The 57,671-nt window shown below is 57.7% G+C and carries 44 protein-coding genes and 1 pseudogene (1 of these 45 running past the window's edge); 27 read left to right on the top strand and 18 right to left on the bottom strand.

From position 1 onward, the window contains the following. The 4 genes in view from ccoP to ccoN are tightly spaced (at most 3 nt apart) and all read right to left on the bottom strand, a layout consistent with a single transcriptional unit that may run on beyond the window. Window positions 1–20 carry the start of a cytochrome-c oxidase, cbb3-type subunit III gene (gene ccoP / locus HBN63_RS16985; protein WP_170050223.1) on the bottom strand. It extends 919 nt beyond the left edge of the window, so 20 of the gene's 939 nt are visible here — the first part of the coding sequence; it begins with the start codon at window positions 18–20; the stop codon falls past the left edge of the window. Further along, window positions 17–202, bottom strand: a complete 186-nt coding sequence (locus tag HBN63_RS16980; protein WP_170050222.1) for a CcoQ/FixQ family Cbb3-type cytochrome c oxidase assembly chaperone — start codon at window positions 200–202, stop codon at window positions 17–19. The genes ccoP and HBN63_RS16980 overlap by 4 nt, the downstream gene beginning before the upstream one ends. A 3-nt stretch (window positions 203–205) precedes the next feature. Then, entirely contained in the window at window positions 206–814 is a 609-nt protein-coding gene (gene ccoO / locus HBN63_RS16975) for a cytochrome-c oxidase, cbb3-type subunit II (RefSeq protein ID WP_170050221.1), read from the bottom strand. Then, a complete protein-coding gene (gene ccoN, locus HBN63_RS16970; protein ID WP_160088546.1) occupies window positions 814–2,253 on the bottom strand; it encodes a cytochrome-c oxidase, cbb3-type subunit I in 1,440 nt (479 codons plus the stop codon). Before ccoN ends, ccoO begins: the two co-directional genes overlap by 1 nt. Before the next feature lie 105 nt (window positions 2,254–2,358). On the opposite strand from ccoN, the gene HBN63_RS16965 reads away from it, so the two are divergent. Both HBN63_RS16965 and nfuA read left to right on the top strand, forming a co-directional pair. Beyond that, complete coding sequence (locus HBN63_RS16965) at window positions 2,359–3,048, top strand: alpha/beta family hydrolase (RefSeq protein ID WP_170050220.1); 690 nt, start codon at window positions 2,359–2,361, stop codon at window positions 3,046–3,048. Window positions 3,049–3,156: 108 nt separating this feature from the next. Continuing rightward, entirely contained in the window at window positions 3,157–3,741 is a 585-nt protein-coding gene (gene nfuA / locus HBN63_RS16960) for a Fe-S biogenesis protein NfuA (RefSeq protein ID WP_090256151.1), read from the top strand. A 102-nt stretch (window positions 3,742–3,843) separates the two neighbouring features. Here nfuA and HBN63_RS16955 read toward each other — a convergent pair whose 3' ends face one another. Then, on the bottom strand, window positions 3,844–4,875 hold the full coding sequence (locus HBN63_RS16955; protein ID WP_170050219.1) for an RNA methyltransferase: 1,032 nt from the start codon (window positions 4,873–4,875) through the stop codon (window positions 3,844–3,846). Between the two features lie 156 nt (window positions 4,876–5,031). On the opposite strand from HBN63_RS16955, the gene HBN63_RS16950 reads away from it, so the two are divergent. Continuing rightward, window positions 5,032–5,334: a DUF1883 domain-containing protein gene (locus HBN63_RS16950; RefSeq protein ID WP_090256153.1), complete on the top strand. Its 303-nt coding sequence runs from the start codon at window positions 5,032–5,034 to the stop codon at window positions 5,332–5,334. Window positions 5,335–5,402: 68 nt separating this feature from the next. Here the strand turns inward: HBN63_RS16950 and HBN63_RS16945 are convergent, their stop codons facing one another. Next, the gene (locus HBN63_RS16945) at window positions 5,403–6,299 is read right to left on the bottom strand and encodes a DMT family transporter (RefSeq protein ID WP_090256154.1); all 897 of its coding nucleotides are present in this window, start codon (window positions 6,297–6,299) and stop codon (window positions 5,403–5,405) included. A 200-nt stretch (window positions 6,300–6,499) separates the two neighbouring features. Here HBN63_RS16945 and aceK point away from each other — a divergent pair, with 200 nt between their 5' ends. The 5 genes from aceK to HBN63_RS16925 all read left to right on the top strand — a co-directional run bounded on the left by aceK (window position 6,500) and on the right by HBN63_RS16925 (window position 12,968). Beyond that, entirely contained in the window at window positions 6,500–8,230 is a 1,731-nt protein-coding gene (aceK, locus tag HBN63_RS16940; RefSeq protein WP_170050218.1) for a bifunctional isocitrate dehydrogenase kinase/phosphatase, read from the top strand. A 5-nt stretch (window positions 8,231–8,235) separates the two neighbouring features. Further along, window positions 8,236–10,275 carry a TonB-dependent receptor gene (locus HBN63_RS16935; protein ID WP_345940495.1) on the top strand — a complete coding sequence of 680 codons (2,040 nt, stop codon included), beginning with the start codon at window positions 8,236–8,238 and terminating at the stop codon, window positions 10,273–10,275. A 99-nt stretch (window positions 10,276–10,374) separates the two neighbouring features. After that, on the top strand, window positions 10,375–10,506 hold the full coding sequence (locus HBN63_RS21960; protein ID WP_262498997.1) for a PA1414 family protein: 132 nt from the start codon (window positions 10,375–10,377) through the stop codon (window positions 10,504–10,506). 184 nt (window positions 10,507–10,690) lie between these two features. Next, window positions 10,691–12,256: a PAS domain-containing methyl-accepting chemotaxis protein gene (locus HBN63_RS16930; RefSeq protein WP_160088536.1), complete on the top strand. Its 1,566-nt coding sequence runs from the start codon at window positions 10,691–10,693 to the stop codon at window positions 12,254–12,256. Window positions 12,257–12,347: 91 nt separating this feature from the next. Further along, complete coding sequence (locus HBN63_RS16925; protein ID WP_170050217.1) at window positions 12,348–12,968, top strand: DTW domain-containing protein; 621 nt, start codon at window positions 12,348–12,350, stop codon at window positions 12,966–12,968. A gap of 6 nt (window positions 12,969–12,974) precedes the next feature. On the opposite strand, the gene HBN63_RS16920 is transcribed toward HBN63_RS16925, so the two are convergent. From HBN63_RS16920 to HBN63_RS16910, 3 genes are read right to left on the bottom strand one after another with little or no spacing between them, the layout of a single operon-like run. After that, entirely contained in the window at window positions 12,975–14,333 is a 1,359-nt protein-coding gene (locus HBN63_RS16920; protein WP_170050216.1) for an HlyD family type I secretion periplasmic adaptor subunit, read from the bottom strand. Window positions 14,334–14,341: 8 nt separating this feature from the next. Then, window positions 14,342–16,501: a type I secretion system permease/ATPase gene (locus tag HBN63_RS16915; RefSeq protein ID WP_170050215.1), complete on the bottom strand. Its 2,160-nt coding sequence runs from the start codon at window positions 16,499–16,501 to the stop codon at window positions 14,342–14,344. Window positions 16,502–16,524: 23 nt separating this feature from the next. After that, the gene (locus HBN63_RS16910) at window positions 16,525–17,880 is read right to left on the bottom strand and encodes a TolC family outer membrane protein (protein ID WP_090256160.1); all 1,356 of its coding nucleotides are present in this window, start codon (window positions 17,878–17,880) and stop codon (window positions 16,525–16,527) included. Between the two features lie 438 nt (window positions 17,881–18,318). Between HBN63_RS16910 and HBN63_RS16905 the strand changes: the two genes are divergently transcribed. Continuing rightward, window positions 18,319–26,841 carry a retention module-containing protein gene (locus HBN63_RS16905; protein ID WP_170050214.1) on the top strand — a complete coding sequence of 2,841 codons (8,523 nt, stop codon included), beginning with the start codon at window positions 18,319–18,321 and terminating at the stop codon, window positions 26,839–26,841. 236 nt (window positions 26,842–27,077) lie between these two features. Here HBN63_RS16905 and HBN63_RS16900 read toward each other — a convergent pair whose 3' ends face one another. Then, window positions 27,078–27,962, bottom strand: coding sequence for a DUF6685 family protein (locus tag HBN63_RS16900; RefSeq protein ID WP_170050213.1), 885 nt, complete (start codon window positions 27,960–27,962; stop codon window positions 27,078–27,080). Window positions 27,963–28,187: 225 nt separating this feature from the next. Between HBN63_RS16900 and HBN63_RS16895 the strand changes: the two genes are divergently transcribed. Both HBN63_RS16895 and HBN63_RS16890 read left to right on the top strand, forming a co-directional pair. Beyond that, complete coding sequence (locus tag HBN63_RS16895) at window positions 28,188–28,409, top strand: DUF2835 domain-containing protein (protein ID WP_090255930.1); 222 nt, start codon at window positions 28,188–28,190, stop codon at window positions 28,407–28,409. A gap of 80 nt (window positions 28,410–28,489) precedes the next feature. Continuing rightward, a complete protein-coding gene (locus tag HBN63_RS16890) occupies window positions 28,490–29,518 on the top strand; it encodes a quinone-dependent dihydroorotate dehydrogenase (protein WP_170050212.1) in 1,029 nt (342 codons plus the stop codon). Between the two features lie 162 nt (window positions 29,519–29,680). Here the strand turns inward: HBN63_RS16890 and rmf are convergent, their stop codons facing one another. After that, window positions 29,681–29,896 (bottom strand): ribosome modulation factor, encoded by a 216-nt coding sequence (gene rmf, locus HBN63_RS16885; protein WP_090255928.1) that lies wholly within the window; start codon window positions 29,894–29,896, stop codon window positions 29,681–29,683. Window positions 29,897–30,321: 425 nt separating this feature from the next. On the opposite strand from rmf, the gene rlmKL reads away from it, so the two are divergent. Beyond that, entirely contained in the window at window positions 30,322–32,595 is a 2,274-nt protein-coding gene (gene rlmKL / locus HBN63_RS16880; RefSeq protein WP_170050211.1) for a bifunctional 23S rRNA (guanine(2069)-N(7))-methyltransferase RlmK/23S rRNA (guanine(2445)-N(2))-methyltransferase RlmL, read from the top strand. Window positions 32,596–32,628: 33 nt separating this feature from the next. Here the strand turns inward: rlmKL and mnmC are convergent, their stop codons facing one another. The 4 genes from mnmC to HBN63_RS16860 form a co-directional block, all read right to left on the bottom strand. Continuing rightward, window positions 32,629–34,608, bottom strand: coding sequence for a bifunctional tRNA (5-methylaminomethyl-2-thiouridine)(34)-methyltransferase MnmD/FAD-dependent 5-carboxymethylaminomethyl-2-thiouridine(34) oxidoreductase MnmC (gene mnmC, locus HBN63_RS16875; protein ID WP_170050210.1), 1,980 nt, complete (start codon window positions 34,606–34,608; stop codon window positions 32,629–32,631). A gap of 11 nt (window positions 34,609–34,619) precedes the next feature. Next, the gene (gene greB, locus HBN63_RS16870) at window positions 34,620–35,117 is read right to left on the bottom strand and encodes a transcription elongation factor GreB (protein ID WP_170050209.1); all 498 of its coding nucleotides are present in this window, start codon (window positions 35,115–35,117) and stop codon (window positions 34,620–34,622) included. Window positions 35,118–35,320: 203 nt separating this feature from the next. Beyond that, the gene (locus HBN63_RS16865) at window positions 35,321–37,819 is read right to left on the bottom strand and encodes an ABC transporter permease (protein WP_170050208.1); all 2,499 of its coding nucleotides are present in this window, start codon (window positions 37,817–37,819) and stop codon (window positions 35,321–35,323) included. Then, the gene (locus HBN63_RS16860; protein ID WP_160088516.1) at window positions 37,819–38,502 is read right to left on the bottom strand and encodes an ABC transporter ATP-binding protein; all 684 of its coding nucleotides are present in this window, start codon (window positions 38,500–38,502) and stop codon (window positions 37,819–37,821) included. Before HBN63_RS16860 ends, HBN63_RS16865 begins: the two co-directional genes overlap by 1 nt. A gap of 10 nt (window positions 38,503–38,512) precedes the next feature. On the opposite strand from HBN63_RS16860, the gene HBN63_RS16855 reads away from it, so the two are divergent. The 6 genes and pseudogenes from HBN63_RS16855 to HBN63_RS16830 all read left to right on the top strand — a co-directional run bounded on the left by HBN63_RS16855 (window position 38,513) and on the right by HBN63_RS16830 (window position 42,531). Continuing rightward, window positions 38,513–39,118, top strand: coding sequence for an arylesterase (locus HBN63_RS16855; protein WP_170050207.1), 606 nt, complete (start codon window positions 38,513–38,515; stop codon window positions 39,116–39,118). Window positions 39,119–39,767: 649 nt separating this feature from the next. Continuing rightward, window positions 39,768–40,184 (top strand): hypothetical protein, encoded by a 417-nt coding sequence (locus HBN63_RS16850; protein ID WP_170050206.1) that lies wholly within the window; start codon window positions 39,768–39,770, stop codon window positions 40,182–40,184. A 92-nt stretch (window positions 40,185–40,276) separates the two neighbouring features. Further along, a complete protein-coding gene (locus tag HBN63_RS16845) occupies window positions 40,277–40,858 on the top strand; it encodes a hypothetical protein (RefSeq protein WP_170050205.1) in 582 nt (193 codons plus the stop codon). Window positions 40,859–40,982: 124 nt separating this feature from the next. Next, window positions 40,983–41,162 (top strand): annotated as a pseudogene (locus HBN63_RS21955) (arylesterase); the annotation flags it as partial. Window positions 41,163–41,220: 58 nt separating this feature from the next. Further along, window positions 41,221–41,502, top strand: a complete 282-nt coding sequence (locus HBN63_RS16835) for a hypothetical protein (RefSeq protein WP_090255921.1) — start codon at window positions 41,221–41,223, stop codon at window positions 41,500–41,502. Between the two features lie 75 nt (window positions 41,503–41,577). Beyond that, a complete protein-coding gene (locus tag HBN63_RS16830) occupies window positions 41,578–42,531 on the top strand; it encodes a L,D-transpeptidase family protein (RefSeq protein WP_170050204.1) in 954 nt (317 codons plus the stop codon). Window positions 42,532–42,668: 137 nt separating this feature from the next. On the opposite strand, the gene oprI is transcribed toward HBN63_RS16830, so the two are convergent. Then, on the bottom strand, window positions 42,669–42,920 hold the full coding sequence (gene oprI / locus HBN63_RS16825; protein ID WP_090242095.1) for an outer membrane lipoprotei OprI: 252 nt from the start codon (window positions 42,918–42,920) through the stop codon (window positions 42,669–42,671). A gap of 522 nt (window positions 42,921–43,442) precedes the next feature. Between oprI and HBN63_RS16820 the strand changes: the two genes are divergently transcribed. After that, complete coding sequence (locus tag HBN63_RS16820; protein WP_090255919.1) at window positions 43,443–43,724, top strand: GNAT family N-acetyltransferase; 282 nt, start codon at window positions 43,443–43,445, stop codon at window positions 43,722–43,724. Window positions 43,725–43,790: 66 nt separating this feature from the next. On the opposite strand, the gene HBN63_RS16815 is transcribed toward HBN63_RS16820, so the two are convergent. Beyond that, window positions 43,791–44,525: a phosphoadenylyl-sulfate reductase gene (locus tag HBN63_RS16815; RefSeq protein WP_160088510.1), complete on the bottom strand. Its 735-nt coding sequence runs from the start codon at window positions 44,523–44,525 to the stop codon at window positions 43,791–43,793. 189 nt (window positions 44,526–44,714) lie between these two features. Between HBN63_RS16815 and thrH the strand changes: the two genes are divergently transcribed. Then, window positions 44,715–45,332, top strand: a complete 618-nt coding sequence (gene thrH, locus HBN63_RS16810) for a bifunctional phosphoserine phosphatase/homoserine phosphotransferase ThrH (protein WP_170050203.1) — start codon at window positions 44,715–44,717, stop codon at window positions 45,330–45,332. A 131-nt stretch (window positions 45,333–45,463) separates the two neighbouring features. Here the strand turns inward: thrH and pabB are convergent, their stop codons facing one another. Further along, window positions 45,464–46,813, bottom strand: a complete 1,350-nt coding sequence (gene pabB / locus HBN63_RS16805; RefSeq protein ID WP_170050202.1) for an aminodeoxychorismate synthase component I — start codon at window positions 46,811–46,813, stop codon at window positions 45,464–45,466. Between the two features lie 163 nt (window positions 46,814–46,976). Here pabB and HBN63_RS16800 point away from each other — a divergent pair, with 163 nt between their 5' ends. From HBN63_RS16800 to HBN63_RS16770, 7 genes are all read left to right on the top strand, one after another. Further along, window positions 46,977–49,691: a LuxR C-terminal-related transcriptional regulator gene (locus HBN63_RS16800; protein WP_170050201.1), complete on the top strand. Its 2,715-nt coding sequence runs from the start codon at window positions 46,977–46,979 to the stop codon at window positions 49,689–49,691. Next, window positions 49,688–52,411 (top strand): LuxR C-terminal-related transcriptional regulator, encoded by a 2,724-nt coding sequence (locus HBN63_RS16795; protein WP_170050200.1) that lies wholly within the window; start codon window positions 49,688–49,690, stop codon window positions 52,409–52,411. The genes HBN63_RS16800 and HBN63_RS16795 overlap by 4 nt, the downstream gene beginning before the upstream one ends. Before the next feature lie 244 nt (window positions 52,412–52,655). Beyond that, window positions 52,656–53,084: a DUF6160 family protein gene (locus HBN63_RS16790; RefSeq protein ID WP_170050199.1), complete on the top strand. Its 429-nt coding sequence runs from the start codon at window positions 52,656–52,658 to the stop codon at window positions 53,082–53,084. An 89-nt stretch (window positions 53,085–53,173) separates the two neighbouring features. Continuing rightward, window positions 53,174–53,935 carry a C39 family peptidase gene (locus tag HBN63_RS16785; protein WP_170050198.1) on the top strand — a complete coding sequence of 254 codons (762 nt, stop codon included), beginning with the start codon at window positions 53,174–53,176 and terminating at the stop codon, window positions 53,933–53,935. A gap of 38 nt (window positions 53,936–53,973) precedes the next feature. Further along, the gene (locus tag HBN63_RS16780) at window positions 53,974–54,978 is read left to right on the top strand and encodes a transporter (RefSeq protein ID WP_170050197.1); all 1,005 of its coding nucleotides are present in this window, start codon (window positions 53,974–53,976) and stop codon (window positions 54,976–54,978) included. Between the two features lie 44 nt (window positions 54,979–55,022). Beyond that, window positions 55,023–56,582, top strand: a complete 1,560-nt coding sequence (locus tag HBN63_RS16775; protein ID WP_262499002.1) for an outer membrane protein transport protein — start codon at window positions 55,023–55,025, stop codon at window positions 56,580–56,582. An 11-nt stretch (window positions 56,583–56,593) separates the two neighbouring features. Then, window positions 56,594–57,589, top strand: coding sequence for a MalM family protein (locus HBN63_RS16770; protein WP_170050195.1), 996 nt, complete (start codon window positions 56,594–56,596; stop codon window positions 57,587–57,589). Window positions 57,590–57,671 lie beyond the last annotated feature (82 nt).

Raw genomic sequence — 57,671 nt, 5'->3', positions numbered from 1 at the left:
CAGCTCCAGAAAGTGCTCATGGGGTCTTGCTCCTTGGGGCAGCCAGTGTGGGTTCATCGGCAAAGGGCAGCAGGGCGGCTTGATCGAAAGCCGTGCGGCGTTTAGCGCTGTAAGCCCACAGGGTCACGCAAACAAACGACAGCAGAACCAGTGCAGTGCCGATGCCGCGCAGGGTGCCTATATCAATAAAGTCGAATGACATGACCTACCTCTTGTTCTTCACGGCAGTGCCGAGCACTTGCAGGTAGGCGACTAGGGCGTCCATTTCACTCTTGCCTTTGACAGCCTCGCTCGCGCCTGCGATGTCGTCGTCGCTGTAGGGCACGCCAACCAGGCGCAGTGCTTTCATTTTGGCCGGGGTGTCTTGGCCGCTCAGGGTGCCTTCTACCAGCCAGGGGTAGGACGGCATCTTCGATTCCGGCACCACGTTGCGCGGGTTGTAGAGGTGCGCACGGTGCCATTCATCCGAGTAGCGGCCGCCAACGCGGGCCAGATCTGGCCCGGTACGCTTGGATCCCCAAAGGAAGGGGTGGTCGTAGACGCTTTCGCCAGCGACCGAGTAGTGGCCGTAGCGCTCGGTTTCTGCGCGGAACGGGCGAATCATCTGCGAATGGCAGCCGACGCAGCCCTCGCGGATGTAGATGTCACGGCCTTCCAGCTGCAGCGCGGTGTAGGGCTTTAGGCCCGCCACCGGCTCATTGGTAACGTCCTGGAAGAACAGCGGGACGATCTGCGTTAGGCCGCCGATGCTCACCGCCAGCACCATCATCAGCGCCATCAGGCCGATGTTCTTCTCGAGTATTTCGTGTCTCATCAGTGGGCTCCCTCAAGCGAAAACTGCGCGGCGGCGTCCATCTCGGCGGCTTTGGTATGGCGCACGGTCTGCCAGACGTTCCAGGCCATCACCAGCATGCCGGCGAAGAAGATCGCACCGCCGATCACCCGCACCACAAAGCCGGGGTGGCTGGCTTCCAGCGCTTCGACGAAGGAGTAAGTGAGGGTGCCGTCTTCGTTGACTGCACGCCACATCAGGCCTTGGGCGATGCCGTTGACCCACATCGAGGCGATGTAGAGCACGGTGCCGATGGTGGCGAACCAGAAGTGCACGTTGATCAGGGCGATGCTGTGCATTTCGTCGCGGCCAAAGACTTTGGGCAGCATGTGATACAGCGAGCCGATGGACACCATGGCCACCCAGCCGAGGGCGCCAGCGTGAACGTGGCCGATGGTCCAGTCGGTGTAGTGGGACAGGGCGTTGACGGTCTTGATCGCCATCATCGGACCTTCGAAGGTCGACATGCCGTAGAACGCCAGGGAGACCACCAGGAAGCGCAGGATCGGGTCGGTGCGCAGCTTATGCCAGGCACCTGAGAGGGTCATCATGCCGTTGATCATGCCGCCCCAGCTGGGTGCCAGCAGAATCAGCGACATCACCATGCCTAGGCTTTGTGCCCAGTCTGGCAACGCGGTGTAGTGCAGGTGGTGCGGGCCGGCCCAGATATACACGGCAATCAGCGCCCAGAAGTGCACGATGGACAACCGGTAGGAATACACCGGGCGACCGGCCTGCTTGGGCACGAAGTAGTACATCATCCCCAGGAAGCCCGCGGTCAGGAAGAAGCCCACGGCGTTGTGGCCGTACCACCACTGGATCATTGCATCGGTGGCCCCGGCATAGGCCGAGTAGGACTTGGTCAGGGTGACCGGCACTTCCAGGTTATTGACCAGGTGCAGCAGCGCCACGGTGAGGATAAATCCGCCGAAGAACCAGTTACCCACATAAATGTGGCTGACGTTGCGTTTCATCACCGTGCCGAAGAACACGATGGCGTAGCTGACCCAGACAATGGTGATCAGAATGTCGATCGGCCATTCCAGTTCGGCGTATTCCTTGGAGCTGGTCCAGCCCATGGGCAAACTGATGGCCGCCAGAACGATCACCAATTGCCAGCCCCAGAAGGTGAAGGCGGCAAGCTTGGGTGCGAACAAGGTGGCCTGCGAGGTGCGTTGTACGGCGTAATAGCTGGTGGCGAATAGCGCGCAACCGCCAAAGGCGAAGATCACCGCGTTGGTATGCAGCGGGCGCAGGCGACCGAAGCTGGTCCACGGCAGGTTGAAGTTGAGTTCGGGCCAGGCCAGTTGCGCGGCGATAAATACGCCGAGCCCCATCCCGACAATGCCCCACACCACCGTCATGATGGCGAATTGGCGAACCACCCTGTAGTTGTAGGCGGAACTGGTTGCTGTGTTCATGTCTGGGCTTCCATCCACGGTTTATAGGCAGATCATCGAAAATCAGCGGCTGCGGGCTTGTACGATCTGCGTCGCAGTCCAACGGATTCTTTAAGCGAGGTAAGCATGAGCAAAGGGCAGGTTGCGGGTATTGACGGGGATCAATACGTGCAGGGGCAGGGTGAGGGCGCGTGGCTGTGGGATCGCCCGCTTGGTGAGACGCGCGCTACCTTGATTCTGGCCCATGGCGCCGGTGCGCCGATGGACAGCGAATTTATGCAAAACATGGCGCAAAGCCTTGGTGAGCGTGGGGTTGCCGTACTGCGCTTCGAGTTCGCCTACATGGCGGCGCGGCGTCTGGACGGCAAGAAACGCCCGCCCAACCCCCAGCTCAAACTGCTTGAGCAATGGCGTGAGGTCTATACCCAGGTTCGGCAGGTGCGCCAACAGGTCGCAGGGCCGTTGGCCATTGGCGGCAAGTCCATGGGCGGACGCATGGCCAGTCTGCTGGCCGATGAGTTAGGCGCTGATGCGCTGGTGTGCCTGGGCTATCCCTTTTATGCCGTCGGCAAGCCGGAAAAGCCACGAGTCGCGCACTTAGCCGAGTTGCATACGCCGACGTTGATCATTCAGGGCGAGCGCGACGCCTTGGGCGATAGGCAGGCGGTGGCAGGCTATGCGCTGTCTGAGGCGATCAAACTGCACTGGCTGACCGCTGGGGATCACGATCTCAAGCCGCTAAAAAGCTCGGGCTTCACTCATCAGCAGCACCTGCAGACGGCGGCCGATGCGATTGCGCAGTTCCTCTGCGCATAGGCGGCAGGGCTGGCGTTTAGTGAATGACTGTTATTCCTACTAAAATACTAGGACTTTGCCGGCGCGGGTGAGTGGCGTACACTGCGCCCATGTTTGCGAGGAGTTGCCATGAGCACCATTACTATTACCGACGCTGCCCACGATTATCTGGCTGATCTGCTGAGCAAGCAGAACACCCCGGGCATCGGCATCCGCGTATTTATTACCCAGCCAGGCACCCAGTACGCTGAAACCTGCATTGCCTACTGCAAGCCGGGCGAGCAGAAGGCCGAAGACACCGCTTTGGGTCTGGCCAGCTTCACCGCCTGGATCGACGCTGTAAGCGAGCCGTTTCTGGAAGACGCCGTGGTTGACTACGCCACCGACCGTATGGGCGGCCAGCTGACCATCAAGGCGCCGAACGCCAAAGTGCCGATGGTCAACGAAGACAGCCCGATCAACGAGCGCATCAGCTACTACCTGCAGACCGAGATCAACCCCGGTCTGGCCAGCCATGGTGGCGAAGTCAGCCTGATCGACGTGGTCGAAGATGGTATTGCCGTGCTGAAATTCGGTGGCGGCTGCCAGGGCTGCGGTCAGGTTGACCTGACGCTTAAGGAAGGCATTGAGAAAACCCTGCTTGAGCGTATTCCCGAGCTCAAAGGTGTGCGTGACGTGACCGACCACAGCATCAAGGAAAATGCCTACTACTAAGTAGATGGCTAAACAAAAATGCCCGCGCTCTGCGGGCATTTTTTATGCTGCTTACTTCGTGTGGGAGCGGCTTTAGCCGCGATGCAACAACTCAGTCATTACTTATGCACGGTTTTTGCGCCGATCCAGCAGCTCGGTTGCCCGTGCGCGCAATTGTCCGCAGCCGCCATCAATGTCCTGACCCGCCGAGTTGCGCACCTTGGTCAGCAAGCCACGGCTGTGCAGGTAACGCACGATCTGCACAATACGGTCACCATCAGGGCGCTGGAATTCATCCGCTTCCAGGCTGTTGTAGGGGATCAGGTTCATGATTGCGTACTTGCCTTTGAGCAGGCGCAGGATGCCGTCCATCTCCTCCTGGCTGTCGTTGATGCCCTTGAGCAGCGTCCACTGGTACTGGATTGGGTAATCGGTCTGCCGAGCGTAGGTTTCGCCCAGTTCCACCAGCTCTTCAGGATCAATACGCGGCGCGCGCGGCAGTAGCGTCTGGCGCAGCTCGGCATCGGTGGTATGCAGCGACAGCGCCAGCGCCGGCTTGACCTGCTGCTGCGGCAAACGCTCGAACACCCGTGGGTCGCCGACGGTAGAGAACACCAAGTTGCGCTGGCCGATACCGCCCTCGGTGCCGAGCAGGTTGATCGCTTCGAGCACGTTATCGAGGTTATGCGCCGGCTCGCCCATGCCCATAAACACCACTTTCTTTACCGCTCGAAAGCGCCGGGCCAGCGCCACTTGGGCGACGATCTCGGCAGTGCTCAGCTGGCGCAGCAGGCCGCTCTTGCCGGTCATGCAGAACACGCAGCCCACCGCGCAACCCACCTGGCTGGAGACGCACAGGCCATCGCGCGGCAGCAGCACGCTTTCCACCATCTGCTTGTCGGCCAACTCCACCAGCAAACGCGCCGAGCCGTCCGTCGCCGGGTGTTCAGAGCTGAGGCGCGCCAGTCCATCAAGTTCGCTGCTTATCTCGGGCAGGGCATTGCGTACCGCCAGCGGCAGGAAGTTCTCGGTCTTCTGGTTGCGCGTACCGGTATCCAGCGGCATGCCGCGCAGCCAGGCACGGGTAATCCGCCCGATGTGCATGGGCTTGGCACCGAGATCGGTGAGGCGTTGGTGAAAGTCGTGAATATGCATGGGGCGCGCATGCTACCACCGGCCAGGTTGCGGTGGTATGTGTGGCGGTGGGCAGGCGTCGGATGCGCAGACCACGCCGCTTAATCTTTGCTCAAGCAGCGCCGGGCACTCATACTAGCGTCCTGATTGGCCTGACCCAGCTGTGCGGAGCGGTAGATGAAATTTATACACCAGCGCGAACACCTCAATGAAGACGACGTTGTCGTGATCGAGTGCTCGCAAACCTGTAACATTCGCCTGATGAGCGATGCCAACTTCCGCAGCTTCAAGAATGGCGGCCGGCACACCTACCACGGCGGCGCGTTCGATACCTTCCCGGCCAAGATCACTGTACCGAGCAGTGGTTTCTGGAACATCACCATCGACACGGTCTCGCGCAAAGCCATCAGCGTCACACGCAAGCCGACGCTCAAGCATTCAATCAAAATCGTGCGCAAGTCGACCTCGCGGCTGAGCTGATCCTTGGTTTGAACCTGATCCGCAAAAAAGCCCGCTTAAACAGCGGGCTTTTTTGTGTCAGGGGTGAGTCAGGTGGGTTTGACCGTTGCGCTAGGCCGTACCACCAGCCAAAGCGCGATGGCAATCAGCACGCCGCCATACAGGTAGGCCCAGGACAGTGGCTCATCCAGCAACAAGGCGCCCCAGAGTACGCCGAATGGTGGGATCAGGAAGGTGGTGGTGCTGGCCTTGATCGGGCCGATATCGCTGAGCAGGCGGAAATACAGCACATAGGCGAAGGCGGTGCAGATAAAGCCCAGCCCAGCCAGGGACAGCCAGACCTCTAGCCCGCCCCAGCTGGCCGGCGGCTGCACAACCAGAGAGCCGGCGAACCAGGGCAGTAGAAACAGGCTGGCACCACAGAGGCTGGCAAAGGCGGTCAGACGGTTATCCAGGCCGCCTTGTTGGCCGATCCAGCGTCGCGTTAGAAAGCCGGCAAAACCGTAACAGGCGGTAGCCACCAGGCAGGCAGCGGCTCCCCAGAGCAGCGGTAAATCAAACTCCACCGGGCCGGTGCGGGTCAGCACCGCTACCCCGAACAGGCCGATGGCCACCCCGGCGGCTTTGCTCCAGGTCATGGCTTCAGCAAAGAACAGCATGCCGATTAGCACCCCCATCATGGGTGTGGTGGCATTCAGAATCGCGGAGTAGCCCGCGGGCAGTACCAGTGCAGCCATGCAATACATGGCTGAGGGCAAGCCAGCGTTGATTACCCCGAGGATCAGGCAGTGTTTGAGTTTGCCGCTGAAGTCCCACCGAACTCGCATCAGTAACAGAATGGCGAATAAGCCAAGCATGCCCAAGCTGGCGCGGAAAAATGCGGTTGGCATGCTGCCCAGTACGGGCGCGACGATGCGCATAAACAGAAAGCTGGCGCCCCAGATGGCAGCCAGCAACAGCAGACGGATCAGGTCGGCAAGACGCACAACGAACTCCACATATTAAGAAAGGCGAGCAGTGTTGCTGGGCGCGTACGCCAAGGCAATTCGAAATGCGCTTTCAAAGCCGTCGAATGGCAATATTTCGTGGCAGATAAATCTGTATTCAGGCATTGCCGGCTTTTACTTGGTGCGGCCACTGGATAAGCTCGGTGGATTATCCGCATTTGATCTGCAGGGGTTCGTATATGCCACAGCAATGGCCGGCCAGCGCGATTGCCGCACTTATCCTCGACGGCTTCGATGATTACCGTGAGCAGTTCAGGCAGATCACCAATGGCGCGCGGGTGCGATTCGAACAGGCGCAATGGCAGGAAATTCAACAGGCTTCAGCCGCACGTATTGCCCTTTATGAAGAGTGCGTCGGTGCGGTCAGCACGCGCCTGAGTCAGGAGTACGAAGCGCAGGTGCTGCTGGATGTGGCGCAGTGGCCGCTGGTGAAGTCGGCTTACATCGCCCAGATCGACCTGCGCTACGACGACGAGCTGGCGGAAACCTGGTTCAACTCGATCTTTTGCGGGCTGTTCAGCCATGACCAGATCAACGATGGCTGCATGTTTATCCACACTACGCGCCCAGCGTTGCGGGTGAATGAGCGGGCGCCGCAAACACGGCTGTACGAACCCAAGGGCAATGTTGAACAGGCGCTGCGGCAGATTTTCGAGGATTTCAGTTTCGAAGTCGGCTATGAAAACCTGGAGCGCGATCTGGCGCGGTTGCTCAAGCAACTGCATGCCAATTTGCCGGATTGGGTGTGCAAGGACCCGGACCTGCGCATTGAGCTGTTCGCCTCGCGCCTCTATCGCAACAAAGGCGCGTACCTGGTTGGGCGTATCTACACCCGCGATGAGCAATGGCCGTTGGTGATTCCACTGCTGCACCGCGAAGGGCAGGGCATTCAGATTGATGCGCTGATCACCGATGAAGCGGAGGTGTCGATCATTTTCTCCTTCACCCGTTCCTATTTCATGGTGAGGGTGGGCTATCCGGCGGAGTTTGTCGGCTTCCTTAAACGCATTCTGCCCGGCAAGCATATTGCCGAGCTGTACACCTCAATCGGCTTCTACAAGCACGGCAAGTCGGAGTTCTACCGCGCGCTGATCAATCACCTGGCCACCACCGATGACAAGTTCGTCATGGCCCCCGGGGTGCGCGGCATGGTGATGAGCGTGTTTACCTTGCCGGGTTTCAATACCGTATTCAAAATCATCAAGGACCGTTTTTCGCCGTCGAAAAACGTTGACCGTAATACGGTGATCGAGAAGTACCGGCTGGTAAAAACCGTCGACCGGGTAGGGCGTATGGCCGATACCCAGGAGTTCGCCGATTTCCGCTTTCCGCTGAGTAAGTTCGACCCCGAGTGCCTGGCCGAACTGCTGAAAGTCGCGCCGTCCACCGTCGAGGTGAAGGGCGATACGGTGCTGGTGCGTCACTGCTGGACCGAACGGCGTATGACCCCACTCAACCTGTATGTGGAAAGCGCCAGTGCAGCCCAAGTGCGCGAAGCGCTGGACGACTATGGCTTAGCCATCAAGCAGCTGGCAGCAGCCAATATCTTCCCTGGCGACATGCTGCTGAAAAACTTCGGCGTTACCCGTCATGGCCGCGTAGTGTTCTACGACTACGACGAGATCTGCTTCCTCACCGAGGCCAACTTCCGGCGCATTCCGCCACCGCGTTACCCCGAGGATGAAATGTCGTCCGAGCCCTGGTACTCCGTGGCGCCGCTGGATGTTTTCCCCGAGGAGTTTCCGCCGTTCCTGTTTGCCGATATGCAGCAGCGCAAGCTGTTCAACGAGCTGCATGGCGAGCTGTATGACGCCGATTATTGGAAGAGCCTGCAAGATGCCATTCGTGCCGGCAAGGTCATCGATGTATTCCCGTATCGGCGCAAGGATCAAGCCGACAGGGAGTATTGAGCAGCGTGCGTCTGTTGTGTTGTGCGATTGCCGCTGGTGTCTGGCTTCTGGCGGATAGTGCTGTTGTGAGGGCGGCTGAATCAGCCGAGGCTGCCGTCGAACTAGCGCCATTGCTGATCACTTCGCCACGTAGCACTGCGCGCTGGTTGAACACGCCGGCCGCCGTCACAGTTATTGATGTGGGCGTTGCGCCCGGTGAGCAGAACCTCGCGCTGGATGCTTTGCTGGCGCGCGTGCCCGGCGTGTTCAGCCTCAATCGTTACAACCTGGCTCAAGGCCTGCGCCCTGCGATTCGCGGGTTTGGCGCACGGGGCAATTTCGGCGTGCGCGGCATTCGCGTGCTGGTCGATGGTGTGCCCCTGACCATGCCCGATGGCCAAACTGAGCTCGACGGCCTTGATCTGGGCTTGGTTGAACGAATGGAGGTCCTACGTGGCCCGGCTTCGGTGCTGTACGGCAATGCCGCAGGCGGCGTGCTGGCAATTGAAACGCGCGAGCCACCCATAGTGCCCACGATGCAGTTGGACCTCAGTGCGGCTGGGCTGGGTTATCAGCGTACACGTGGTGAAATTGGTGGCAGCGCCGGCAACCTGAGTGGTTTGCTCGCCTTCAATAGCACGGTTTTAGAGGGCTATCGCGAGCACAGCCAGGCGCACACCAACAGCCTCACCGGCAAGCTGCGCTGGTATGCGCCAACGGGGCGTCTGCGCCTGAACTTCAATGCCATCGACAACCGTGCTGAAGATCCGGGCGGCCTGACTGCCACTGAAGTAAAAAGGGATCGTCGTCAGGCAGCGCCGAATAACCTGCGATTTGATGCCGATGAATACATTCGTCAACAGCGCTTGGGGCTGGTCTGGGATGGCTACGCTGCGGGGGCTGATGAGTACCAGCTGCGCAGTTACCTAGGGCACCGCGAGTTTGGCAATCAGCTGGGGTTTGCCACCAGCGGGCAGACGACCTTCAAACGCTATTTCAGCGGCGTTGGTGGGCAGTACAGCCATCACCGTGAGCTGATTGGCCTGCCTCATAAAATCACCACAGGCTTTGAGCTAGAGGCGCAACGTGATGATCGTCGGCGGTATGACAACCTGCTTGGTGAGCGTGGACAATTGCGCCAACAACAAGATGAATCAGCGCTGAGCCAGGGGCTGTTTATTGAAGATCAGATCGACCTGAGCGAGCTGTGGCAGGCCACGCTTGGGCTGCGTTATGACCAGGTACGTCTGGCGGTGGATGATTTTTATCTGGTCGATAATCGCAATGACTCAGGCTCGCGCAGCCTGGAAGATTGGAATTACAGCGCCGGACTGAGTTATCGCATCACCCCGCAACAATCGCTCTATGCGCGCCTGGCCAGCTCTTTTGAAACACCCACCATCAGTGAGTTGGGTAATCCACAAGGCGGTGGCTTCAACAGCGCCTTGCAGCCGGCTCAGGCGTTTAGTCGTGAGTTGGGTATCAAAGGCGAATGGCCTGCGCTGCGTTATGCCGTATCGCTGTACCGCATTGAGCTTGAAGATGAGTTGGTGGGCTTTAGTCTACCCGCCCAGCCTGGACGTAACTTTTATCGCAATGCCGGTGAGTCACGCCGTGATGGCCTTGAGTTGAGCCTGGATTGGCAACTGGCCGATCATTGGCGTTGGTCTGCGGCCTATGCGTTTAATCGTTATCGTTTTGAGGCGTATCAAACCACGGCGGGCGATTTTTCCGGCAAGCGTATCCCCGGTATTCCGCAGCAAACCCTCTTCAGCGAACTGGCTTATGAACATCAAGGCGCCTATGTGCGGCTTGGCGTGAGCGCTCAGTCGCGGGTATATGTTGACGATGCGAATAGCCGGTCTGCTCCCGGTAATGCCGTGTTCAATGTGCGCCTCGGTAAGCGTTATCAGATGAACGAGCAAAGCGTGGAACCGTACGTGGGAATCGATAACCTGCTAGGGCGTGAGTATTTCGATAACCTGCGCATCAACGACGCCAATGAACGTTACTTCGAGCCCGGTCCCGGGCGTACCTTTTATGCTGGCCTGCGAGTCCTGTTTTAACCTGTTACGACGGAGTTGAAGCAGTTTCAATCAGCCTGAACTAGGCTGGAATGAGGTGTCCAATCACCTATGTCGATGTCTTGGGTTGGAGGCTATTGTATGAACACCAAGTTGCAGAATGCCTTGCTTGATTTGTTGGTTGCCCTTGGCCTGTGTGAACGGCCAAAACTGCAGCCAATCCCCGTACGCAGTAATTCCCCCGACTCCAAGTCGGTACCTCCACGGCGTTAGGTCTTTGTGCCTGTATGCATGCGTCAGCGAAGGTCAGCTTTTGTCCTGGCGGCTGACATTTATTGCGCAAATTGTCCCAGATCATAATTGCCTGCTTTAAAACAAGCATTTGCTAGCGCGTTGTCAGCGCTGTGCTAGACCTACACCTGAAGTTGTGCAAATAGCTCAGACAGGGATAGCTCCAATGCGCCAGAACCTCCCAGTGACTCAACGGGAAAGAACGTTTCCCGCCAATGAACGGCTGATTTCCACCACCGACCTGAACAGCAATATCACCTATTGCAACGATGCCTTTGTCGAGATCAGCGGTTTTACTCGCGAAGAGCTGCTCGGTCAGCCGCACAATCTGGTGCGCCATCCCGATATGCCCCCCGGTGTGTTTGCTCACATGTGGGAAACCATTAAACAGGGCAAGCCCTGGATGGGCGTCGTCAAAAATCGTGCAAAAAATGGTGATTACTATTGGGTTAGCGCCTACGTCACGCCGATCTATGAAAATGGCCGGGTGGCTGGCTACGAATCGGTACGTTCTCTACCTGATGAAGCGCAGAAACGCCGAGCTGAAAAACTCTATGCCCGCTTGCGTGAGGGCAAGCCTCCTGTGCCAAAACTGGAGTACTGGACCTACGATATCATTCAGTCATGGCCGCTGATTCTGGCGTGCGTGCTGATTCTTGCTGCGCACGCTGTGCTGAGTGGCACTTGGCTTTTGGGCTTCATTTTTGCGGTGCTGTTCGGGCTCGGGTCCTATCAACTGCACGCTAAAAGTAGGTTGATCAGGGACACACTTGCCGAGCACCCCAAGGCATTTACCAGTGCTTTAGTCGCCCTGACCTATACCGACAGTCGGGGTGCACAGGCATTATTGGATATGGCGATGATCAGTGAGGACGCACGACTTCAGACCGCGCTGACACGTATTGAAGATGCCGGCAACAATGTCAAAAAGCATGCGGCGCGCTCGGCCGACCTGTCACGTTCCGGGGCGCTGATGCTTGATCAACAGCGTAGCGAAACCGATCAGTCCGCCACTGCAATCAACCAGATGGCAGCAACCATTCAGGAGGTGACGCACAACGTGCAGAGCACCTCGCATGCCGCTGAGGAAGCAGACCGGCTGGCTAAACAAGGCCTGCAACTTGCCAGTGGCAGCCTCGACTCTATGCAGCATATGGCTAAGGCCGTGGTCGATATTGGTCAGGCCGTCAATGACCTGGCCAACTCGACACAATCCATTGGCAGCGTTGCCGATGTGATTACCTCGATTGCTGAGCAAACCAACTTGCTGGCGCTCAACGCTGCCATCGAGGCGGCGCGAGCGGGTGAGCAGGGACGTGGCTTTGCGGTGGTGGCCGATGAGGTGCGTTCATTGGCATCACGTACGCGTGAGTCGACCGAGCAGATTCATCAGATTATTTCGTCGCTACGCGCAGGGGCTGAACGTGCGGTGGTAACCGCAGGCAAGGGCGAGGCGATTTCCAATCAGAGCGTTGAAAGTGTCGAGTCGGTCCGCACCGCGTTAAGCGGAATCAGTGAAGCCGTCAGCCGCATCACTGGCATGAGCCAGCAAATGGCATCTGCATCCGAAGAGCAAAGCCATGTGGCGGAAGACATCAGCCGACAGATCACGCAGATTGCGCAACTCTCTGACCGCAGTGCCGAGCAGGCGCATCAGGGCGCAGTTATTGGCCAGGAGCTGGAAGATATGGCCGATTATCTGCACAGCCTCGCGGAGCGCTTCAATCGCTGAGTGATGATTTGGCCGGATGCCTGTCGGCTCGCCTCTGAGCTGAGCCGATTTTCGATGTGTTATGGCAAACTGCGCGGCTGAGGAGAAACCGATGCCACGCCCGCAATGCCTACGTTGTGCCCGTCCGATTGAGCGCTGTTTATGTGCGCTGATTCCCTTTCTAAATAGCCGTACTCGGGTGCTGATCCTGCAGCATCCGAGTGAGGTCAAGCATGCGCTGAATACCGCACGTCTTGCGGCTCTTGGCCTGAGTAATGCTGAGTTGCTGGTAGGTGAGGTCTTCGAGTCGCTTGCTGCACTGCTGCAGCCGCCTGGCTATCGTGCGTGTTTGTTGTTCCCCGGCGAGCATGCGCAAGCGTTACGGGCGTTTGCTCAACAGCACAGTGAGCAGCCGCTGCTGCTGGTGGTGCCTGACGGCACATGGCGCAAAGCCCGTAAGCTGTTGCACCTCAATCCATTGTTGGCAACTTTGCCCAGAGTTGTATTACCGGAGGGATTGCAGTCACGTTATCGCTTGCGCAAAGCGCCGATGCCCGGTGCTTTATCAACCATCGAAGCGATTGTGACTGCCCTGAATATCGTTGAGGCTCCAGTCTGTTTCGATGGGCTGCTCACACCCTTTGAGGCATTGATTGAGGGGCAGATTGAGACGATGGGTGAACAGACTTTCCTGCGTAACCACGGCAAGCCGGATGCATCAGGCGTCAGATAAGGCATTTCAGCGCTCACGCATGGCTTCCGAACGTGCCTTCAATACTGGTTTGAGCAGGTAGTCGAGCACACTTTTTTCACCGGTGATGATGTCGACCGTGGCAACCATGCCAGGGATGATCAGCAATGGATGTTCATCGCTGCCTAGGTGGCTCTTATTGGTACGTACCTGGATCAGGTAGAAACTATTGCCTTCCTCATCGGTAATGGTGTCGGCGCTGATCAGTTCGAGGTTGGCCTTGAGTCCACCGTAGATGGTGTAGTCGTATGCGGTAAATTTGACCATGGCTTTCTGCCCAGGGTGCAGGAAGGCGACATCCTGCGGGCGTACCTTGGCTTCAATCAGCAGGCTGTCATCCAGCGGTACGATTTCCAGCATGTCACTGCCGGGTTGAACGACGCCGCCGATAGTGTTGACCTTGAGTTGTTTGATCACCCCGCGCACGGGTGATACCACGGTGGTGCGGCTGACGCGATCATCAATCGCAACGCTGGTAGCGGTGAGCTTCTGCAGTTCGGTGCGGATTTCGTTGAGCTCCTTGAAAGCATCTGAGCGAAAGCTCAGTTCCGATTCTTCAATCTTGCTTTTGATCTCATCCATCGCCGACTCGGCTCTTGGGATCGCCAGGTTGGTGGCATCCAATGAGCCGCGTATTTCCACCAGGCTGCGACGCAGGCGGAGGATTTCCACCTGGGAAATAGCGCCTGTTGCGACCAGGGGTTGCGACATATTCAGCTCCTGCTGCAGCAGGCCCATACTGGAGCGGTATTGCTGAGCCTTGGCGCGAAATTCGGCCAGTTCCTGGGTTTTTTGCCGCAGCTGTTCGCCGAGAGTGCGCTGTTCGCTTTGCAGGCGGTTCTGTCGAGATTGATAGAGCGCCAGCTCATCCTCAGCCAGTTGTGGGGCTTCGTGCAGAATATCCGCCGGCATGCTGATGGGGCGTCCTTCAGCTTCTGCGGTTAACCGCTCGACCCTTGCCACCAGAGCCAGGCGATCTGCTTCGGCTTCGCCTCGGTTGGAGAGAAAGCGCGTGTCATCTAAGCGCAGTAGCACAGCGCCTTTTTCGACAATCTGTCCTTCGCGTACAAAAATCTCGCTGACGATGCCGCCTTCCAGGTTCTGAATAACCTGGATTTTGCTGGATGGGATGGCTTTGCCTTCACCAGTAGTGACTTCCTCCAGCACGGCAAAGTTGGCCCAGATCAACGCCACGATCAGGCATGTGCTCACCACCCAGACGGTGATACGGGTGAACCAGGGCGAGTCTTCGAGAATGGCGCCGTCGACTTCCGGCATAAACTCGGTGTCCTGCTTGCGCTGGCGCATGCTGGCGAAGTAGTCGCGAATCGAGGTGCTTATTTGCATGACCGTTCCTATACCGCAGCAGGGCCAACTCGACCTTTGCGTAGCGCTTCAATCACTGCTTCTTTCGGGCCGTCTGCAACAATATGGCCGTTATCCAGCACCACCAGACGGTCTACCAGGCTGAGCATTGAGGCGCGGTGTGTGATCAGCAGCATGGTTTTACCCTGGGCCCAAGTTTGTAGGCGGTTGCGCAGGATTTCCTCGCTGGTGTTATCCATGGCGCTGGTGGGTTCATCCAGCAGCAGGATGGGTGGATCAAGTAGTAACGCGCGCGCTAGCAGCACGGCTTGACGCTGACCACCAGAAAGCAGCTGGCCTCGTTCACCCACGGGGCGGTCGAAGCCTTGCGGATGTTGCCGGGCCAGATCGACCACACCGGTCAGCTCAGCCACTTCCAGCATGCGTGCATCGCTGACATAGCGTGCGCCCAGTGTCAGGTTATCGCGCAGGCTGCCGGCCAGCAGTGGTAGGTCATGGGCGACGTAACCAATCTGGTGGCGTAAGTCAGCCACGTCGAGCTGACGCAGGTCGAGATTGTCCAGCAGGATTTGCCCTTTGCTAGGGCTGTAGAAAGCCATGACCAGGCGCGCCAATGTGCTCTTGCCAGAGCCGCTGCGGCCGATGATGCCGATACGTTCACCTGCTGTCAGACGCAGGCTAACGCCTGCAAGCGCTGGGGTACTTTGTCCCGGGTAGCTGAATGTAACGTCGCGTACATCCAGTGCTCCATGCAGTTGGGTGCGGTCTAGTGGTCGTTGTTTGGCCTGACGCTCCTGCGGCAGGGCCATCAGCGCATCGGTGCTGGTCATGGTCAGGCGCGCTTGCTGGTAGCGGGTGATCAGTCCAGCGATCTGCCCCAGCGGCGCCAAAATACGGCTGCCCAGCATGTAACAGGCGACCAGTGCACCCACACTGAGCTGGCCGGCGATGATGATGTATACCCCCGCGATGATGGTGGCCATGCCCGCGAATTGCTGCAGAAACAGTGTGCCGTTGGTGGCGATAGAGGCCAGTGAGCGAGCATGAATATCGAGACGGGTGAGGGCACCATGGGTTTTTTCCCACTGGTGCTGGCGTTCACTTTCTGCGCTGCAAGCCTTCAGGGTTTCCAGGCCGCCGAGGGTTTCGATTAGCAATGCTTGGCGTTGTGAGGCCAGTTGCAGACTTTTTTCCACCGTATCGCGCAGACGCGCCTGGATAATAAAGGCGAACAGCGCGGTGATCGGAAACGCCAGCAAGGGGATGACCACCAGCCAGCCGCCGATCAGCCAGATCACCGTAATCATCAGAAATGAGAAGGGCAGGTCGATCAGGCTGGTGAGGGTTACGGCCGTGAGAAATTCACGCAAACCCTGAAAATCATGAATGCTCTGGGCAAAGCCGCCTATGGTGGCCGGCCGAGCTGTCATCGACATGCCAGTGATGCGCTCGAACAACGTGGCTGACAGCACCACATCGGTTTTCTTGCCTGCGGTATCAAGCAAGTGCGAGCGCAGGATTTTCAGCAGCAACTCGAAGCCCATGCCAATAAACAAGCCGATGGCCAGAACCCAGAGCGTTGAGGTGGCCTGGTTGGGTACGACGCGGTCATAGGTCTGCATGACGAACAGCGGCACCATCAGGCCGAGCAAGTTGATCAGTAGGCTGGCGAGAATGGCATCTGTGTACAACCAACGCGACAGCTTCAGAGTGTCGCGAAACCAGGCTTCGATACGCGGTACGAGCGGTGAACGTACTTCTTCCAATTCATGCCGTGGTCGGGCAAAGAAGGCTTGGCCGCTGTACTCACTGGCCAGTTGTTCACGGCTGACCCACTGTTCACCGCCGTCGGCTTCACAGGGCAGTATTTGCGCTTGGTTCTTCGGGCCCCATTGACGCAACACCGCGCTACGGCCGTTTTTCAACAGCAGCAGAACGGGCAGGTTGAGGGTTGAGATGCTGGCCAGATCGCGTTGCAGCAAACGCCCTTGCAAACCCGCCCGCGCTGCAGCGCGGGGCAGTAACTCAGGAGTCAGACGCTGCTCTGGCAAAGGCAGGCCTGCACTCAAGCTGCCACGGCTGGCTGAGCAGCCGTGGAGTTTGCAAAGAATCAACAAGCCATCAAGCAGCGGGTCGTCGTGATTAAGACGCGGATCGCTGGATGACCCCGGCCGTTCCATGGTGGTCAAGGTTACTACTCCTTATGCCGGTTCTATTTCATTGCCGGCAGACGGGCCTCGCTCTTCACTTCAGTGAGGGCTACAGCTTCTGCCGGTACTACCACTTGCTGCTGACGCAACAAGTCACCCATCGCTGCGGTTACCCGGTACATCGAGAACTCTTCGCTAAAGCGCACTTCGCTGTAACGCCGATTAGCGGTAAAGAGCTCGTTTTCACTGTCCAATAGGTCGAGTAGGGTGCGTTGGCCAAGGCTGAATTGCTGTTGATAGGCTTCGCGAACTCGTGCGGTGTAGTCTGCGTAATCACGCGCTTTGGGGGTTTGCAGGCGGGCGTTTTCCATGGCGTTCCAGGCCAGGGAGAGGTTTTCGTTGAGTACGCGTAGGGCGTTGTTACGTATGTCCATCGACTCATTAATCTGGTGTGCAGTCGACTGTAGGCGTGCTTTGTCGCGCATGCCGTTGAACAGGTTGTAGTTCATCACCACAGCCGCACGCCAACCATTGTTATGACCCTCATCGCCCTGAGTGTTGTTGTCGGCATTGGTGGCCAACTCAAGGTCAACACGTGGGTAGAAGGTTGATTTGGCAACTTCGTATTGTTTTTCGGCTGCCTGGACGTCGGCCTGTGCGGACTTCAGGAACGGGTTGTTATCAATCACGGCTTGGCGGGCGCCATCCAAGGTCTCTGGCAATGAGCCCTTGAGTGAGGCGGGCGAGTCCAGCTCGTCCGGCATGCGGCCAACGGCACTGAAGAAATTGGCTTCGGCATCGGCAAGGTTTACCTGCTCGGTGTAAAGGTTGTTCTCTGCCAGGGCAAGACGTGCTTCAGATTGGTCCAGGTCCGCTGTGCTGCCTACACCTTGTTGGCTGCGCAGGCTGATTTGATCATTGATACGTTGGTGGGCTTGTAAGTTGTTACGTGCCAACTCGACCATTTCACGGCGCATCAGCAGATCCAAATAGACCTCAACGGTACGCAGAGCCAGGCTTTCAGATGTGCCCAGGAGCCGATAAGCCCGCGAGTTGACCACTGCTTTGGTGCGCTCGACTTCATTGGGCGTATTGAAACCATCAAAGATCATCTGTCGCAGGCGCAGCTCAGAGGTGCCGTAATTCAGAGTTTCAGTGTTGTGGTTGCCCAGTGCTCGTGTGCTGGGACTGTCGGTATTTTCGCGACCGTAGCCCATCAGCAGGTCTACGGTTGGCAGATAACCGCCTTTGGCAATTTTGACTTCTTCATCCGATGAAAGGCGGCTATTGGCCCCGGCATGCACCTCCGGATGGTTGTCCAGAGTGCTCTGGATCGCCTCCGATAAGGTGATGCCTTGTGCCTGGGTACAGACCGCTGCCAGCACGATACTGCTCCATAGAGGGTTGAGTGCGCGCATCTGGAAACTCTCCTTATAAGACTTGCTTAATTCCGTCGCCAAAAAAATGGCTTTTTTGTCTTGTTGATTACTCTCCGCCTGTAACATCACAGCTAAGAACACTTTTCAGTGTAGCTAAGAAAAAATTGTTACAAGCCATATAAGAAAAAAATCTTATGCAGACTGATAAAAGCAGCACATTGTTTTCATCCAGAAGCCGTGCATTTCGTGCTCTTAGGTGGCGTGCGCGGCTAAAACAGATGGTCAGATGCAAATAGGGGCGGGATCTTTCTGGTGTGGTGGGCGACGTGGGTCAGGGTGACAGTTTTTTGTCGTTTGTGTTTTTGAGTGTGACGTCGTTGTAATCAGCCAGTGCTTTCGTTCTCTCCTTGAAGGGTATTTCGACCTTTTTTGGCATACGTGTCGGCGGTGGTCGGCAGTTGTAGTGAGGATGGAATCATGGCTACTTTGATTGGTGTCGTCAGCCAAGTTATCGGCGAAGTCTATGCAGTAGCTGGCGACGGAACGCGTCGGCCACTAAGTGAAGGTGATCGGGTTTTTGCGGGGGAGCAAATCGTTACTGGGGCCGCTGGATCTATTGCGGTTGCCATGACCAATGGGCAGCAACTCACTCTAGGCCGCGACAGCAGCCTTAATCTCACCGAGCAAATGCTCGCAGGCAGTTCCAATCAGCCAGCTCCAACCGCAGAAACGCCTCCGGCCGCGCCGAGTGACGGCGATCTGACCGATGTTGAGCAATTGCAGGCCGCGATTGAAGCGGGCGTCGACCCAACCTTGGAAGGTGAAGCAACCGCAGCCGGCCCTGGTGGTGGTGCCGGTGGAGCAGGCGGCGTCGGGGGCGGTCACTCCTTTGTGCTGCTTGGTGAAACCGGCGGGGCACTTGATCCGGTGATTGGTTTCCCCACCGCGGGTTTCAACACCGGGCCGGAATTTCCCAATCCTGAGCCTGAGGTTGCTGACCCTGCGGCTGATGAACCGGATGGCTCACCGATTGTTGCAGGTGCAGTGACTGCTGTGGACGAAGATGGCGATCCTGCTTTGCTTGATAGAAATCCAGGCGGGCCAGATGATGCTGACTCACCAAGCCAGACTTCAGGGTCGCTGAATTACAGCTTTGGCCCCGATGGGCCCGGTAGCTTTGTCTGGAATGTTCCCAGTTTGCTTGCGATTCAGTCTCAGGGGCATGCGCTTTCGACCGAGATCAGTGAGGATGGTCAGACATTGACTGCTTTCTACCTGCTTGAGGGGGGAGAGGGGGAGGACGTACGGGTTGATGTATTTGAAGTCGTCAACGCCGGTGGCACTTACACCTTTACCTTGTTTGAGCCGCTAGATCACTCTATTCCAGGGACCGAAGATGAGCTGCTGCTAAACATTCCCTTCACGGTGGCCGACAGCGATGGCGACACGGCGAGTGCTTTTCTGAGTGTGACAGTGGATGACGATACACCGGTGCTTACCCTCTTCCAGGGCGAGGGCGGGGACAATTACTTCCGCGGCATCACCGGATATGTGCATGAAGATGCCCTGACCCAACCATCAGGCGACGAAGCGAACGCCCTCTTCATGCTGCCGCCGTTGCCGCTGGATGCACCTTATGAAGGTAACAATGAGGACGGCGATCCTATTGGCTCGGATGAGATCACAGACCAAACGGTGACGTTCAGTAGCCACACCACTCCGGGTGTCCCATCGTTGGCTGCGCTTGTCGATTTCGGCGCAGATCACATCGGCTCTTTTGGGCTGGTGGGCACGGCAGCAGCTAACAATGTTTTGGGACAACTAGGGCTGGAATCGGGTGGAGTGCCTCTGACTTATGAAGTGACTGCCTTTGATGGCTATACCGAGTTGGTAGCACTCGCAGGGGGGGCTCCGATCTTTACCCTTCAGATAGAAGCCGACGGCAATTTTACCTTTACCCTTCAAGGTCCTATCGACCATCCAGAACCAGATGGTGCCGATAGTGAGCTGTGGGCCTACGAGGACGAAGGTGAAGAGACATTCTTTGGTATCGATTTCACCCATGTACTCACGGCCACCGATTTTGATGGTGACCCGGTCGCGGAATTCCAGAGTGAGGAGTTCAATGGTCTGTTCGTGATCAACATCGAGGACGACGTGCCGGTGTTGGCGGATCGCGGCGAGCAGTCTCGTCCGGTGGGTGGTCAAGTCAACGAAGACCCACTGAGCAGCCCGCATAACGGTAATGACGATGTCAGTCAAACGCTGGTAGTGAGTACTGCCACGGGTGCTGGCAGCTTGTCCGGTCTAGTGGCGTTTGGTGCAGACGGCCCGGGTGACTTTGGCCTGGTTAACGCAGCTGCAGCGACGACCCTGCTGAATGCACAGGGCCTGACTTCGGGCGGCGAGGAGCTGGTTTACACGGTATCTCAGGTGTTCGACCTAGATGGCAATCTGGTGAGCTCGACGCTGACGGCTGTTGCGGCTGGCAGTGTTGGTGGCTACCCGGTGTTCACTCTGGTGGTAGAAGCGGACGGTGATTTCACCTTCACGTTGAACGGTCCGATCGATCATCCGGAACCCAATGGCAACGACGGCGAGAACTGGGTTGGGCTGGGTGGCAGCGCGGGCATCGATTTCACGGCACTGCTGACGGCCACCGATGGCGACGGCGATCCGGTGTCGGGTCTGGCAGAGGCCGAAGGCTTGTTTGTGATCAACATCGAGGATGATGTGCCGGTGTTGGCGGATCGCGGCGAGCAGTCTCGTCCGGTGGGTGGTCAAGTCAACGAAGACCCACTGAGCAGCCCGCATAACGGTAATGACGATGTCAGTCAAACGCTGGTAGTGAGTACTGCCACGGGTGCTGGCAGCTTGTCCGGTCTAGTGGCGTTTGGTGCAGACGGCCCGGGTGACTTTGGCCTGGTTAACGCAGCTGCAGCGACGACCCTGCTGAATGCACAGGGCCTGACTTCGGGCGGCGAGGAGCTGGTTTACACGGTATCTCAGGTGTTCGACCTAGATGGCAATCTGGTGAGCTCGACGCTGACGGCTGTTGCGGCTGGCAGTGTTGGTGGCTACCCGGTGTTCACTCTGGTGGTAGAAGCGGACGGTGATTTCACCTTCACGTTGAACGGTCCGATCGATCATCCGGAGCCCAATGGCAACGACGGCGAGAACTGGGTTGGGCTGGGTGGCAGCGCGGGCATCGATTTCACGGCACTGCTGACGGCCACCGATGGCGACGGCGATCCGGTGTCGGGTCTGGCAGAGGCCGAAGGCTTGTTTGTGATCAACATCGAGGATGATGTGCCGGTTCAGGTACAGGGTGGCACCATCACAGGTGAGACCAGCGTCGATGAAGACAGCCTTGTGCCCCATGGCATCGACGACGGTGTTGATGGTGTGGATGCCTCGGCCAGTGGCTCCCTTAGTGGCCTGATCAGCTTCGGTGCCGATGGCCCTGGTGAGTTCAGCCTGCTAGAAGATACCAGCGGACTACCTACTCTGACCTCTAATGGTCATCCCGTTGAGTACGATGTCGACGGCGACACTTTGAGCGCCTTTGTCGACGGCGTGGATGGTTACCCGGTCTTCACCTTCACACTCGACGACTTAGGCAACTACACCTTCATCTTGAAAGGGCAGCTGGATCATCCGGACGAGGATGGCAATGATGATACCGACATCCTACCGATTGACCTCTCCAGCATTGTTCAGGTGACAGATGGTGATAATGACCCTGTCGTGATGAACAACAGCGTAATCATCAATGTCGAGGATGATGTGCCTGTGGCCCGGAACAACGAGGCCACGACTACGGAAAGCAGCCTGCCACCGTTCAACCTGACGCTGATCATCGACTCCTCTGGCAGCATGAGTTCGGAGGTAATGGCCGACCTGGATGGGGATGGCTTCGATGAAAGTACTACCCGCCTGGATGTGGCCAAGGCGGCTCTGCTCAACCTGATCGATAGCTATGTCGCGTTGAACGTGCCACTGAACTTCAAAATCATCGATTTTGATGCCAATGCGACCAAGGTCTACGAAGGGACTGATGCCAGTGATGCCAAGGATGCGATTTCTTCCCTGGTAGCAGGCGGTACTACCGAATACGACGATGCCCTTGACCTGGCGCGCGACGAGCTGGAAGACGATTTGCTCGATCCCCAACTCGCTGGCTACGTCGACCGTGTCTACTTCCTCTCCGATGGCCAGCCGAATCCGGCATCGGATGATGCCCCGCCGGGATGGAAGACCTTTGTTGATACCAACAATATCGATGTGATTGCGGTCGGTATCCAGGTGCCGCCAGTTGGCACTGCTGCGACTGAGCTGGGCGAGGTGGCCAACACAGGCGACACCGTTTTGATCGTGCAGGATCCGAACGAGTTGTCCGCGGCCCTGAGCGGAACCGTCCCCGTACCTCCGCTACAAGGTAACGTGATCAGCGATGCTGGACCTGGCGGAGTGGGCGATGTCGATCAGTCGGGTGCAGACAATCCGCCGCGGGTAACCCAGGTCAGCTTCGCCAATGGGGCCGGCGGCACCACTACTGTACTGATACCGGCCGGTGGCTCCAGCGGGCCGATTGACACGCCGGCGGGCGGTACCCTGGTCATGTCCAGTAATGGGCACTGGACCTACGTCGCGCCGAACAACGTTACGGATGACACCCAAGAGGTCTTTACCTATACCATCGTTGATGCAGACGGTGATCCGGATACGGCAACCCTGACCATCACTGTCACGGATGGTGTACCGCTGGCGGTGAATGACAGCGCCAGCATGACCGAGAATACCGACACGGTGAGCGGTAGCGTGATCACCAACGATACCGTCGGTACAGATGAACCGGGCAGTGTGAGCTTCGTCAACACCACGGGCACCTACGGCAATCTGGTCTACAACCCGAACGGCGGTTGGACATATGACCTGAATAATGCAAGCCCTGTGGTACAGGCGTTGGGCGACGGCCAGCACCTGACTGAGGTATTCAACTACACCCTCAGTGACAGTGACGGCGACACCTCGCCGGCGACCCTGACCATCACCATCAATGGTGTCGATGACCTGGTCAGCATCATCGGTCTCAACGGCAATGACGAGACGGTGGATGAGGATGATCTACCGACAGGCACCGACTCCACGAAAGATCCATTGACCCAGACCGGCACCTTCACGGTGACCGCTCCTGATGGCCTGTGGAGTCTGAGTGTGGGCAGCATCAATGTTGTCACTAACGGTGCGGCCAATGTGCCGCAGTCCATTACGACGCCGCTCGGTCATACTTTGGCGATTACCGCCTTCGACCCGGTTACTGGTGTGGTTTCGTACAGCTATACCCTCACGGGTAATGAGCCCCACCCAAATGCCGGTGGCGAGAACAGCATCACTGAGAGCTTCGCGGTCACAGCCCAGGATATTGATCTGGACTCGGGCAATGCTTCGCTGGATGTTCGAATCGTCGACGATATCCCGTCGGTGACCACGGCCAACGAGAACTTCTCGGTGGACGAGGATGATCTGCCGGCCGGTACCGATAGCAGTAAAGAGCCGTTGGTTATCAACGGTACCATTGCCGACAACGTCAACTGGGGCGCTGATGGTTTCGGTGGGGTGATGAGTGTTACGGCCGCCAGTGGCAGCCCGACTACCACTAATACGGCCACCACCATCACTCTATCGACCTCGGATTGGCAACTGGTGGTAACCAAGGCCACGGGTGCGTATGTTTTCACATTGCTGGATGAAATGGCCCATGCCAATGCCAGTGGTGAGAACAGCCTGACGCTGCCGACCTTTACCGTGAACGCGGTGGATGGCGATGGCGACCCGGCCAGTGTCACCCTCAACGCTAGCGTGGTGGACGATATCCCGTCGGTGATCACGGCCAACGAGAACTTCTCGGTGGACGAGGATGATCTGCCGGCCGGTACCGATAGCAGTAAAGAGCCGTTGGTTATCAACGGTACCATTGCCGACAACGTCAACTGGGGCGCTGATGGTTTCGGTGGGGTGATGAGTGTTACGGCCGCCAGTGGCAGCCCGACTACCACTAATACGGCCACCACCATCACTCTATCGACCTCGGATTGGCAACTGGTGGTAACCAAGGCCACGGGTGCGTATGTTTTCACATTGCTGGATGAAATGGCCCATGCCAATGCCAGTGGTGAGAACAGCCTGACGCTGCCGACCTTTACCGTGAACGCGGTGGATGGCGATGGCGACCCAGCCAGTGTCACCCTCAACGCTAGCGTGGTGGACGATATCCCGTCGGTGACCACGGCCAACGAGAACTTCTCGGTGGACGAGGATGATCTGCCGGCCGGTACCGATAGCAGTAAAGAGCCGTTGGTTATCAACGGTACCATTGCCGACAACGTCAACTGGGGCGCTGATGGTTTCGGTGGGGTGACGAGTGTTACGGCCGCCAGTGGCAGCCCGACTACCACTAATACGGCCACCACCATCACTCTATCGACCTCGGATTGGCAACTGGTGGTAACCAAGGCCACGGGTGCGTATGTTTTCACATTGCTGGATGAAATGGCCCATGCCAATGCCAGTGGTGAGAACAGCCTGACGCTGCCGACCTTTACCGTGAACGCGGTGGATGGCGATGGCGACCCGGCCAGTGTCACCCTCAACGCTAGCGTCGTGGATGATGTTCCACAGGCGTTTGCCATCAGTAAAACCGGCCAGGCTGCGGTGGGCACTAATACCAACCTACTGATTGTGCTCGATAACTCGGGCAGCATGAACGATGGATCCGGTGTCGGGGGGATGGATCGTTTGGAAGTGGCCAAAAACTCCTTGCTTGAGCTGCTAGAACAGTACGACGCTCTGGGCAATGTAAGGGTCAGCTTGGTGTCGTTCGATACCACGGCTAACACTGAGGCTATCTGGGTTAACGTTGCGGATGCCAAAGCAGCCATTCTTGCGCTGCAGCCGGAGAGTCTCACTAACTATGACGATGCCCTGATTAAAGCCATCAATGCCTACGGGCAGACTGGCTCCAATGGTGGCAAGTTGACCGGTTCGGATGTACAGAACGTTGCCTACTTCCTGTCCGATGGCTATCCGAACGAGCCCAGTGGTGATGCGGGTATCTCCAGCAGCAACGGAACCGCCACGGATTGGCCAACGGCTTACAACGACACCAGTGGCAATAACAATAATGCCTCTGAGGAGCAAACCTGGATCAACTTCCTCAATGCTAATGACATCCGGGCTTATTCTCTGGGCATGGGTACGGGGGTGGGCGCCTCTGCCCTGGATCGGATTGCCTACGATGGCGTTACCAGCACCAATACTAATGCCATTGAGGTTACCAACCTCAATGACCTGACTGCTACTTTGGTGGCCACCGCGCAAGCAACCCCGCTTCTGGGTAATCTGAAAGACAACGGAGGTAGCTATGGTGCCGATGGTGGTTTTGTTCGCTCTCTAACAGTCGGTAGCACGACCTACACCTACAGCGGTGCGGGCACCATGACCAGCTCGATTCCAGGTGCCACTTTCAATACGACTACGCATGTCCTGACCATCGTCCTGGCGGCTGGCTCGCTGGCCGTGAACATGGACAGCGGTGCCTTCACTTACACACCACCGAGCAATATCGGGGTTGGAGGGGTGAATCAGTCGGTCGGATTTGTGCTGCAGGACTTCGATGGTGACCAGGCTGGCAACACTCTGTCGATCCATATCGATCCGGCGCAGAGCGTATCTGTTGTGCGGGACGACCTGGTATTGACTAACCAGTCTTCCGTCGTGATTCCTGACTGGGCCCTGCTGAACAACGACACCGGTCCCAACAGCCTGACTCAGGCCATCACTGGCGTCACTGCGGGTATCGGCTTGGCGAGCAGCCATTCGGGTAGCAATACGAGTGTCACTGACGATGCAACCGCTGGAGGTTCATTCGTATACACCAATTCGGTTTCCGCTTCGGATACCGGAGTGGTGGAGGTGGTGCGCACAAGCGGCAGCACGATCAACGGCACCTTCCGCAACGAAATACTGGTGGGCGGTTCAGAAGGCGACACGCTCAATGGCAATGACGGCGACGATATCCTCATTGGCAAAGGAGGCAATGACAATCTCAATGGCGGCAATGGTAACGACACTTACTACTTTGGTTTGGCCGACGGTACCGACACCATCGTCGATGGAGCTGGCACCGATAGCATTGCCATCAGAGCCGATGGCGCAGCTTTGATCGGACTGAGCTTTAGGGACTCGGACACGGGTGGCGACGGTAATCTGCTGATTGGCTTCAATGGTCAGCAAGTCACTGTGGATGACCACTTCGATGACAGTCCGGTGGAAAGCCTCAGCTTCCTGGGCGGGGCAACCGTTGGGTCGTACTCACTATCCGGGCTCTACAACCTGGTCACCGATGGCAGCGGTGACCGCTCGGGAGGCTCCGGTAATGACATCCTGGCCGGCGAGAATACCGATGGAGAAACGTTGTCCGGTGGTGCAGGGAATGACCTGCTTTTTGGCAACGGCGGCAATGATTTGCTGTATGGGGGTGATGGCGATGACCTGTTGTCCGGTGGGCTTGGTAATGAATCCTTGAGCGGTGGTAGCAGCAGCAACAGCACCGGCAAGGACACCTTTATCTGGCAGTCCGGAGATGCGGGTGGTACGGATACCATCCTCAACTTCACCCCCAACTTCGCTGGCAATGCCAATGGCGATCGCCTGGATCTGTCGCAACTGTTGACGGGGGAAAATACCACGGGCGGTATCGGCAATCTGCTGAGCTTCCTCGATATCAGCACGGCCAACGTCTCTGGCGTTGCAGGGTTGCTGGATACGGTGATCAGGGTCAGTGAGACATCAACTGCTAATCCCGCCACATCAACCGAGCAGACCATTGTGCTGCAGGACGTCAATCTCTATACCAGCTACGGTATCGCAGCCGGCAATGAGAGCAGCCTGATTCTCAGCATGCTTGGCGATGGCACCCTGAAGGTCGATGCGGCGTAGCCGCTAGATCCGATGAACTGGAGCCCGCCCCTTGGGGCGGGCTTTTTATTATCTGGATTACGTCATTCCGTTTGCCCCGCCTCAATTGGCGGTCAGTTGTGGCGGATTTAACTGAATCGCCCTAGTTTCTAGGCACTTCTATGCCTCATATGGAGTAAGCCCGCTGCGTTATCAGATGGCGGGCTTTTTTATGCCTGCTTTTTGTGCCTACGGCATTGAGTAGAAGTCGAAAGGGTTTAGCGCTGTTTTTGCAATTGTTGCAGATGCCCCACCACATCCGGCGCACCCGCCAAGCGCAGGCCTTCGCCCAGTGCCATGGCTTCGCTGGAGTGTTTGGGTAGCAGGAGAAATTCCGGTGAGCCTGGCGCGCCTAGCAGGGATAGGCGTGCATAGGGCAGGCCGTTATCCAGCAGCAGCGCCATAAACGCAGGGTCGCTCCAGGCTGCATTGGGCATGCCCAGTACGTGGTAGTGCTGCTGCAGGTTGCTGAGGCCTTGCTCGCTCAAGCGGTAATGGCTGAGTTCGGCCGGCAGGTTGACCTCCAACTCACGCCTACGTGCATAAGCGATGGCGCAGGCGAAGGCTTCGCTGTGATGCTCACCAGCCCAGAACACCCGTTCTCCGCGCCAGCTGGCTTGGCGCAGGATGATGCGTTCGCCAGCGAGAAAGCGCGGTAGCGCCTGGCTGATGGCTTTGACGAAGTCTTTGTAACTGATGATGCGCACCTGACGGCAGGACTCGCTGGCGGCGAAAGCCTCGAAGCTGGCGTGGTTGGCTTGCTGAGGGTTGCAGGTCGATAGGCCATCGATCATGCGCAGGTCGAACGATGACAGCTGCTGCTCTTGCGCTTCGATCACCCGCACCAGCATGGCGTGGGCTTGCGCCTTGTCTTCCTGAACTGGGCCTGAGAGTGCGCTGCGGGGCAGGTCTATCAGGCGGTGTAGCTGAGGACCATCTTGCCAGCAGATACTGTTACGCAGTTGCGGCAGGGGGCTGAAGGGCAGGCGAAGTTGGCTGGCGCGCTCGAGTATCTGGCGTTGCCCACGGCCGATAAGGCCTAGCCGTTGCGCTAAGGCACCGAGGCGTGAGCTGAGGGTGGAAGGCTGCTCAGACAGACTCATGGCCAGGTACGAACTCCAAAATCACCATTGCCAGTTTGGCAGAGCCCATGCGGGCCTGCACAGGCTTTATCGGCCGTAGCGACAGGTTTTTTATGGCCTGCCATCCCTGGCGGCCACCCTTCGGGCCGTCGCTGCGCGACGTTAAAAATGGCTCCCAGCCATTTTTTACCGGGCATGCGCGCGGCGTATGGCAAGATTGGTGCAGTCAGTTGCAAAGGTGCCTCCATGCCCAGTCTGGTATTTGATATTGCGTTATCGGCCGAGCGCTTACGTGTGGTCTATCAAGGGCGTGCCAACCGGATATTAGTGCAAAGTCGCGATGGACGGAGTGTCAGTGTGCCGGCTCACCATTTTCGGCCATTTCTGACCCATGACGGTGTCTATGGTTCCTTCGAGCTCGAGTTCAGCGCGGCCGGTGAGTTGCTTAGCCTGCGTCGCTTGGGCTGATACCGCCGTGCGCCTCGCCTATCAGGTGCGCAGCCGGCTATAATCGCGGCCTTTGTAACTTTATCGAGCTAAGCCTGCCCATGTATACCCTGGCCCGCGAGCTGCTGTTCAAACTTTCCCCCGAAGCCTCCCATGAACTGTCCATCGACTTGATCGGTGCCGGCGGTCGTCTGGGGCTTAACGGTTTACTGACCAAGAGCCCGGCCGCGCTACCGGTCAAGGTAATGGGGCTGGAATTCCCCAACCCGGTCGGTTTGGCTGCCGGCTTGGACAAGAACGGCGACGCCATCGATGGTTTCGCTCAGCTGGGCTTCGGTTTTGTTGAGATCGGGACCGTGACGCCACGGCCGCAGCCGGGTAACCCCAAGCCACGGTTGTTCCGTCTGCCTGAGGCCGAGGCGATCATCAATCGCATGGGCTTCAACAATCACGGTGTCGATCATCTGCTGGCCCGTGTGCAGGCAGCGAAATACAAGGGCGTGCTGGGCATCAATATCGGCAAGAATTTCGATACGCCGGTCGAGAACGCCGTGGATGACTACCTGCTGTGCCTGGACAAGGTCTATCAGCACGCCAGCTACGTCACCGTTAACGTCAGTTCGCCAAACACCCCAGGCTTGCGCAGCCTGCAGTTTGGCGACTCGCTCAAGCAATTGCTCGAAGCCCTGCGTAAGCGTCAGGAAGATCTGGTTGCACAGTACGGTAAGCGTGTGCCGCTGGCGATCAAGATCGCCCCGGACATGAGTGATGAAGAAACCATCGAAGTTGCCAATGCGCTGGTTGAAGCCGGCATGGATGCGGTGATCGCCACCAACACCACGCTGGGCCGTGAAGGTGTGCACGGTCTGGAGTGTGCTGACGAGGCAGGTGGATTGTCTGGCGCGCCGGTACGTGAGAAGAGCACGCACATTGTTAAGGTGTTGGCCAGTGAGTTGAAAGGTCGTTTACCGATCATCGCCGTGGGCGGGATTACCGAAGGCAAGCATGCGGCTGAGAAGATCGCCGCCGGTGCTAGCCTGGTGCAGATTTACTCCGGCTTTATCTACAAGGGCCCAGCATTGATTCGCGAAGCGGTCGATGCGATTGCTGCGCTACCGAGCAAGTCGTAAACAATAAAAATGGCCGAGAGGCATTTTAAACGTCGCGTAGCGATGGCCAGAAGGGTTGCCGCTCATGGAGGGCAGGCAATAAAAAGGGCTCCCTAAAGGAGCCCCTGGGCTCGCGCCCGCCGCTCGGATGGAGCGCGCATGGTGAGTCGGTAGGTTCCTGAATCAGCCGACAGCGTGAAGTTCGTTGAGTCGATGGATGCCGGCGGTGCCGGTCATGCCGTCCCAATTGTCACCGCGGCCTTCGCGCCAGCCGTTTAACCAGGCTTGGCGGACAGAGGGGAGGGTGAATGGACAGAGTTCGCGGGATTTACCACTGATGCCGTATTGATAGCCGCGCAAAAAAGCTCTTTCTAACGGATCACGCTTAAGTCTTCTCATAGGGTGTAGCCCTCAATGTTGACTGTTATGTCCCTTAGACCTTGAAGCAAGGTCAGGCAGAAACGTTCTGCCTACGGAGTCCGCTGCCGGCGTCGCGAGCCTCCTTGCCAGCACCATTGCAGTGCTGGCCTGGATAGATTTCTAACCAATGCGCGGGTGCCTGTGAATGACCGTTTCGTCATAAGGCCGTAACGTTTTTGAGGGTCGTGCCATAAGGCATTGCGTTGGATGCCCTGTTTTTTCGCTGTAACGCCTATGCTGTGGGCGTATGCGTCAGGTGTGCTGGTGTTGTGCTATCGCGAATGAATTGCGATTGAGACTGTTGTTTATTCCGACGAAGGGTCGCGCTTAGACGCTTCGTCACTTATTTTGGCCGTGCCGATTTGTCGGTGCGCCGTTGATTGCCTTAGGCACTGGAAACTCCCATGTCGGATCGTTACGAACTCTTCCTCACCTGCCCCAAAGGCCTCGAAGGCTTGCTGCTTGAAGAAGCCAGCAGCCTCGGCCTTGAAGAGGCACGTGAGCACACCTCGGCCATTCGTGGCATGGCTGACATGGAAACCGCCTACCGTCTGTGCCTCTGGTCGCGTTTGGCCAACCGTGTGCTGCTGGTGCTCAAGCGCTACAGCGTGCAGGACGCCCAGAGTCTTTACGAAGGCGTGCTGGAGGTTGATTGGTTTGAGCACCTGGAATCCACCGGCAGCTTGGCTGTGGAGTTCAGCGGTAACGGCTCAGGTATCGACAACACCCATTTCGGTGCGTTGAAGGTTAAGGATGCCATCGTCGACAAGCTGCGACTGAAAGACGGTACGCGGCCTTCGGTGGACAAGATCAACCCCGACCTACGGGTGCACCTGCGTCTGGATCGCGGTGAGGCGATTCTGTCTCTCGATCTCTCTGGCCATAGCCTGCACCAGCGCGGATACCGCCTGCAGCAGGGCGCTGCACCGCTGAAGGAAAACCTCGCCGCTGCCGTATTGATCCGCGCCGGTTGGCCGCGTATCGCGGCAGAAGGCGGCGCACTGGCTGACCCGATGTGCGGTGTGGGCACCTTCTTGGTTGAGGCCGCGATGATCGCCGCCGATATCGCGCCGAATATGACCCGTGAGCAATGGGGCTTCAGCAAGTGGTTGGGCCACGTGCCAGCCTTGTGGAAGAAAGTGCATGCCGAGGCCGAAGAGCGCGCAGCAGCGGGCATGGCCAAACCACCGCTGTGGATTCGCGGTTATGAAGCCGACCCACGGCTGATTCAGCCGGCGCGCAATAACATTGAACGTGCAGGCATGAGCGATTGGATCAAGGTCTATCAGGGCGAAGTGGCGACCTTCGAGCCGCGCCCGGATCAGAGCCAGAAAGGCTTGGTTATCTGTAACCCACCCTACGGCGAGCGCCTGGGTGATGAAGCCAGCTTGCTGTATCTCTACCAGAACCTCGGCGAGCGCCTGCGTCAGGCCTGCATGGGCTGGGAAGCAGCGGTGTTTACCGGCGCGCCGGACCTGGGCAAGCGCATGGGTATTCGCAGCCACAAGCAATACGCCTTCTGGAACGGCGCGTTGCCGTGCAAATTGCTGCTGATCAAGGTGCAGCCCGAGCAGTTCGTCACCGGTGAGCGCCGTACGCCTGAGCAGCGTGAACGCGAGCGTGAACAGGCTGAGGCCGATAAGGCGCCGCTTGAACCGGTGGAGCGCCAGTACAACAAGAACGGCAACCCTATCAAACCGGCGGCTGCACCTGCTCCGGTGGTCGAACAGGCGCGCCTGAGCGAAGGCGGCCAGATGTTTGCCAACCGCCTGCAGAAGAATCTCAAGCAGCTGGGCAAATGGGCGCGTAAGGAAGGCGTTGAATGCTACCGCCTGTACGACGCCGACATGCCGGAATATTCCATGGCGGTGGATTTGTATGGTGATTGGGTGCACGTGCAGGAATATGCCGCGCCCAAGTCCATTGATCCGGAGAAAGCCAAGGCGCGTATGTTTGACGCTATTGCCGCGATTCCGCAGGCGCTGGGTGTCGACAAAAGCAAGGTGGTGATCAAGCGCCGCGAACGCCAGAGTGGCACCAAGCAATACCAGCGCCAAGCCACGCAGGGGCAGTTTCTGGAAGTCAGCGAAGGCGGCGTGAAGTTGCTGGTCAATCTGACCGATTACCTGGACACCGGCCTGTTCCTCGATCACCGCCCGTTACGTTTGCGCATTCAGAAAGAGGCCGCCGGTAAGCGCTTCCTCAACCTGTTCTGCTACACCGCCACGGCCACCGTGCATGCGGCAAAGGGCGGCGCGCGTACCACCACCAGTGTCGACCTGTCGAAAACCTATCTGGACTGGGCGCGCCGCAACCTGTCGCTCAACGGTTATTCGGACAAGAACAAGCTGGAGCAGGGCGACGTGATGGCCTGGTTGGCCGAAGACCGTGGCGAATACGAGCTGATATTTATCGACCCGCCGACCTTCTCCAACTCCAAGCGCATGGAAGGCATCTTCGACGTGCAGCGCGACCATGTGCAGATGCTCGACCTCGCCATGGCCCGCCTGACCAAAGACGGGGTGCTGTATTTCTCCAATAACTTCCGCAAGTTTGAGCTCGATGAGATCTTGGCCGCGCGGTATCAAGTGGAAGAAATCAGTGCATCGACTCTGGATCCAGATTTCGCCCGTAACCCGAAAATCCATCGCGCCTGGCGTTTCAGTCTGCGCGGTTGACCCGTGCGCGCGCCTGCTGACAGGCGCGTCGGGTTAAGCCTTGTTGCGGATCAGCGCCCGCAAGGCGAAGCGGTTGGGGTGGCAGGCCTGTGCCACATCGGCAGGCACGGGCAGCGGCTCGTTATTCAGCCAGGCGGCGATCATCTCACCGGACAGCGGTGCGGTAATCAGGCCGCGTGAGCCGTGCCCGCTGTTGATATACAGGCCTTCGAGCCAGGGGCAGGGCGTATCCGGTACCTGGCGGGCATCCTTGCTCAGCACCGCATAGGCCTCGGCAAAGGCGGTGGTATCGGCCAAAGGGCCGACAATTGGCAGGTAATCCGGGCTGGTGCAGCGAAAGGCGGCGCGGCCTTGCAGGTGTTCGGGATCGAGTGCCGCAGCATTTAGTGCGCCGCAAAGCTCGGGCGATATCTCGTCCAATAACTGCAGGTTGCTTGCGTGATCGGCGCTGTTCAGCGTCAGATCATCACTATTGAAATCAAAGCTCGCCCCCAGGGTGTGTTCATCCTGGCGTGCCGGCGCTACGTAGCCCTCGGCGCATACTACGGTGTTCAGTGCGCGACTGGCTGCAGTGGCAGGCAAGCGAGTGATCTGCCCGCGAATGCGTTTAAGCGGCAAGTCTGCGCTTTGGGTAAACCCTTTGATCTCGGCGGCACTGGCCAACACCACCACGCTGGCGCTGGCCAGCAGCTGCTTGTCATTCCAGGCTTGCCAGCTATCACCGTCACGGCGCAGCTCCAGCGCCTCCTGATGCAGTCGCAGTTGGATGTTCGGCTGCTGGCTCAGCAGTGCGCACAGCGCCGGTGGATGCACCCAGCCCGCCTCGGGGTAGATAAGGCCACCAGCGGGCAGGGTTATGCCGGCTTTGGCTTCGGCGGTGCTTCTGTCCAGGTTTGTCAGTAGGTCGGCGGGGAAGGCAGCAGCAAGCTGCGTCTGGCGTTGTGCTTCCTTGGCATCGAAGGCCAGTTGCAGCACGCCGCAGTTGTCCCAGTCCTGACCTTTATGTAGGCGCTCCAGTAGCCGGCGGGTATGGCCGTAGCCGCTGACGATCAGGCGTGACAGTGTGGTGTGATGGGCTGATAGCTTGAGGTAGAGCACGCCCTGCGGGTTGCCCGAGGCTTCCTGGGCGATAGCTGCGTGCCGCTCCAATAGGGTGACCTGCCAGCCGCGCTGGGCCAGGCTGGCGGCTGTGGCGCAGCCGGCAAGGCCTGCGCCGATCACCAGTGCGCTGCGCTCGCCAACCGGCTGCTGTGGGCGGGCAAACCAGGGCTTTTCGGCTGTTTCAGCTGTACCGATAAAGCCGCCTTTAAGCACTTCCCATTTTTTTCCCAGCCCCGATACGCGCTTCATCTTGAAGCCAGCCTCGTTCAGGCGGCGGCGTACATAACCGGTACTGGTAAAGGTGCCGAGGGTGGTGCTGGCATGGGACAGCCGGGCCAGTTCGGCGAACAACTCCGGCGTCCACATATCCGGGTTTTTCGCCGGCGCAAAGCCGTCGAGAAACCAGGCGTCGACCTGAGCATCCAGTTGCCCGAACAGCTCACGTGCATCGCCAATCAGCAAGGTCAGAACAATGCGCCCGCCGGCAAATACCAGACGCTGAAAACCTGGGTGCAGCGCCACGTACTGCGCCAGCAGCTGTTCGGCATAAGGCGCCAGTTCTGGCCACAGCGCCAGTGCGCGCTGGATGTCAGCACAGTTCAGCGGGTACTTTTCCACGCTGACAAAATGCAGGCGCGCAGTTGCCGTGGCGTGCTGCTCGAACAGCTGCCAGGCACAAAGGAAGTTCAATCCGGTGCCGAAGCCGGTTTCGCCAATGACCAACTGCTGATTGGCCGTCAGCGCGGCGAAGCGTTCCGGCAGCTGGTTGTTGGCGAGAAACACGTAGCGGGTTTCGGCCAGCGCGTTCTCGTTGGAGAAGTACACGTCGGCGAATTGGCTGGACAGCGGCTGGCCCTGCTCATCCCACTCAAGGTGGGCTTGCTGGGATGAGGTCTCTGGGGCGGAGGGCATGCTTGGCTTGGTCACAGGTAGTCGATCGCGACGATGTACCAGGTTTTCTCGCCAGTTGGCGTCTGTACCCGCACTTCGGCGTCCAGGCTTTTGCCGATCAGGGCGCGTGCCAGGGGCGAGTCGATGCTGATCAGGTTGTTTTTCAGGTCCAACTCATCCGGGCCGATGATGCGGTAGCGCGATTCGCTGCCGTCCTCATCTTCCAAGGTGACCCAGGCGCCGAAGTAGACCTTATCCGGGTCACTGGGGCGGGCGCTGACCACCTTGAGGTTTTCCAGGCGCTTGGTCAGAAAACGTACGCGGCTGTCTATTTCGCGCAGCATCTTCTTGCCGTAGGTGTATTCGGCATTCTCCGAACGGTCGCCCTGGGCCGCAGCCTCACTGACCGACTGGGTAACCTGGGGACGGCGCACATGCCAAAGCTCATGTAACTCGGCGCGCATGCGAGCCTCGCCCTCGGGGGTGATCAGGGCAGTGCCGGCGGAACGGGGTGGACGGTAGCGACTCATAAGAACCTATTTAACGTCTGCTGCGCGTCGGCCCTGCTGCGTTAAAAACAGGCCGGGACGCGGCGTCTCGGAATGCTCATGTACAAAAGTACACTCCGCTTCCTTGCCGCTTTGACCAGCCTGAGGCTGTTACTAACGTAGCGCCTTGCAGGACTCTAGCTCGCAGTCTCTCGGACGGCTGAGAAAGGTGGTGCGCGAGTCTATCAGCCCTCGCGCAGCACCGTCAGCGGGCTGATATTCAAGGCGCGGCGCGTGCCGAGAACGCCTGCCGTACCGACCAGCAGCGCGCCAATCAACGGCAGCAAGAGCAACCAGGGGTGCGGTTGCCAGGTGAGGTCGAAGGTAAATCGATAGAGCAGGAAGCTGATTAGCTCACAACCAAAGGCCGCCAGCAGGCCGCTGGATGCGCCAAGCAGGCCGAACTCGGCACGGCGCGCCTTGATCAACAGTTTGCGTTCGGCGCCCAGGGCGCGTAGTAGAGCGCCCTGCCGAATGCGTTCATCCAGGGTGGCTTGCAGCCCGGCGAACAGCACTGCAAGGCCGGCCGCCAGCACGAACAACAGGACGAACTCGATGGCCAGGGTGACCTGGGCGAGGATGCTGCGCAGTTGTTCCAGCAGCGCCTCGACCTGCAGCAAGGTCACGGCCGGGAAGGCACGCGACAGCTCAACCAGCTGCTTTTCGTACTGAGGCGGCAGGTAGAAACTGGTCAAGTAGGTGACCGGTAGATCCTGCAGGGTGTCGGGCTGGAAGATCATGTAGAAGTTGGGCTGGAAGTTATTCCAGTCCACTTCACGCAGGCTGCTGACCACCGCATCTCGGTTAAGGCCGCCGACGCTGAAGCTCAAGCGGTCGCCGAGTTTCAGTTGCAGGCTTTCGGCCAGCTCGGACTCCACCGATACGCCCGGCAATTCGCTGGTATTGGCATCCGTCCACCAGTTACCGGCGATCAAGTTGTTATCCGCTGGCAAATCCTCGGCCCATGTCAGGCTTAGGTCGCGGCGAATCGCGCGCTCGCCCTGGGATTCCTTGCTGACGATCTGCCGTACCGGCTCGCCATTGATCATCACCAGTCGGCCGGGCACCACGGGGAACAATGGTGCGGGGTGCGGTGATAGTTCATTAAGGCGAGCGGCGAAGGCGTCCTTGTCTGCCGGCAGGATATTCAGGGCGAAGTGGTTAGGCGCATTTTCAGGCAGCTGATCCTGCCAGGTGTCGAGCAGCTCGCCACGCAGCAAGGCAATCAGCGCCATGGCCAGAATGATCAGGCCGAAAGCCAGCGACTGTCCGGCTGCAGCCAGTGGGTGACGCAGCAATTGGCCCAGGCCCAGCCGCCAGGGCAGTGAAGCGCCGGCCAGCATGCGGCGCAGGCTCTGCAGGCCGAGCAGCAGCAATCCGCCCAGCAGCAATGCGGTTACCAGGCCTCCACCGAGCAGGGCTAAAGTCAGCTGCAGGTCGAGGCTCAAGCGCCACATGATCAGGCCCAGAGCCAGCAAGGCGGCGCCATATACCAGCCAGGAGCTGGCCGGCACCGGCAGCAGATCGCGGCGCAAAACGCGCAATGGCGGCACACGGCCGAGTGCCGCCAGCGGCGGCAAGGCGAAGCCTGCGAGGGCGACCAGTCCGGTGGCCATACCAGCTAGCGCCGGCCACAGGCCGCCAGGTGGAATCTGCGCTGGGAGTAGGTCCTGCAGCAGGTTGAACAGAGCCAGCTGAGCCAGCCAGCCCAGCAATGCGCCGATCAGGCTGGCGGTAATACCCAGCAGCGCCAGCTGCAGGCTAAACAGGCCGAGCGCCTGGTTGCGTGAGAGGCCCAGACAGCGCAGCAGTGCGCTGGCATCGAAACGCCTGGCGGCAAAGCGTGCCGCCGACAAGGCCACTGCAACCCCGGCCAGTAGCACGGCGGCCAGGCTGGCAAGGTTCAGATAGCGCTCGGCGCGGCCCAGGGCGCTGCCGACCTGGCGATTGCCATCTTTGGCATCTTCCAGGCGCTGGTTGGGGGCGAGGGTGATGCCCTGACGATACTGCGCCAATGCATCAGCCTCGCCGCGCCACAGTTCCTGATAGCGCACGCGGCTGCCCGGTTGCACCACGCTGGTGGCGGCGAGGTCGTCCAGGTGCATCAGCAGATGCGGCGTCAGGCTGTAAAAGTCACCGGCTTCATCCGGGAGAAAGGTTAGTACGCGGGTCAGGCGCAGGGTTTTGGCGCCGACTTCAACGCTGTCGCCAGGTTTGAGATTGAGGGCAACAAACAGGCGGGCCTCGGCCCAGGCTTCACCGGGCTGCGGGCCGGTGCCGATTTGTTCAGCGTCATACAGCGCGGCGGCACTCTTGAGGTCGCCCCGCAGTGGGTAAGCGCTGTCCGTTGCTTTGATGCTGGCCAGCTGAATACCCGCATCGCTGGCCACCACGCTGGAGAATTCCACCAGCTGGGCATGCTCCAGCCCCAATTGTTTACCCGTGCTGATTTGCTCGGGTGTGCTGGGCGAGCTGCCCGTCAGGCGCAGGTCGGCGGCGAGAAATTCAGTCGCGCGCAGCAGCATGCCGTCGTTCAGGCGTGCGCTGAAATAACCGATGGCCGTGCTGGCGGCGACGGCGATCAGCAAGGCGAAAAACAACACACGCAGCTCGCCTGCGCGGGCATCGCGCAGCAACTGACGGCTAGCGAGAGAAAGCAGGCGGGTAAATGGCAGCTGTTTCATCAAGGTTCCACGTGGTCGACCAGGTGACCGCCTTCTAGGCGGATCAGGCGTTGGCAGCGGTGCGCCAGGCGTTCGTCATGGGTGACCAGTACCAGGGTCGCACCGCGCTCCTGGTTCAGTTCGAACAGCAGGTCGCTGATGCGCTCGCCGGTGTGGCTGTCGAGGTTACCGGTGGGCTCGTCGGCAAACAGTACCGCGGGCTCGGCGGCAAAGGCGCGGGCGATGGCTACACGTTGCTGCTCACCGCCGGAGAGCTGACGTGGGTAGTGCGTGAGGCGTTGGCCCAGGCCGACACGGTCCAGCAGGGTGCGGGCGCGCTGGCGGGCATCGGCATGGCCCTCAAGCTCCAGCGGTAGCATGACGTTTTCCAGGGCATTCAAGCTGTCGAGCAACTGGAAGGACTGGAAGACGAAACCGACGTGCTCAGCGCGAACGCGCGCACGCTGATCTTCATCGAGGCTGGCCAGGTCGTTACCGGCCAGCACCACGCTGCCACTACTGGGTAGATCGAGACCGGCGAGCAGGCCGAGCAGGGTGGATTTACCCGAACCGGAGCTGCCGACAATCGCCAGGCTGCCACCGGAAACCAGCTCCAGCGACAGATCATGGAGTATGGTTAGCTCGCCTTCCGTGCTGGGGACCACTTTGCTAAGGTTTCGCGCGGTGAGAATACTTGAGCTCATGGAGAATCCAATGCGTAAGTGGTTGATCGGTACTGCCCTGAGCCTGCTGCTGTGGGGGCCGGCGGCGTTCGCGGGTACCGTGCTGGTCGTCGGCGATAGTATCAGCGCGGCTTTTGGCCTGGATACCCGCGAGGGATGGGTTGCCTTGTTGGAAAAACGCCTGGCCGAAGAGGGTTTTGCCCACCAAGTAGTCAATGCGTCGATCAGCGGCGACACCAGCGCAGGCGGCGCCGCACGGCTGCCCGCGCTGCTTACAGAGCATCAGCCGGAGCTGGTGATTATCGAGTTGGGAGGCAATGATGGCCTGCGTGGCCAGCCCCCGGCGCAATTGCAACAAAACCTTGCGGCCATGGTGCAGGCATCGCAGAAGAAGGGCGCCAAGGTGCTGATCCTTGGCATGCAGCTACCGCCCAATTACGGTGTGCGCTACACCACGGCGTTCGCTGAGGTGTTCCCCAAGGTTGCCAGTGAGACAGGATCGGCCCTGGTGCCATTCGTGTTGGAGGGCGTAGGCGGCGTGCCTTCGCTGATGCAAAACGACGGCATTCACCCCACTGCTGAGGCACAACCCAAGCTGTTGGAAAACGTCTGGCCGACCCTGAAACCTTTGCTCTGATGCTGTCCTAATGAAGGTCAGGAGGAGGCATCTTAGCGCGTGCCTCCCAGAGTGCGTCAACAGGTTTTTCTAACAAACGTTGAACATCTTTCTAACACTCAATGGCTCTGGGACAGGTGTTTCGGGCGTGTCTTTGAGGGCGGGTATGGGGGTAGTCCGGCTGGGTTTACTATTGATAAGGGGACTCAGATTTTTCTGCCAGATTCTCAAGCGGCTGCCCAGACTGGAAGCAGCCCACATTAGTTGATAGCAGCTCAGCTCGATCCGTCCATGCGAGAACCAATTGTGTATTTGCTCTTCTGTTATTCGCTTATCAGACCATCCTTGAGCAAAGCTAACGCTCTCTGATCTTGGCAACTTGGACCTCGGCAGGCTGCTAATTCTGATTCTTTCAGGTAATACAGCCCCCCGGAGGCGCTTCGCTTGACCTCTTCACCTTCACGGAAGGGCATTGCTGCGGGGTCTTCATCCAGGCCCTTCAGGCACGCTTGAAGTTTCTCTTCTCGAACTTCACAGCGACACCTCCACGTGACCCACGATGTCCGACAGCTTGTAGACGCACTGGACGTAGCCGCTGTGAGCTGGCGAGCAGCTAATGATGGTGACCGTGAGGTGGTATCCTACGGATTTACTTGTTGCAGGAGGTAGCATGCAATCTACCCCTTACCAGACACAGAGTTCAGAGCTGAGTGCTGGCAAACACCGCATAGGTTACTTAGGGGGCGAAAAGCCGCTATGGAAGGCATTCTGGCTGGTCTATGTCCTTGGGTTTGCTCTTGTTTATGTCTCAGTCCGGTTTGTGGTTTTAGATGCCTTTGGCAACGCGATAATTGAGCTTGTGCGTAGCTGGAACGAACTGGTCATTTTGACCTCGCTCCAAGAGGTCTACGGGCTTATAGGTTTTACGCCATTGCTAATGTACACCTGCTTTAGTCTTCTGGTGGTCTGGCGGTGTGGACGGAATACCAGTTGGGTTGGCTGGACGATCCTGGCGCGTTCTATGGTCGCACTGACCGCCCTTTTCACGGGCGCTACGGTTATTTTCTGCGTGTGGAAGGTTTTCTGAATCAATAGCCACCACTTTGCACTGCTGCATAGCGGACTTCAGACTTTTAAGACCGTAGCCACATCCACGTTAGCCGCGCAAGGAGTCAGCGCATGGGTCTGTTTGATCGTCTTTTTGGTGGTCGTTTTACTGCACCACCTCCAGAAGAAACGAATGTTTCGGATGCTGAAATTCTTCGAGAGCTTCACCCACGGCCGTCGCCAGAGCAGCGCAAGGCTTTAAGGGAGTTAGTTGAGCAGCTACTGACTTTCACGCCTGAAGATGAGCGTCAGCGGTTGATTCGTCGTGTGGACCGCCGATTCAATAAACGAGATGGTGCTCAAGAGGCTTTTTCTGAGGGGCTACTTGATAGCGAGAGGGGGCAGAAGACTCAATACCTGGCTCTGATCAGCTGTGACTGGCGCGGTTTTGATTGTTTCGAGTATCTGGCACCCATTGCAGTAAAAAACTGCGGTATCAGTGAGGTCTATACCTATTCGCACTCGGGAGTGAAACCCATGGCTGAGGTGCTGGCTGATTTTGACATCTGGCTTGCTCAGTCCGGGAGGCGGTACCTCCACTTCGATTCGGGTGGTGATGATTACCTGGGGGCCATCGTTGATACCGAAAGGGTTCCAGAGATCATCCAGTTGGCGGGAGTTGCGGGTCTGAGAGCCAGTTTTGATAGCTTCTGAACAAAAGGGCCGACTCAGTGAAGAGTCGACCCTGGAGGCGTTACTTACTGGTCTTGTTGCTCTGCTTTCGTCTGTAGGCCATCAGCGGCCAGTGGATAATGGCGGTGAGCATGGCGACACCACAGCGTTCGCTGAGGTGTTCCCCAAAGTGGCGCAGGAACATGACGCCGCCCTGGTGCCTTTCGTGCTGGAGGGCGTCGGTGGTGTGCATTCGCTGATGCAAAACGACGGCATTCACCCCACGGCTGAGGCGCAGCCCAAGCTGCTGGAAAACGTCTGGCCGACCCTGAAACCTTTGCTCTGACGGGCTTTTCTGTACCGTGCCTTTCGGCTAATGTGGCGGCCCCGCACTGGAGCCCTCAATGCCGCGTCCTGCCTGGTCCTTGCATGCCTACCAACTGATCGAGCCCGACGAGCAGCTTGACCTGTTCGCCTGCCGAGAAGTGCGTGTGCACCTGCTGGCGCGTCAGCTTGAGTTAGGTGAGTTTGCCGACCGCACTTTGTGCGGTGGTTTGCTGCCCGCGCAACCCGTATGGCGTGATCTGGATAAGACGATGCTGCGCGACAAACGCTTGTGCCCGGCATGCCGGGCCACACTTGAGGCGCAGAAACGCGGTGATCGTCCAGCATTGCCGGTTCGCTGAGCTATCCAAGCAGCTGATCAATCGGTGTACAATCGTTCTCAACTTTTACCAACCATTTTCGTCAGGAATTCCCGGATGTTGTCGCGTGCCTTTGCCGTCACTCGTTGCCTGCCGCTTGCCGCTGTATTTGCGGTAGCGTCTGCTAATGCTCTTGAGTTTCCTCTGCCGCCGCCGGGTGAGGATATCGTTGGCGAAGTGCAGGTAATCCAAGCCAAATATGAGGACACCTTTGCCGACTTGGGTGTGGCAAATGATTTGGGTTATTTGGAAATGGTTGTTGCCAATCCGGGTGTTGACCCCTGGCTGCCGGGCGCTGGCAACGAGATTATTTTGCCGACGCGTTACATTCTGCCGCCTGGCCCGCGTGAAGGTATTGTGATCAACCTCGCCGAGTACCGTCTGTACTACTACCCGAAAGGTCGCAACGTGGTTTACACCTATCCGCTGGGTATTGGTCGCGAGGGCTGGAGTTCGCCGGTTGCCAATGCGCGCATTACGGCCAAGACGCCGAACCCGGGCTGGACACCGCCTAAATCGATCCGTGAAGAACATGCTGCCGATGGCGATCCGTTGCCTGCCTACGTGCCGCCAGGTCCGGACAACCCGCTGGGTCCATACAAGATGGGCTTGTCGGTGCCGGGTTACCTGATTCACGGTTCGAACAAGAAATTTGGTATTGGTATGCGTGTCAGCCATGGCTGCTTCCGCATGCTTAACCACAACGTCTTGAAGCTGGCGTCGATGGTGTCTGTGGGCACATCGGTGCGCATCATCAACGAGCCTTACAAGTTCGGTCGCAGTGGCGGCAAGGTCTACCTGGAAGCCCATGCTCCGCTAGATGATTCGGGCGATGCTTCGGTTGTTGATAAGCACACGGCCGTAATCAATGCGCTGCTGAAAAATGATCAGTTCGCCGACCTGCGTCTGGACTGGGAAATGCTGCGCGAAGTGGTAGCTGCTGAAGATGGCTTGCCGGTTGAAATTGCTCAGCCTGATCAGGCCATGGTGGCGACTGAGCCGGCTATCTGACTTCAGCTTGTTCAAAAGGCCCGTTATGCGTAATTGCTGACGGGTTTTTTATTGCCTATAAAACGGTAGTCATTTTTGCTGGGCAATAAAAAAGCCGACCCAGAAACTGGGTCGGCTTGTCATAGCCTTGTGAGCTATTACTTGCGGCTGGCTTTTTCCAGCATACGCAGAGCGCGCTCATTGGCTTCGTCAGCAGTTTGCTGAGCCTTCTGAGCAGCAGCCATAGCGTCATCAGCCTTGCGGTAGGCTTCGTCGGCACGGGCTTGAGCGCGAGCGGCTGCATCTTCAGTTGCAGTCAGACGAGCTTCAGTTTCTTTGGACATGCTGCTGCAACCGGTAGCCAGAACTGCGGCCAATGCCAGAGCAGAGAATTTCAGAACGTTGTTCATCGTGTTCCCCTTGAGGTGGAGTTTTTCCATAAAAGCAATTTCCTAATGGTAGGAAATTAGCCGGCGTACATACTACCTGTAACTTGTAGTAAGTAAACGGAGGAAAGGGCAAGCCGCCAGAGTTTTTTTCTGCTTTATGCATAGCCGCCCACTTATTTGACATGTTTTGGTTAAAAAACAATCAGTTCCGAGGCTTCTTGCAGTCATACGGGAAGCACTGAGGTCAGGCTAGAGTCGCGTTGATCACTCTAGGGGCTTGGAAATGATGCCGTAAGTTATCTGATGGTGAATCATCCGAAGGATGCCGTGTCTACAAACGTTGCCGACGCTGACATAGACATCGTTCGGATTGCTTGTGTGCCGAAATGACGCGAGGTGCGATCTAAGTTATTGATTCACGTGACCTCGCAGGTTTTTGCCTGATAAGCTCATGAATATTGCCTACAACTTAATTGGTGCAGATGCTGCACCACATGACTGTAGGGGCGAAAGCGGGTTGCGCGTTTTAACAGAGGAGTTGCAATGAGCGAGGCGTTGTCCATTCACCATGACCTGGCAGGCCATCAATTCGAGACCACAGTGGATGGTGATCGGGCATACCTGGCTTATATGGACCTTGGGAAGCAAACCCTGGATATCTATCGCACCTTTGTGCCCAATTCGTTGCGTGGGCGTGGGATCGCGGCTGCGTTAACCGAGCATGCGCTGCAGTATGCCGAGCTGCTGGGGTATACGGTGATTCCTTCATGTTCCTATGTCGAACGTTACATGGTTCGCCGCCAGCGTCATGCGGATAAAAGCTGATTAATACGCACACGAAAAGGCCAGTCATTGACTGGCCTTTTTTATATCTGTCTTTCGTCTTTGCAATCAGATTTTGGCGATTAGATTGCCAGCGTGCAGGCCACATTCTTTCTGTGTTGCTTCTTCCCACCACCATCGGCCTTCGCGCTCATGCTGGTTAGGCAGCACCGGGCGCGTGCACGGCTCGCAACCGATGCTGATAAAGCCGCGTTCGTGCAGGCTGTTGTAGGGCAGTTCGAGCATGCGGATATAGGCCCAGATGTCTTCGCTGCTCATCTGCGCCAACGGGTTGAACTTGTATAGGGCGTTGTCTGCTGTAGAAAAGGCGCCGTCAATTTCCACTACAGCAACCTGGCTGCGCGTGCCGGGGCTCTGGTCACGGCGCTGGCCTGTGGCCCAGGCTTTTACCGTGGCAAGCTTGCGGCGTAGCGGGGCAGTTTTGCGGATGCCGCAGCATTCACCATGGCCGTCCTTATAGAAGCTGAACAGGCCCTTTTCCTTGACGAAAGGCTCCAGCGCGGCGGCCTCCGGCGAGAGTATGTCGATGCTGATGTTGTAGTGCTCGCGCACCTGATCGATAAAACGGTAAGTCTCCGGATGCAGGCGACCGGTGTCGAGGCTGAAGACTTTTACGTTCTTGTTGAGTTTCCAGGCCATGTCGACCAGCACCACATCTTCTGCGCCGCTGAAAGACAGCCATAGTTCATCGCCAAAGTGTTCAAAGGCGAGTTTGAGAATGTCTTGAGGCGACTTATTGGCGTAGCTCGCCGCCAGCTCGGCTGCATCGAAGGGTTGGCTCATCGGCTGAATTCCTAGTTATGGTGACGTCGCGCGTCTTTGTGTGGCGATGGTAGCAAAAGCTGGTTATACGACTAAATAACCAAGTGCCGTAGTAGACCTCTGATTTGGGTATAAAGCTCTGCGTTGCAGAGCTTTAGGGGAGCGGCTAGAGTGCCGCCTTCTCAAATAAATCCAAGCTAGGAGTGTCCTGTGGAAATCGCGTGTCTCGACCTGGAAGGCGTGTTGGTCCCGGAAATCTGGATCGCCTTCGCGGAAAAAACTGGCATCGAATCGCTGAAAGCGACCACCCGGGATATTCCGGACTATGACGTGCTGATGAAGCAGCGTCTGCGCATCTTGGACGAACATGGCTTGAAGCTGTCTGACATTCAAGAGGTGATCGCCACACTAAAGCCTCTGGATGGCGCGGTAGAGTTTGTCGACTGGTTGCGTGAACGCTTTCAGGTGGTGATTCTCTCGGACACCTTCTACGAGTTTTCCCAGCCCCTGATGCGTCAGCTGGGTTTCCCGACTCTGCTATGCCACAAGCTGATCACCGATGAAACGGATCGCGTAGTGGATTACCAACTGCGCCAGAAGGACCCCAAGCGTCAGTCGGTCATCGCCTTCAAGAGCCTCTACTATCGCGTGATCGCGGCGGGTGACTCGTATAACGACACCACCATGCTCAGCGAAGCCCACGCCGGTATCCTGTTCCATGCGCCGGACAACGTGATTCGCGAATTCCCGCAGTTCCCTGCAGTACACACCTATGAAGACCTCAAGCGTGAGTTCATCAAGGCGTCCAATCGCGATCTGAGCCTGTAATCAGCTCTCTATTGAAAAGCCCGCATTTGCGGGCTTTTTTGTGGCCTGCCATCCATGGCGGCCCCCTTTCGGGTCGTCGCTGGGCGATGTCAAAAACTTCTCCCGGAAGTTTTTTGTGCCTGCCGTCCAGTTCAATCGCAGAACTGTTCTAGCGTCGCCAGCAGCACTTTGACCTTGGTAATCGATTCCTGGTATTCGGCCTGGCCGTTGGAGTCGGCGACGATGCCGCCGCCACCCCAGCAGCTGATCTGCCCATCCTTGGCCAACAGGCTGCGGATGGCGATTGAGCTGTCCATTTCGCCACGGACATCCAGATACAGCAGCGAGCCGCAATACAGGGCGCGGCGAGTGGGCTCCAGTTCATCGATGATCTGCATAGCACGGATCTTTGGCGCGCCAGTAATCGAGCCGCCGGGGAAACTGCCGGCGATCAAGTCCAGGGCATCTTTATCCGCTGCCAGCTCGCCGGTCACGGCGCTGACCAGATGATGCACATTGGGGTAGCTTTCCAGAGCAAAGAGTTCAGGTACCCGCACCGAGCCGACGGTGCAACTGCGGCCCAGGTCATTACGCAGCAAGTCGACAATCATTAGGTTTTCCGCTCGGTCCTTGCTGCTGCCCAGCAGGGCGTCGGCTTGCGCCTTATCCCGCTCTGCATCGGTATGGCGAGGACGGGTGCCTTTGATCGGTCGCGTTTCCACCTGGCCTTCGCTGATGCGCAGAAAGCGCTCAGGCGACAGGCTGATGATGGCGCCGCCGTCTGGCAACGTCTGATAACCCGAGAAGGGTGTTGGGCAGGCGGCGCGCAGGGCTTGGTAGGCGGTCCACGGCGAGCCTTGATAGCCCGCGCGGAAGCGTTGCGCATAATTCACTTGATAACAGTCACCGGCCTGAATGTAGGCCTGAATCCGCGCAAAACATTGCAGGTACTCGGCTTCGCTGATATCCGACTGAAAATGCTCAAGCAGCCGGAACGGTTGACGCTCGGGCGTTGTAGGCGTTTCGAACAGCGCAGCCAGACGCTGGCGTTCTGCCGCGTCCAGGCTCGGGTGAAACATCAGCTGGCTGCGTTGTTGCTGGTGATCGGTGATCAGGGCCCAGGCGTAGAGGCCAAAACGGGCATCGGCCAGATTGAGGTCGTCGAGAGCTTGGGCCGGCAGCTGTTCAAGTCTGCGGCCGAAGTCGTAACTCAGGTAGCCAATCAATCCGCCGACGAACGGAAGCGGATTATCTGCCGGTGCTTGGCATTCGCCGAGACTGGCAAGGCTCTGGCGTAGGCGTTGCAGGAAAGCGTTGGCCGTTTCGTCAGGTGCGGGTGCCAGCTCTGCCAATGGCCAGGCGCTAATAAGGTCATAGCGTCCACGCTGCGCGGTTGGGCGTCCGGCATCCAGTAAGACGGCACCGGGTGCATGCATGACGCTGCTGAAGTAACGCGAAGGGTCTGCGAGGTAGGGCAGAGCCTGTACAAGGCAAGTAGGCATATGACACTTTCAAGGTGCGCGGACGCCGATTGTAGAACGTCGCCAACATTCATCCTAGAGCTTGCGCGTGGGTTTACTCGGGATGCTTGTGCTCATTAGTATGGAACTGTCCCCGGATGTTCGATGTGACTCATAAAACAATAATTACTACGGGATCAAGGCCATGGATGAAGTAACGGATCCTGCCGCTGGGAGCCTCTTGCGTGCCAAGCTGATGCCACCTCAGGCGTCTGCTGATTATCTGGTCAGGCCGCAGCTGGAATCAGCGCTGTCTGGCAATCCCCATGCGCGGGTGCTGCTATTGGCTGCCCCGGCTGGCTTCGGTAAAACCAGCGCACTGGTTGCGTTAGCCCAGGCGCGGGCACACAGCGGTCAGGCTGTTGCCTGGTTGTCGCTTGGCCCTGGTGACGATGAGCCTTCTCGTTTTCTGCTGCAGCTGATCGAAGCGCTTTCGTGTCTGTTACCAGGCTTTGGCGCAGAAGCTTTGGCTTACCTGCAGAACACCATGCGTGTTCCGGTATCTGCGGTGATGGAAAGTCTGCTGGTGGACCTGGCGCAGCTGGAAATCCCGCTGCTGCTGGTGCTCGATGATCTGCACCTGATTCAGGACACCGAGTTGCTGAACGCGCTCAATCGCCTGATCAAATTTGCCCCTGAAGGTTTTACTCTGGCTATCGGTAGCCGCTCCCAGCCGGCGCTGAACCTGGCCACCCTGCGCGCCAAGGATTTGCTGGTGGAGATCGGTGAGCAGGAACTGCGCTTGAGCAAGGCGGAAACCCGCGATTACTTGCAGCGCTGCGGTTTGCAGCTGGATGCCGTGGCGTTTTCGGCGCTGTACAGCCAGACCGAAGGTTGGATGGTGGGCGTGCACTTGGCCAGCCTCTGGCTGCGTCATCAACCCCAGGCCGCTGCACAGATTGCCGACATGGGCACGGATCAGTTCGCTGTGGGTGCGTACCTGCTGCGCAGCGTGTTCGAGCAGTTGCCCGCCGACAAACAGGAACTCCTGCTGGCTCTGGGTGTGGCGCAGCAGCTCAGTGGTGACCTGGCCAATGCGCTGACTGGGCGGCATGACGGCCAGACGTTGCTGGAAGAGCTGGAAGCCATGCAGCTGTTCCTCCTACCGCTGGACCGCGAAAGACAGTGGTATCGCTTTCATAACCTGTTTGCCGAATTCCTGCGCAGCCGCCTGAAAGAGCGCGACCCGGAGCGTTTCAAACAACTGCATTTCAACGCCAGCCTATGGTTCACCAACCACCATATGCAGAACCTGGCCATTGAGCATGCGTGCCTCGCCGAAGACCCGGAAATGCTCGCCGCGCTGGTCGATGGTTGCGGCCTGGAGTTGATCAACCGTGGTCAGCTCAATCTGATCTACAAATGGCGTCAGCACGTACCGGATGAGATTGCCGAGCGCTTTCCCGTGCTGGTACTCGCCGATGTCTGGACCCGTGCCGCCGAGCTGGGGCTGGTGGAAGCCAACCGCATGCTCGATGAGCTGCTTGAGCGTTGGACGGAAGCCAAGCAGGGCGCGCCGCTTAGCGACAAGTTGTTGGCAACTCTGGCGATCAAGTCGGTTATCGCCTTGCAGAAGGATGATTTGCAGACCTGTATAGCCCTGGCGCGGCGGGTTGAAGTGCAGCTGGGCCAGCACACCGCCTTTCTTGAAGTGGCGATGTTGATCGTCGGTGCGCTGGCCAATGTGATGATCGGCCAGCCGGACCAGGCCAAACGTTTGCTGGCTCTGGCGCAGCAGCGCAATCACTTCCTCGAAGGGCGCTATCTGGATATGCAGTTGGCCAACGTCGAGGTGCTGCTGAGTCTGGAGCAGGGGCAGATCCGTCAGGCCGAGCTGCTGTTCGCCCAGTTGCGCGCGCGGGTAATACCCTGGTTTTCTGATCGATCGCGGGCATTGGCGCTGCCGACCATCACCGAAGCCCTGATTGCCTACAACCAAGGACGCCTGGACGGTATTGAGGAGCGCCTGCGCTGGGCGCTGGCCACGGTTGATGTGATCAATCCGATCGATCTCTACGCCCAGGGCATGCTGTGCATGGCCCATGTGCAGCGCATGCAGGATAACCCCAAGGATGCCTACGCCAGCCTGGTCCTGATGCAGAACCTCGCCGCGCGTAATCAGTCCTGGCGCTTTTACGCCCAGGCGGTGGCCGATGAGGTGGTGCAGATTCTTCAGGAGCCTGCGGCAGACCGCCTCAAACGCGCCGAGCAACGCCTCAAAACGGTGGACTGGAACAAGCTGGCCGAGCATTACCAGCATATGCGCTTCAATCCGGTGCTGTGGGTGCGCGGTCTGACCCGAATTCGTCTGCAGCAGGCGCGCGGCCATTACAGCGAAGCGCTGCATGAAATCACTCAGCTGCGCGGCATGTTGTTGGATAACTGGCACGGCTTGCATCGCTTGCGACTCGATTTGTTGGCGGCGCTGAGTTATCAGCGTTTGGGTTACCAGGAGCGTGCGCAAAGTTTGCTGGTGCAATGTTTGATTGGTGCCGAGCGCGAAGGGGTGCGTAGCTTGTTTGTCGAGGAGGGCGAAGCTATTCGCTTGTTGCTGCAGCAGCTGGAAGCCGCCGAGCGCCAGCCAGCGCTGCAGGGGTTTATCCGTGGTTTGCTGGCTATCTGGCCGGGCAACAGTGCGCGGCAATCGCAGGAAGTACTCGAAGAGGGGCTGACCGAGCGCGAGCGTGAGGTGGTCTGCCTCGCGGCTCAGGGCATGTCGAATGACGAGATCGGCCAGCAATTGTCATTGGCCCTCGGTACTGTCAAATGGCACCTGCACAACATTTACGAAAAGCTCAAGGTGCGTAACCGCACACAAGCCATCCGCCGCGCGCGTGAACTGAGTCTTCTTGATCAATGAATAGCCAATCGAAACCCCATCCGGGCAAGTTACCGTTACTGCGCACCAAGTTGTTTCCTGCTGAGTCCGCCGGCCGCCCGTTGTTGGCCCGCGATGCCTTGCTTGACCGGTTGTTCAAGGCGCGCGAGCAGCGTCTGATTCTACTCAGCGCGCCGGCGGGCTTTGGCAAGAGCACGGTGCTGAGTCAGTTTCGTCTGCGCTTGCTGGAGACTGGCGCGCGGGTCGCCTGGCTGTCCTGCGATGAGGCCGACAGCGAGCCACAACGTTTGCTGCATTACCTGATCGCGTCCATTGAGGCGCAACTGCCGGGCTTTGGTGCAAGCACCGCACGACTGTTGCGTGACGACCTGAGTGTGCCGAATGAGCTGCTGATGGATTCGTTTATCGGCGACCTGAAAAAGGTCCAAGGCGATCTGTACTTGATCTTTGATGACTTTCATCGCGTGCGGCATGTCGATCTGGGACCGCTGGTCAATTACTTCGTCAAGCAGGTGCCGGCCAATGTGCGGATGATCGGTAGCACGCGCTACAAACCGCGTTTTCTCGATGAGCAGCCGATTATTTCGCCCTGGGCGCTGTGGATCAAGGCTGACGAGCTGCGCCTGACCCGAGGCGAGACGGAAGCCTATTTTCATGAGCTTAAGCAGCTGCAGCTGAGCAGCGCCGAGTTGGACTTGCTGCACCGGCGTACCGAAGGCTGGATCACGGCCTTGTACCTGGTGGCGCTGTCACTGGCGCGGCAGCCTGAGCGCGCGGCCTTTCTCTCTGGGCTGTCAGGTACTGAGCGCAATATCGCCGATTACTTGGCTGAGGACGTGCTTGATCATCTGCCGCAGGATCAGCAGCTGTTTCTCGATCAGACTTCGGTGCTTGACGAGTTCAATGCCGAGTTGTGCAACGCTCTAACGGGGCGCACGGACGGCGCGCAAATGCTCAAGCGCCTGCAAACGGCCCAGCTGTTTATCATCGCGCTGGACGAGCAGGGCGAGTGGTTTCGCTATCACCACTTGTTTGCCGAATTTCTTCAGGGCCGCCTCAGCCGTGCGGGTGATCCAACCCATCTGCTGCATGCCGCCGCTCGTTGGTGTGAAAACCATGAACTGACCGATAAATCGGTCAAATACGCCCTGCGCGCGCGGGATTACGCCTTTGCCGCTGAGTTGCTGGAACGCCAGGGCGCGACGCTGATTGCGGGTAATCAGGTGTACGGCATCCTAGCGATCCTCAAGGATGTGCCCTCGGAGGTCATCCGTGAACATCCGGTGTTCCAGATTTTCTACGCCTGGCAGCTGGCCTTCGAGCAGAAGTACGCCGAGGCCGAAGCTTTAATTGAAGAGGTCAGCACGCGTCTGATGCAGGGGCGTGGCAAGCCGATGCACTTTGGTCTGGCAGTGCTGCTGGCCGTGGCTCAAGTGCTCAAGGCGCTGGTGCTGCTGTATCAGGACAAGCTGGAGGGCGCGCTGAAAGTGGCGCGGCACTGGCTGGCCCTGGTGCCCGATAATCAGCCGATTTTCCGCGCCAGCATGTCCTGCATTCAGGCCGCGGCCTACGCGCTGCTGGGCGAATTCGGTGAGGCGGCCAAATCGATTGCGGTGGCGCGCGATAACCTGGAGCAGGCCGATAGCGAATACCTGCATGCGGTGGTCAGCCTGATTGAGGCACTGATTTGCAAGGAAATGGGCCAGCCCGAGCGCGGCCGCGTCTTGGCTGAAAGCGCGCGCGCGCGGGTCGAGCAGGTATTTGGTCGGCGCAGTCGGGTCGGCGGACCGTTGGCTCTGGCCTATGCGGATTTGCTGTATGAGCAGGATCGGCATGCGGCGATTCTCGCTGAGCTGCCGCTGGCAACCACCTGGCGCGACGTAGCCACGCCGGTTGAACTGATCAGTCGCGGCAAACTGGTGATGGCCAAGGCGCGGTTCTTTGCTGGCGAGGGTGAGTCTGCTCTGGCTGAGCTGGACGAATGGTTGGCCGGTTTGCATGGTCCTGGGTATGAGCGCGTCTATGCCCTGGGCATGAGCTGCAAGGTGCAGTTTCTACTGTGGCTGCGTAAGCCCAATGAGGCCGAGCGCACCTGCCTGCAGCTGCAACGCCACCTAGCGGTCCTACCGCCTGGGCGGTATGCCGATGCGGAAACTGTGCAGGTGTTGTCGGAGGCGCGACTGGCCCTGTGCGAGCGACGTGCTGACAAGGCGCAAGCCATACTCGAAGCCTGCCTGGCCAAACAGACGGCCGAGCATCAGCGTGATCGGCGCTTGCGTCTTTCCTTGTTACTTTCTGTGGCGTACTGGCGCAAAGGTAACAGCGACAAGGCCTTTGCCTTGCTCAAAACCACGCTAGAGGATGCCTGGGCCAGCGGTTACCGGCGCATGTTTCTGGACGACGCACTCTGGTTACTACCGCTCTGGGATGCTTGGCACAGCGCCGAACCCAAGCGTGCCAGTGCTTGGCAGGGGCTGGCCGAGCAACTGCGTGAGCAATGCCGTCGGCTGTCTATCGATCTAGAAAATTTCGATGAAAATCAAGATGTTAGCCATCGAGAGCGGGAGATTCTGCGCTTCGTGGCGGCTGGTTTGTCGAACCGTGATATCGCCCAGGCGGTGCATTTGTCAGAGGCCACGATCAAATGGCACCTGCACAACCTGTTCGCCAAGCTGGGCGTGCGCAGCCGTACGCAAGCGGTTTTGAAGGGCAAGAGTCTGGGGTTGTTGAGCGAGGCCTGAGCGTTTGCTGCCGGATTTGCGCCAGATGGGCGCTCCATCCCTTGGATGGGCTGGCAGCCAGGGCTTGCACCAGTAGTTTTAGCGTCAGGACGAGAAGCATGGTGCTTCACGATTCCAAGCCTGGCGCGAATAGGGAAGCAGTGTCAGACCTGGTGAGCGGCGCACGCCGCTGTAGCTGAGACGGACAGGAGTCCAAAGCAGCCTGCCGGGGACAACCCATAAGTGAACTGTGGAGACAATAACAATGAAAACCCTCAAACAACTGGCCTTGGCCACCGCTGTTCTGGCTGTTCCTTTCATGGCTCAGGCTGAGCTCAAGGCCATGGATGACAGCTCCCTCTCTTCCGTGACTGGTCAGGCGGGTATCAGCATTTCTGGTAATTTCAACGGCAGCATCGGCAAGATCAGTTATATCGATGATGCTAATAGCTTGAATATGGAAACTGTTGCATTCAGTGGTTTCAACATTTCTGACAGTGCTCCCATCCTGGTAGACGTTGTAAGTACTGAAATCGGGGGCACTCCTACGCAGCAACTGCAGATCAGCCTGCCAACAATCACTGGTGAGCTGAGCGTCGGTGCCATCCGTCTTGGTTCAGGTGCCAGTATTGGTGGCTTGGCCATCAACGACATGAACATGGCCGGTACTACCGTAAAAGTCTGGGGCCACTAAGTTCACTTAGTTTTCCTGTGTGTTGAAAAGTCTTACCAGTCTCGGCCGGTAGGACTTTTCTTTATGTTGGAGTGGAGTGTGGTTGGCTGATGATTGAGATTCTGCTGGGCAGCCTGATTGGCGTATGGGGCTTTACTGAGGCCGTCGATACTAAACCGCCGGCACCAGGCACTGTGCATATCAATCAACATTTGCTGCCAAATGGACCTCTGCGTGAGACGGTAACGCTTGAGCCAATGAGTCAGTTGCAGTTTCGTAATGTGATTCGTCAAGCCTATGATTACAGCTGCGGTTCGGCGGCCCTCACCTCACTCTTGGATTACTTTCTCGGCCGCAACCTGCAGGAACGCCAGGTGATGGAAGGCCTGTTGCAGTTTGGCGAAGCCGACAAGATTGTTGAACGGCGCGGTTTCTCCCTGCTCGACATGAAGCGGTTTGTCACGGCGCTGGGCTATAAAAGTGGTGGTTTCCGTGCGGCCTTTGCCGATCTCGACGCGCTTGAGCATCCAGCCATCGTGCCGATCGAATATGCCGGCTTCAAACACTTTGTGGTGGTGCGCGATGTGTACAACGACCATGTATTTGTGGCGGACCCGGCACTCGGCAATATCAGTTTTACCCGTACGCGTTTTGAGGAAATCTGGGATCAGAACGTGCTGTTCGTGATTTTTCCCAACGGCAATGAGCCGCCAAATGCCCTTGCCTTGAGCGAGCAGGATTTGCGCATCATCGATGATCGCACCATCAGCTTGCTGGCATTTCGCGAGTTTCCACAGATGACCAAGTTCACCGAGAACCAAGCCACTGAGCTGGGTTCCGAGGGCGATATTCGCTATATCCGACGCAAGTAAAACGCCCGGCATAACAATAAATATTTGGGGGCTGCGCCATGAGAGTTTTGCATTATGTATGGCTGGCCATGCTGGCTGGGGCTGCCAGTTCAGGGGTACTTGCCGATCCGGCTTCGGTCGATCAGGCGCGTGAGGCACTGAGCAAGCAGGATGACGACGCCGACAGCGCCAAGGCGCTGGAAGAGGTGTTCCAGGCTGCGGAGAAAAGCTACACCCTGCTGAAAAAGGGCGAGCGAACGTTGACCTATGGTTTCGATTACTCCTTGGTGCGCGACACTGTCATAGAAACAGTGCGCACCGGAAATAATATATTCAGCGTCATCGGGCAAAGTGAAGCGCAGCATACCTTTACCAACTCGTTTACCTTTGACTATGGCGTGTGGGACAACCTGACGTTCAGCGTACGCCTACCTATGGTTGCTAAATACGATACTGAGCGCGACCTAAATGCCTACAGTTTGGGTGATATATCTGCCAGTCTGCGTTGGCAGCCGTGGACCTCATTGCGAGGTAAACCGGTCACGACCTTGTATGCCACACTAGGGTTGCCGACCGGTAACAGTCCTTATGACATCGATACGGCTAACAATCTGTCTACCGGTGGTGGTGCCTACAACCTGGGAGTCGGCGCAAACCTGTCCTATGTGATTGACCCGGTAGTGCTGTTCGGTTCGCTCGGTTATACCTACAACATGCCGATCACGGGCATCGGTCAGGTGCGTGGTGGGCGTGTGCTTGAGAAAGTCGATCCCGGTTCATCTTTTTCTTTGAGCATGGGCTTTGCCTATGCCTTGTCCTATGACGTATCACTGGCGACTTCATACCAGATGTCACACTCGCTGAAACCTACTTTTACCTTTGAAGACGGTGAGGCTGAAGGCAGAGGCCAGACCAGTGCGGTGATGAATTTCTCACTGGGCTTGCGTACATCACCAGACCGTATTGTCAACGTAAGTGCAGGGTTTGGTATGACTGAGGACTCGCCTGATGTTCTTTTAGGTATTTCTATGCCTTTGGATATCAAAGGCCTGAAGCCTGAATAATCGCGAGTAAACTCACCATGACTCATGCTTCTAAGCTGCGAGCTATGCTGCTTGCTGGATTGACTGTGTGCTTTAGCTGGGATGTTAATGCTCAGCTAGCAAATAATTTAACCATCGGTAACCCTAAAGCTATGGCAATGGGGAATGCCATTACTGCTGATTCCAGTGGTATCGATGCTGTGCACTACAACCCTGCCGCACTTAGTAAGCTAAAAGGCCGGCAAACCACCGTAAAGTTACTCAGCGGTGTAATGGATATTAGGGCTAAATTTGAACCGCGAGAAGGTTATAACTTTCTTGGTTACAGCGATGATCCTTATAAGAACTCCAGTAGCCGAACCTTAACGCCAGTGATGTATTTACCCGGGCTAGGCGGTATGACAGAGTTGCCTGTCCTTATAGCCCCCTTAGCTGGTCTATCTATTAATCCTCCTGGCTCAAAATTGACTTTTGCAACCAATGTCTACGCCCCTATGGCATTGGGCTATTCTCGCGACTCAGATGAAGATCCTGGGCGCTTTCAAGGTCGCCAGGTTTCTTTGCAGCGTATTACATACTTTTCTCCATCGTTGGCGTATCAGGTAAATGATGAGCTTTCACTCGGTTTGTCGATAGGGTTCTCTCATCAGGCTGTTGCGCTCAATCAGGACTTTCGCAATCCTGGGATGTTGACTGGTCTGACTCGAATTCTGAACGAGGCTCTCTGTCTACCGGGCCTTGAGTTGGCTCAAGGCTTGATCAATGTGTGTGGCGGTAAACTTGGTCCTTTTGACTCTTTGGCCAATCTTGATTTGGATCTGCAGGAGAGTCTTTCCCCGACTTACAATTTAGGAGTGTTGTGGGAGCCTAGTGATTGGTTTGCTTGGGGGGCTACTTATCAAAGTGAAGCAAGAATGAACCTGAAGGGTAAATACCGTATTGATTACTCTGAAGGTTGGGAGGGTTTTTGGTCGGGGCTACAGAGCTCTCTTTTTGGTCAGGTATTAAGCCCATTATTCCCTTATGGAGTGGATGAGGAAATTGGCAATGCTTCGCTAAAATTGACTTACCCAGATTCATTTAGTACCGGGATAAAAGTACGCCCGACAGACAGGCTGCAGTTCAACGCAGATCTGCGTTGGGTCGGGTACAGCGATTGGAATAATTTCGAAATTGAATTTGATCGCGAGTTAGACTTATTGCGTATTGCTAAGATTTTTGGTGGCGGAAATGCAACCAGTCGTAGCATTATTTTGGATAGGGGTTATGTCGATACGTGGAGCTGGTCTTTGGGTATGCAGTACGATATTAGTGATCGTTTGGCATTGCGGGCCGGTTATGAATATCGGCCTTCAGCAATTCCTAAAGATAAAGCTGATGTACTTGCCCCTGTAGGGGATGCTGATCTCTATGGGGTTGGCCTTGGTTATCGCTGGGACAAAGACACGATTATTGATATAGGTTTCAATTATTTTGTTTCAGAGCAAAAAATTCCTGCAGGCAGCAGTTGCAATGTTAGCTGTGAAGGCTTGGATAACCTTGTTTATAACCCCTATGCGGGGCTTGATATAGAAACAAGTGTCAAGGCATATATTTTTGCACTGACTTACACAACGCGTTTTTGAGGTTGGTGTTAATGCGCTTTATTTTGTTTATTGGCATATTGTTCGTCAGTCTTGAGAGTCAATCCAGCGGCCGCTATTTAACCTGGGTGGATGATCAGGGGCGGGTGCACAACAGTTTTGTCGACAATCGCTACGTGGCGCATCAACAAACGGCTACCGGCAACATCCAGCGCAGCGATCAGGCGCGCTTGAATGACGGTGAGACCGCAGTCTGGCCTGGTAGCAAGAGCACTGGTGAAAGCAAGCGACGTTATTTCACCTGGGTGGACGCCAGCGGCAATCTGCAGAACAGCTTCTATGCAGGGCAGCAGGTGCAAGCCGGTGGTAATGAGGTTCTTCTGGGTACGGGTGAGCGCTCCAGTGCCTACATCAGCTCTGATGTATTGGAGGGGCGCGATTTTGTCCGTGACGAGCAGGATGGACGCTACTTCACCTGGGTGGATGAGCAGGGGCGCATGCGTAACTCCAAGGTCCCGCCCAAGGGAGCCAAAGCGCCGACACCCACCTTGCACAATGTGCCTCTGACCCAGGGTAGGGAAGTGACCTTTGACGCTAAACCACACACTTTGCCGGGGCTGGATGGGCAGCCCACTGCCGCGATGCAGGCCTTGCTGGCGGGTACTGAACAGAAGGTTGAGGGGCGCTATCAGGAGCTAGTCGAGCGTTGCTGTGGGCAATTGAGTGAGGAAGATTTCACCCCTATCAGCGCCGATGAACCACGTTATGAAGAGCTCAATCGCTTTTCCCCCAGCCTGGATTTTCCCATGGGCAAGAGCTACTACGCGGCCCTGAAACTGCCACGCTCGCAGTACGACTTCGGTTTGCGTATTCGCAGCTTTGCCAACAAACAGGTCGCGTATCCCTCCTTGCTGTTCCTTGATCAGGCCAAGCAGCCAACGCGCCTGGTAAGTGATGCGGTGTATCAGCTGCATGCGGAAACCTGGTATCGCTATGCCTTTATCTGCGGATTCCACGGTCATCTGGCCACCCATTCCATGAGCATCTGACCACCGATTCCACGCTGATCCGGCCACCCATTCCACGCGCATCCGGCCACTGATTCCACGGCCATCCGGCCACTCAACCGGG

Origin of the sequence: Pseudomonas sp. WS 5011 (assembly GCF_012985775.1) — a bacterium.
GTDB classification, from domain to species: Bacteria; Pseudomonadota; Gammaproteobacteria; order Pseudomonadales; family Pseudomonadaceae; genus Aquipseudomonas; species Aquipseudomonas peli.
The sequence above is the reverse complement of the archived record's forward strand: the minus strand, read 5'-3'. Positions and strand labels throughout refer to the sequence as shown.

Coding starts and splice junctions, on each gene's coding strand:
- HBN63_RS16980 (WP_170050222.1), bottom strand. CDS start 202: ATGTCATTCGACTTTATTGATATAGGCACCCTGCGCGGCATCGGCACT.
- ccoO (WP_170050221.1), bottom strand. CDS start 814: ATGAGACACGAAATACTCGAGAAGAACATCGGCCTGATGGCGCTGATG.
- ccoN (WP_160088546.1), bottom strand. CDS start 2,253: ATGAACACAGCAACCAGTTCCGCCTACAACTACAGGGTGGTTCGCCAA.
- HBN63_RS16965 (WP_170050220.1), top strand. CDS start 2,359: ATGAGCAAAGGGCAGGTTGCGGGTATTGACGGGGATCAATACGTGCAG.
- nfuA (WP_090256151.1), top strand. CDS start 3,157: ATGAGCACCATTACTATTACCGACGCTGCCCACGATTATCTGGCTGAT.
- HBN63_RS16955 (WP_170050219.1), bottom strand. CDS start 4,875: ATGCATATTCACGACTTTCACCAACGCCTCACCGATCTCGGTGCCAAG.
- HBN63_RS16950 (WP_090256153.1), top strand. CDS start 5,032: ATGAAATTTATACACCAGCGCGAACACCTCAATGAAGACGACGTTGTC.
- aceK (WP_170050218.1), top strand. CDS start 6,500: ATGCCACAGCAATGGCCGGCCAGCGCGATTGCCGCACTTATCCTCGAC.
- HBN63_RS21960 (WP_262498997.1), top strand. CDS start 10,375: ATGAACACCAAGTTGCAGAATGCCTTGCTTGATTTGTTGGTTGCCCTT.
- HBN63_RS16930 (WP_160088536.1), top strand. CDS start 10,691: ATGCGCCAGAACCTCCCAGTGACTCAACGGGAAAGAACGTTTCCCGCC.
- HBN63_RS16925 (WP_170050217.1), top strand. CDS start 12,348: ATGCCACGCCCGCAATGCCTACGTTGTGCCCGTCCGATTGAGCGCTGT.
- HBN63_RS16920 (WP_170050216.1), bottom strand. CDS start 14,333: ATGCAAATAAGCACCTCGATTCGCGACTACTTCGCCAGCATGCGCCAG.
- HBN63_RS16910 (WP_090256160.1), bottom strand. CDS start 17,880: ATGCGCGCACTCAACCCTCTATGGAGCAGTATCGTGCTGGCAGCGGTC.
- HBN63_RS16905 (WP_170050214.1), top strand. CDS start 18,319: ATGGCTACTTTGATTGGTGTCGTCAGCCAAGTTATCGGCGAAGTCTAT.
- HBN63_RS16900 (WP_170050213.1), bottom strand. CDS start 27,962: ATGAGTCTGTCTGAGCAGCCTTCCACCCTCAGCTCACGCCTCGGTGCC.
- HBN63_RS16895 (WP_090255930.1), top strand. CDS start 28,188: ATGCCCAGTCTGGTATTTGATATTGCGTTATCGGCCGAGCGCTTACGT.
- HBN63_RS16890 (WP_170050212.1), top strand. CDS start 28,490: ATGTATACCCTGGCCCGCGAGCTGCTGTTCAAACTTTCCCCCGAAGCC.
- rmf (WP_090255928.1), bottom strand. CDS start 29,896: ATGAGAAGACTTAAGCGTGATCCGTTAGAAAGAGCTTTTTTGCGCGGC.
- rlmKL (WP_170050211.1), top strand. CDS start 30,322: ATGTCGGATCGTTACGAACTCTTCCTCACCTGCCCCAAAGGCCTCGAA.
- mnmC (WP_170050210.1), bottom strand. CDS start 34,608: ATGCCCTCCGCCCCAGAGACCTCATCCCAGCAAGCCCACCTTGAGTGG.
- greB (WP_170050209.1), bottom strand. CDS start 35,117: ATGAGTCGCTACCGTCCACCCCGTTCCGCCGGCACTGCCCTGATCACC.
- HBN63_RS16865 (WP_170050208.1), bottom strand. CDS start 37,819: ATGAAACAGCTGCCATTTACCCGCCTGCTTTCTCTCGCTAGCCGTCAG.
- HBN63_RS16860 (WP_160088516.1), bottom strand. CDS start 38,502: ATGAGCTCAAGTATTCTCACCGCGCGAAACCTTAGCAAAGTGGTCCCC.
- HBN63_RS16855 (WP_170050207.1), top strand. CDS start 38,513: ATGCGTAAGTGGTTGATCGGTACTGCCCTGAGCCTGCTGCTGTGGGGG.
- HBN63_RS16850 (WP_170050206.1), top strand. CDS start 39,768: ATGCAATCTACCCCTTACCAGACACAGAGTTCAGAGCTGAGTGCTGGC.
- HBN63_RS16845 (WP_170050205.1), top strand. CDS start 40,277: ATGGGTCTGTTTGATCGTCTTTTTGGTGGTCGTTTTACTGCACCACCT.
- HBN63_RS16835 (WP_090255921.1), top strand. CDS start 41,221: ATGCCGCGTCCTGCCTGGTCCTTGCATGCCTACCAACTGATCGAGCCC.
- HBN63_RS16830 (WP_170050204.1), top strand. CDS start 41,578: ATGTTGTCGCGTGCCTTTGCCGTCACTCGTTGCCTGCCGCTTGCCGCT.
- oprI (WP_090242095.1), bottom strand. CDS start 42,920: ATGAACAACGTTCTGAAATTCTCTGCTCTGGCATTGGCCGCAGTTCTG.
- HBN63_RS16820 (WP_090255919.1), top strand. CDS start 43,443: ATGAGCGAGGCGTTGTCCATTCACCATGACCTGGCAGGCCATCAATTC.
- HBN63_RS16815 (WP_160088510.1), bottom strand. CDS start 44,525: ATGAGCCAACCCTTCGATGCAGCCGAGCTGGCGGCGAGCTACGCCAAT.
- pabB (WP_170050202.1), bottom strand. CDS start 46,813: ATGCCTACTTGCCTTGTACAGGCTCTGCCCTACCTCGCAGACCCTTCG.
- HBN63_RS16800 (WP_170050201.1), top strand. CDS start 46,977: ATGGATGAAGTAACGGATCCTGCCGCTGGGAGCCTCTTGCGTGCCAAG.
- HBN63_RS16795 (WP_170050200.1), top strand. CDS start 49,688: ATGAATAGCCAATCGAAACCCCATCCGGGCAAGTTACCGTTACTGCGC.
- HBN63_RS16790 (WP_170050199.1), top strand. CDS start 52,656: ATGAAAACCCTCAAACAACTGGCCTTGGCCACCGCTGTTCTGGCTGTT.
- HBN63_RS16785 (WP_170050198.1), top strand. CDS start 53,174: ATGATTGAGATTCTGCTGGGCAGCCTGATTGGCGTATGGGGCTTTACT.
- HBN63_RS16780 (WP_170050197.1), top strand. CDS start 53,974: ATGAGAGTTTTGCATTATGTATGGCTGGCCATGCTGGCTGGGGCTGCC.
- HBN63_RS16775 (WP_262499002.1), top strand. CDS start 55,023: ATGCTGCTTGCTGGATTGACTGTGTGCTTTAGCTGGGATGTTAATGCT.
- HBN63_RS16770 (WP_170050195.1), top strand. CDS start 56,594: ATGCGCTTTATTTTGTTTATTGGCATATTGTTCGTCAGTCTTGAGAGT.